The sequence below is a fragment of the Azospirillum thermophilum genome, from assembly GCF_003130795.1.
Classification (GTDB): domain Bacteria; phylum Pseudomonadota; class Alphaproteobacteria; order Azospirillales; family Azospirillaceae; genus Azospirillum; species Azospirillum thermophilum.
On record NZ_CP029353.1, the window covers coordinates 697,501 to 754,645 of the forward strand.

The following is a 57,145-nucleotide window of genomic DNA, read 5'->3' on the forward strand; positions in this document are numbered from 1 at the left end:
ACGGCTAAGTGGGAAAGGATGTGGGAAGGCCATGACAACCAGGAGGTTGGCTTAGAAGCAGCCATCCTTTAAAGAAAGCGTAATAGCTCACTGGTCTAGTTAAGCCGGCCTGCGCCGAAAATGTAACGGGGCTCAAGCCGTGTACCGAAGCTGCGGATGTGATCGTCAGATCACGTGGTAGCGGAGCGTTCCGTAAGCCTGCGAAGGGTGTCCGTGAGGCCGCCTGGAGGTATCGGAAGTGAGAATGCTGACATGAGTAGCGACAAAGAGTGTGAGAAACACTCTCGCCGAAAGTCCAAGGGTTCCTGCGCAAGGTTAATCCACGCAGGGTGAGCCGGCCCCTAAGGCGAGGCCGAAAGGCGTAGTCGATGGGAACCAGGTTAATAGTCCTGGGCCTGGCGGAGGTGACGGATGGGAAAGCGTGTACGCCCTTATCGGATTGGGCGTGCTGTGGACCCGTCCCAGGAAACAGCCCCGCCGTACAGACCGTACCCGAAACCGACACAGGTGGACTGGTAGAGCATACCCAGGCGCTTGAGAGAATGGTGTTGAAGGAACTCGGCAAATTGCCCTCGTAACTTCGGAAGAAGAGGGCCCCATGGGTGGGCAACCACCTGTGGGGGGCACAGACCAGGGGGTGGCGACTGTTTACTAAAAACACAGGGCTCTGCGAAGCCACACAAGGCGACGTATAGGGTCTGACGCCTGCCCGGTGCCGGAAGGTTAAGAGGAGAGGTGCAAGCCTTGAATTGAAGCCCCGGTAAACGGCGGCCGTAACTATAACGGTCCTAAGGTAGCGAAATTCCTTGTCGGGTAAGTTCCGACCTGCACGAATGGCGTAACGACTTCCCCGCTGTCTCCAACACCAACTCAGCGAAATTGAACTCTCCGTGAAGATGCGGAGTACCCGCGGTCAGACGGAAAGACCCCGTGCACCTTTACTACAGCTTTGCAGTGGTGCTAGGGATCTCATGTGTAGGATAGGTGGGAGGCTAGGAAGCCCGGGCGCCAGCTCGGGTGGAGCCACCCTTGAAATACCACCCTTGAGGTCTCTGGCATCTAACCGCGCTCCGTGATCCGGAGCCGGGACCCTGCATGGCGGGTAGTTTGACTGGGGCGGTCGCCTCCCAAAGAGTAACGGAGGCGCGCGATGGTGGGCTCAGAGCGGTCGGAAATCGCTCGTCGAGTGCAATGGCATAAGCCCGCCTGACTGCAAGACCGACAAGTCGAGCAGAGACGAAAGTCGGCCATAGTGATCCGGTGGTTCCACGTGGACGGGCCATCGCTCAACGGATAAAAGGTACGCCGGGGATAACAGGCTGATGACGCCCAAGAGTCCATATCGACGGCGTCGTTTGGCACCTCGATGTCGGCTCATCACATCCTGGGGCTGGAGCAGGTCCCAAGGGTTCGGCTGTTCGCCGATTAAAGTGGTACGTGAGCTGGGTTTAGAACGTCGTGAGACAGTTCGGTCCCTATCTGCCGTGGGTGTCGGAGTTTTGCGAGGATCTGTCCCTAGTACGAGAGGACCGGGATGGACGCACCTCTGGTGTACCGGTTGTCACGCCAGTGGCACAGCCGGGTAGCTAAGTGCGGACGGGATAACCGCTGAAAGCATCTAAGCGGGAAACCCACCTCTAAACCAGACCTCCCCACAAGAGCCGTGATAGACCATCACGTCGATAGGAGGCGTGTGGAAGGGTGGCAACACCTGAAGCTAAGCCTTACTAATCGCTCGAGCGGCTTGATTTCAGCCTTCGAGCCGGCGCCGCGCGCAGCAGCAAGCCTGCCTGCACGCGCCAGCCAGACGCCTTGTCGATGACGCCCCTGGAGGGGCGTGTCCTTGGACGAAAAACACTTGCAACGCCGGGCCCGGGCCGCTACGACAGCGGCACGCGCCGGCAAGCGCGATCCCCGAGCGGGGGTGGACGGTGAGGCATCCTTGTGCCGCGGTGACCTGGTGGTCATGGCGAGGTGTCAAACACCCGATCCCATTCCGAACTCGGCCGTGAAAAGCCTCAGCGCCGATGGTACTGCATCTTAAGATGTGGGAGAGTAGGTCGCCGCCAGGTCACCACGGCACAAGTTGGCCCCGTCCTCCCAAGCTCAGGGTTCGCACTCTTCTCATCGTCATGCCGGTCCGCCCCGGACCCACGCCGCCCACGCGTTCCGGCCGGATGCCGGACCACGGTCTTCCCGCGGGGTGGAGCAGCCCGGTAGCTCGTCAGGCTCATAACCTGAAGGTCGCAGGTTCAAATCCTGCCCCCGCAACCACCGATACCACACAGCCCGCATCCAAAATGGAGCGCGGGCTTTTGCCTGTTCGGACGGTGGCTCGTCGTCAATCCAGGCCGTCCAGGCCGTCCAGGCCGCGCCCCGTCACCCGCCCCATAATGGCCGGAACCGTCCGCTTGCGTCACGGTCGGGCGACTGACCGGACTTGACGCAAGCGGGGCGTCCGGTTCTATCGGCGCAGGCCGCGGACGATCTCCAGATAATCCGGCTCGTTGCCGGGATGGATCACGCCATGGCGGATCAGGAAGTCGATCACCACAAGGTTGACGTTGAACTTCCAGTCCTCGCTGTCGCGCACCGATTCCAGAGCCTGCTGGACCGGCCACAGCGCGAAGCTTTCGACTTCGCCGTCGGTGTTCTCCGGGACCAGGTCGGCCGGCAGTTCGAGGTCGTAGACGAACAGCCGGTCCTGCTTCAGCCCGCCGTCGGTTTCCAGGGTGTAGCTGATGGCGCCGACCGGCACGGCACGGCGGGCGACCTCGGCGGCCAGTCCGGCCTCCTCCGAAGCTTCCTTGATCAGGTTCTCTTCCAGCGACAGGCCGATCGGCTGGCCGCCGGCGATCATGTTGTCGTACTGGCCGGGGCAGACCTCGCGGTCCATCGCCCGCCGCCCGATCCACAGCGACAGCGCCCCGTCCGGCCCGCGGACGAAGCCGTTGACGTGCAGTCCGTAGGATTCGATGCCGAAGGCGGCGACCGCCGCGCGGTCCAGCCGGGCCAGCGGCTCCGCCCCCAGCGCGGCGCCACCGGGTAGTATTCGCCGCGCAGCTTTGCGACCCGCCCCTCCTCGAACAGGAACTCCGCGGCATGCTGCAGCACGGCCGAGCGGGCTTCGAAGTCGCGGATCTCCGGGGCGAGCGTCACCCGCTCCGCGTTGCTGACGAAGCCGGGATCGATGGAGGGAAGCCGGTCGGCCAGGCTGTGGCTGATCCAGCCGAGACGGTGACCTTCCAGTTCGAACGGGCGGAAGCCGGAAAGGTCATGCGCGTTGCACGCGCGGATGCGGTCCATGAAGCTCATGCCCCGATCTAAGCCGCCGCCGCCGTCCGGCGCAATACCCCCTCCGAAACCGGCGAGACCCGCTGCGAGCCGGTTGCAACAGGCGGCCACCCGTCGTACACCAACGGCGGAGCCCAAGCGTGACGGTACCGGCTCCGGCCATAAGCCAGAAGAGGACCTCCATGACCGGTGACGGGGCATTCGCGGGACGATCGGTTCTGGTTGTCGAGGACGAGTCCTTCACCCGGATGGTGCTGGCGAAGATGCTGGCGGCGCTCGGCTTCGCCACGGTGCTCCAGGCCTCCGATGGGGAAAGCGGGCTGACCGCGGTCTCGGCCCATGGACCGGATGCGGTGCTCTGCGATGTCGAGATGCAGCCGACCGATGGCTTCGCCTTCGTGCGCAGCCTGCGGTCCAGCGGCGATCCGCGCAGCAGCAACCTGCCGGTCGTGCTGATGTCCAGCCGGGTCGACGACGACCGGCGGCAGGAAGCCCTCGGGGCCGGCGCCGATGTGTTGCTGGCCAAGCCGGTGAGCGCCGAGGATCTGCGCCGCGCCTTCATGCCGCGCTTTGCCTGACGCCCGCCGGTCCGGCGGGCGAGGCTCATTGCTCCGCCCACCGGTCAAGAAGGCTGTCCGATCCGCTGCCACAATTTTTCGCACCCCTGTGGCAGAGGTGCCAAAGCTTTGAAGTGTTACGGTTTTTTGTCGCGCCGTCCGCAGGATGCGCCGCCGGCGCCGTGGCTTGGCCCAATTTCCGCCTTGTTGACGGCCCAGGTTGGGTCCCACCATCTGACTTAAGGGGAAGCCGCGATCCTCTCCGATCGGCAGAGGGCCGGGCGGACCCGATGGCGGCACTCCCCCTGCGCCGGTGAAGGTCCAACCTTTTGCCGGCGCCGCGGGCACCGGGCCGTGTCAAAAATTGTTAATGTTTGAGGAGCACGCTTACGATTAACCGTCGTACCGGAACCGCCCGTCTGCCGACGGGTCCCGCCGGTACCAGACTCTGGAGGGCGATGGCGTGAGATTATCCGCCTGTTCGGTCCGGAACGGTTCAAGGTCGGACGCGCGGCGTCGCCACGCCGCCGTGCAGCGTCCCACGCATCCCGCCACGGCAAATCAGGCGAGCCGTTTTTCTCCGTTCGGCCTACGCCGGATGGTCTGCGATCCCTTCCCGACGGGCTTTCCGCTTATTAACCCTGAGTGCCTGGAAAGCTCTAGGTCGAGCATTACATTCAGTTTTGACTCGTTCGAGTTCGGCGACCCCGTGGGGGCGCGGTTTTGCGACAAAAACCGGATAACTGTGCTGGCTTTCTTCGGTGAGCGAGGGCAGGGCGGGGGGATAAGGCCCGCACCACCCCAACCATTGCGGCACCTGCCGCTTCAGCCATTGCGGCACCCGCCGCCTGAGCGACTGCGGCTGAAGCCGCCTGAGCGACTGCGGCATCTGCCGCCCGCGCCGTCCGGGTTTCCCGGCGGTGGCCCCGACGCATCGGACTAGACGAAGACGGAGCGACGAATGTTCCCGGCCGACGAACTGTTCACGCGCTACACGCAGTCCTATGAGGGGCGCCGCGAGGTCGAGATGTCCCTCACGGAATATCTGGAGGCCTGCCGTGACGACCCCATGACGTACTCCACCGCGGCAGAGCGCATCCTCGCCGCGATCGGGGAACCGGAGGTGGTCGACACCGCCAAGGATCCGCGCCTTGGCCGCATCTTCATGAACCGGACCATCAAGGTCTATCCCGCCTTCGCCGATTTCTTCGGCATGGAAGAGACGATCGAGCGCATCGTCGGCTTCTTCCGCCATGCCGCCCAGGGGCTGGAGGAGCGCAAGCAGATCCTCTACCTGCTGGGCCCGGTCGGCGGCGGCAAGTCCTCGCTCGCCGAGCGGCTGAAGTCGCTGATGGAGAAGTGCCCGATCTACGCGCTGAAGGCCGGCAGGGAGGTCAGCCCGATCTTCGAGAGTCCGCTCGGCCTCTTCAATCCGGAAGAGATCGGCCCGATGATCGAGGAGCGCTACGGCATCCCGCGCCGGCGCCTGACCGGCCTGATGAGCCCCTGGGCGATCAAGCGTCTCGACGAGTTCGGCGGCGACATCTCCCGCTTCAAGGTGGTCAAGCTGCATCCCAGCAAGCTGCGCCAGATCTGCGTGACCAAGACGGAGCCGGGCGACGAGAACAACCAGGACATCTCCTCGCTGGTCGGCAAGGTCGATATCCGCAAGCTGGAGATGTTCAGCCAGAACGATCCGGATGCCTACAGCTTCTCCGGCGGCCTGAACCGGGCGACGCAGGGCATCATGGAATTCGTGGAGATGTTCAAGGCCCCGATCAAGATGCTGCACCCCCTGCTGACCGCGACGCAGGAGGGCAACTATGTCGGGTCGGAGAACATCGGCGCCATTCCCTTCCAGGGCATCATCCTCGCCCACTCCAACGAGGCGGAGTGGCAGACCTTCAAGAACAACAAGAACAACGAGGCCTTCATCGACCGCATCTGCGTGATCAAGGTCCCCTACTGCCTGCGGGTGGCGGAGGAGCAGAAGATCTACGAGAAGCTGGTCAGCGGTTCCGACCTCGCCACGGCGCCCTGCGCGCCGTCGACCCTGCAGATGCTGGCGCGCTTCTCGGTGCTGTCGCGGCTGCGCGAGCATCCGAACTCCAGCCTCTATTCCAAGATGCGCGTCTATGACGGCGAGAGCGTCAAGGAGACCGATCCCAAGGCCAAGTCCATGCAGGAGTACAAGGACCAGGCCGGCGTGGACGAGGGCATGGACGGCATCTCGACGCGCTTCGCGTTCAAGGTGCTGGCCGCCACCTTCAACTACGACAGCACGGAGATCTCGGCCGATCCCGTGCACCTGATGTACATCCTGGAGCAGTCGATCAAGCGCGAGCAGTTCCCCGACGACACCGAGAAGAAGTACATCGAGTTCATCAAGGCCGAGCTGGCGCCGCGCTACGCGGAGTTCATCGGCAACGAGATCCAGAAGGCCTATCTGGAATCCTATCACGACTATGGGCAGAACCTGTTCGACCGCTATGTCGACTATGCCGACGCCTGGATCGAGGATCAGGACTTCAAGGATCCCGACACCGGCCAGCTGATGAACCGCGAGCTGCTGAACCAGGAGCTGACCAAGATCGAGAAGCCGGCGGGCATCGCCAACCCGAAGGACTTCCGCAACGAGGTGGTGAAGTTCGCGCTGCGCGCGCGGGCCGCCAACGCCGGCCGCAACCCGTCCTGGACCTCCTACGAGAAGATCCGCGAGGTGATCGAGAAGCGGATGTTCAGCCAGGTCGAGGATCTGCTGCCGGTCATCAGCTTCGGCTCGAAGAAGGACAGCGAGACCGAGAAGAAGCACAACGAGTTCGTCTCGCGCATGATGACGCGCGGCTACACCGAGCGGCAGGTCCGCCGGCTGGTCGAGTGGTATATGCGGGTCAAACAGGCCGGGTGACCGGCCGGCCGGCCCGAAGACAGCCTACGAACGGGTGGGAGGGGTTTCCCCTTGATGAACATCATCGACCGTCGCCTGAACCCGCAGGGCAAGAGCCTGGCCAACCGCCAGCGCTTCCTGCGTCGCGCCAAGGAACAGGTGGTGAAGGCGGTGCGGGATGCCTCGGGCAAGCGGGGCATCCAGGACATCGAGAACGGCGAGAAGGTCACCATCTCCGCCGGTGGCGTGCGGGAACCCTCCTTCCACCGCTCCAGCAGCGGGGGCGTGCGCAATTATGTCGTCCCCGGCAACAAGGAGTATGTGGAGGGCGACACCATCCAGCGCCCGGACGGCGGCGGCGGCGGCCGCGGCAGCGAGGGCAGCCCGGACGGCGAGGGCGAGGACGATTTCCGCTTCGTCCTCTCCCGCGAGGAGTTCCTGGACATCTTCCTGGAGGATCTCGAGCTTCCCGACCTGGTGAAGCAGAAGGTCAAGCAGTCGGAGTCGCACTCGCTGACGCGGGCCGGCTATTCGGTGACGGGGTCGCCCGCCAACCTCAACCTGGTGCGCACCATGCGCAACAGCCTGAGCCGCCGCATCGCGCTGAAGCGTCCCAAGCCCGACGAGATCGCCGAGCTGGAGAAGATGCTGAAGGAGGCGGAGGAGGCCGGCGAGGATCCGGAGCAGATCCAGGCCCTGCGCGAGCAGCTCGAACGCTTCTACCTGCGGTCCAGGCGCATCCCCTTCATCGATCCGATCGACGTCCGCTACAACCGGTTCGAATCGGTGCCGAAGCCCATCGCGCAGGCGGTCATGTTCTGCCTGATGGACGTCTCCGGCTCGATGACCGAGCACATGAAGGATCTCGCCAAGCGCTTCTTCATGCTGCTCTACCTGTTCCTGAAGCGGCGCTACCGCTCGGTGGACATCGTCTTCATCCGCCACACCCACGAGGCGAAGGAGGTGGACGAGGAGACCTTCTTCTATTCGACGGAGACCGGCGGCACCGTCGTCTCCACCGCGCTGGAGGAGATGGAGCGCGTCGTCAAGGAGCGCTATCCGGAGAACGAGTGGAACATCTACGCCGCCCAGGCGTCGGACGGCGACAACATGTCGTCGGACAATGCCAAGTCGGTGACCCTGCTGCGCGACGTGATCCTGCCCATGTGCCAGTATTTCGCCTACATCGAGGTGGCGGCGGAGCACAACATGGGCCTGTCGGCGCTGGGCCGCGAGACGGAGCTGTGGCGCACCTACAAGCAGGTGCAGCGGCCCGACCTGCCGCTCGCCATGCGCCGCGTGCGCTCGCGCCGTGAAATCTTCCCCGTCTTCCGCGAGTTGTTCGCCCGCGAGAAGGCCGGCGCCTGAACGGAGGCCGACCCATGGGTATCGAGATCGTTTCCAAGCCCGAAGCCCTCCTCTACGAGGGGGTGGACTGGGACTACGACAAGATCAAGCGCGTCTATGACGCCGTCGAGCATATCGCGCTGAAGGAGATGGGCCTCACCGTCTATCCCAACCAGATCGAGGTCATCACGGCCGAGCAGATGCTCGACGCCTACTCCTCGATCGGCATGCCGCTGATGTACAAGCACTGGTCCTTCGGCAAGCATTTCGCGCGCGACGAGATGCTCTACCGCAAGGGCTACCGCGGCCTTGCCTACGAGATCGTCATCAACTCCAGCCCCTGCATCAGCTACATCATGGAAGAAAACACCATGACGATGCAGACGCTGGTCATCGCGCACGCCGCCTTCGGGCACAACCACTTCTTCAAGAACAACCAGCTCTTCCAGCAGTGGACCGACGCCGAGGGCATCCTCGACTATCTGGAGTTCGCCAAGGCCTACATCTCGCAGTGCGAGGAACGCTACGGCTACGCCGCGGTGGAGCGGGTGCTGGACGCCGCCCACGCCCTGATGAACCAGGGGGTGCACAAATACCCGAAGAAGCGCTCGCTCGACCTGCGCCTCGAACAGAAGCGGGAGCGCGAGCGGCAGGAATACCAGGAACAGACCTTCAACGACCTGTGGCGCACGGTGCCCAAGCCGACCGCCGGCCAGCGTCCGCCAAAGTCGGTGTCGGAGCGCAAGAAGCTGCTCGGCCTGCCGGAGGAGAACCTTCTCTATTTCCTGGAGAAGAAGGCGCCGCGGCTGGAGCACTGGCAGCGGGAAATTCTCCGCATCGTCCGGCACATCTCACAGTATTTCTATCCCCAGAAGCAGACCAAGCTGATGAACGAGGGTTGCGCGACCTTCGTTCACTACACCATCATGAACCGGCTGCACGAGAAGGGGATGATCAACGAAGGGGCGATGCTGGAATTCCTGCATTCGCACACCTCCGTCGTCTTCCAGCCGGAATTCGACGACCAGCGCTTCTCGGGCATCAACCCCTATGCGCTGGGCTTCGCGATGATGCAGGACATCAAGCGCATCGCCGAGGAGCCGACCGAGGAGGACCGCCAGTGGTTCCCCGAGCTGGCCGGCAGCGGCGACGGGATGGCGGCGCTGCGCGAGGCCTGGGCGAACTTCCGCGACGAGAGCTTCGTCCTGCAGTATCTCAGCCCGCACCTGATCCGGAAGATGAAGCTGTTCAGCGTGCGCGACGACGCCGAGGACCCCTATCTGCTGGTCGAGCACATCCACAACGAGCGGGGCTACCGCAGCCTGCGCAAGATGATGGCGCGCCAGTACGACCTGGGCTTCCTGGAGCCGGACATCCAGATCGTCGACGTCGATCTGGCGGGCGACCGCAAGCTGATCCTGCACCACCGGGTGACCAACGGCATCCTGCTGGACGAGAGCGACGCCAAGGCCGTGCTGCGCCACATCGCCAACCTCTGGGGCTACGAGGTGCAGCTCGTCGAGGTGTCGGCGGTATCCGAGGCGGTGCTGAAGGAGCACGCGGTGACCGCGCCGAGCGGCATCGTCTAGGCGGCCGGTCCGGCGAGGCTGTCGGGGCGCGAATGCCGCCGCTCACCGCCCGCGCGGCTTCGCCCGGGCGGTCGGCTCGGCCTCCAGCGGGTTGTCCGGCCAGTAGTGCTTGGGATACTGGCCCTTCAGGTCGGCCTTCACCGCCTTGTAGGCGTTGGCCCAGAAGCTGGCGAGGTCGCGGGTGACCTGCACCGGGCGGCGGGCCGGCGACAGCAGGTGCAGCAGCAAGGCGACCTTGCCGCCGGCGATGCGCGGCGTCTCGGCCAGCCCGAACATCTCCTGCAGGCGGACGGCCAGCACCGGCTCGTCGCCGGAATAGTCGATGGGCACGCGCGAACCGCTCGGCACCTCGACATGGGTCGGCGCCTCCCTGTCCAGCCGCTGCTGCTGCGCCCAGGGCAGCCGGCCGCGCAGCGCCGCGCCGAGGTCGATGCGGTCGAGATGCGCCCGGCGCGACACCCCGTCGAGGAAGGGCAGGAGCCACTCCTCCAGCCCGTCCATCAGCGCGGCGTCCGAGACGTCCGGCCAGTCCTCCCCCTCCATGCGGCGCAGGAACAGGACGCGCGACTGCCATTTGCGCAGCTCGTCGCTCCAGGGCAGGCAGGCAGGCCCCATCCCGCGGATGCCCTGCAGCATCGCCCCGGCGATCTGCTCGGGCGGCGGGTTGTTCAGCCGCTCGTCCTTCAGCGCCAGGGCGAACAGCATCCGGCGGCGGCGGGCCAGCACCGCCTGCTCGCGCCCGTCCCAGGCGACGACGGTCTCGCTGCGGATCTGCTCGGCGAAGGTCTCCTCCAGCTCGGCCAGCGTGAGCGGGGCGGCCAGGAAGATGCGCGATTCGCGCACCGCCCCGTCCAGGTCGGCGATCGCCAGCCAGTCCTCGGCCGCCAGCGGCTCATGCTCGGCGAAATAGGCGCCGCGCCCGCCGGACAGCCGGTATTGCGCCGCCGCACCGCCGGCCCCGCTGCCCGGCCGGCGCTGGCCGATGCGGTCGGGATAGGCCAGCGCCACCAGCAGGCCGGTCGCCGCCGTGTCGCCGTCTCCTCCCTTGGCCCCGCCCTTGCCCTCTCCCTTGACGCCGAGCTGCCGCTGCCATTGCCGGGCCTGCCGCAACGCCTGCTGGGCGCCGCCGCGCTCCAGCGTCAGCCCGCGGCCGACGCCGCCCCGGCCACCGCCCTCCAGTCCGCGCAGCAGGTCGACGCGCAGCCGCAGGTCGGCGTCGCGGAAGCCCGGCTGGGCGCGGACGATGTCGCGCTCGCCCATCAGGGCGGCCAGTTCGCAGGCCAGCACACCCTGTCCCATCTCCTTGCCCTTCAGCATCATGTGGGCGAGGCGGGGATGGACGCCGAAGCCGGCCATGCGCCGGCCGTGCAGTGTGATCGCGCCGCGCCCGTCCAGCGCGCCCAGCTCGGCCAGCAGTTCCCGCGCCTGGGCCAGTGCCGCGGCGGGCGGCGGGTCGAGCCAGGCGAGCGACGCCGGGTCGGCCACGCCCCAGACCGCCAGCTCCAGCGCCAGCGGGGCGAGGTCGGCGTCCAGGATCTCCGGCGCGGTAAAGGGGGCCAGCGCCTTGTGGGTCGCCTCCGGCCACAGGCGGTAGCAGACGCCGGGCTCCAGACGGCCGGCGCGGCCGCGGCGCTGCTCGGCCGAGGCCTGGCTGACCTTGACCGTCACCAGCCGCGTCATGCCGCTGCGCGGGTCGAAGCGCGGCACGCGCATCAGCCCGCTGTCCACCACGATGCGGATGCCCTCGATGGTCAGGCTGGTCTCGGCGATGGCGGTTGCCAGCACCACCTTGCGGGTACCGGGCGGGCTGGGCGCGATGGCGCGGTCCTGCGCCTCGGCCGTCAGGTCGCCGTAGAGCGGGGCGAGCAGGACGTCGGGGCCGGGCCCGTCCTGTTCCAGCAGGGCCTGCACCCGCCGGATCTCGCCGGTGCCCGGCAGGAAGACCAGCGCGTTGCCGCTCTCCTCGCGCAGGGCGCGGCGCACCGCGGCGGCCACCGCCTCCTCCACCCGGCTGCCGGGCGGCGGGGCGTCGAGGTGGCGCGTCTCGACCGGGAAGGCGCGGCCCTCGCTGGTCACCATCGGCGCCGGGCCGGCCCCGTCGGCCAGCAGGGCGGCGACCGGGGCGGCGTCCAGAGTCGCCGACATCACCACCAGCCGCAGGTCGTCGCGCAGGGCGTTGCGCGCCTCCTGCACCAGGGCGAGGGCGAGGTCGCTGTCGATGCCGCGCTCGTGGAACTCGTCGAACAGCACGGCACCGACCGCCGGCAGCTCGGCATCCTCCTGGAGCTGGCGCAGGAACAGCCCGTCGGTGACCACCTCGATCCGCGTCTTCGGCCCGACCCTGGTGTCGAGCCGCACGCGGTATCCCACCGTCTCGCCGACGCTTTCGCCGAGCATCGCCGCCATCCGGCGGGCGGCGGCGCGGGCGGCCAGCCGCCGCGGCTCCAGCACGATGATCTTGCGGCCCTGCAGCCACGGCCGGTCGAGCAGGGCGAGCGGCACGCGGGTCGTCTTGCCGGCGCCGGGCGGGGCCTGCAGCACGGCGACGCCGCGCCCGTCCAGCGCCTCCACCAGGGCCGGCAGGACGGGATCGATCGGGAGGGGGGGAAGGGCGGGCTTGCTCATGCGCCCATCTGCTGACGCGAAACGCGGCGGAAATCAATGGGGTCGGCGGGGGATCACCCCTCCCGCCGGTGCAAAAGGTCGCACCCGCCGCACCCCGCGCGCGCCGGGGGTGGGATCCAATCCCTCATTCACGCTATGGTCTTTCCCGTCGTCGGCGCCACTCGCACAAGTCAGGGATCCATGACCAGCATCCACGACCCAGCCCTGTTCCTCGCGCACGCCTGCGCGCTGGAGGAGGAGGCGGCCAACCGCTTCTCCGACCTGGCGGAGGCGATGAAGACCTATGGCAACCAGGAGGTTGCGTCCTTCTTCGGCAAGATGGCGGAGTTCTCCCGCCTGCATCTGGCCGAGGCGCGCAAGCGCTCCGGCTTCCGCGACATCCCGGCGCTGGCGCCGGAGGAGTTCCAGTGGCCCGACGGCGAGAGCCCGGAGGCCGCCTCCATGGAAGGCTCCCACTATCTGATGACGGTGGATTATGCGCTGGACCTCGCGCTGGACAGCGAGCGGCGCGGCCAGGCCTTCTATGCCGAGGTCGCCCGCACCACCGGCGACCCCGAGGTCCGCATGATGGCCGAGGAGTTCGCCCAGGAAGAGGCGGAGCACGTGGCCGAACTGGAACGCTGGGTCGCCCGCTTCCCGAAGAAGGGGTGAGCGCGCAGGGGATCACGAAGGCGGCTTTCCCCTCTCCACGCGGAGAGGGGAACGCGGTCCGGCACCCTGTTACTTCGCCAGATCGGCCCAGTCGATCTCATAGACCTTGTCGGCCGGCCGGTAGGTCTTGAAAGCGGCGATGACGTCGTCGACGCCGACACCGTCCGGCACGTTCTGGATTTCATAGACGATGGAACTGCCGCTGGTCGGGCCGACATCGGCACTGCGGTGCGCTTGCGAGACCAGCCCTTCGCCGGCCTTCTTGATCATGATGGAAGCCATGCATCCGTCTCCGTGTTGCGGTACCGCCCGACACGGAAAACCATAATCAAAAAGTGGATAAAGCAGAAGGCCGGATCTCCCGCCGGGTGTCCCGGCAGGCCGGTTGATGCTGCGGCTGCGTGACGCAGGTGCGGCAAAGGCCGCTCAGTCGCGCTCGATCCACAGGGCGGTCAGGTCGTCGGCCGGCCGGTCGCCGAACCGGCCGGTGAAGCGGGCCATCAGCCGGCGCAGCGGCGACCCGGTCCGCTCCAGTCCCCGTCCGGCGGCCGGTTCGGCTTCCGACTCCGCTCCCACGGCGGCGACCAGCGCGGTCAGCCCCTCCTCGCCCAGCATCCGGCCCTCGGCGTCCCGCGCCTCGCTCAGCCCGTCGGAATAGAGGAACAACCGGTCGCCGTGACGGAAGGGAATGTCCTGCGTCTCGAAGGTGGCGCCCGCGAAGGCGCCGAGCAGGAAGCCGGAGCCATCCAGCCGGCGCGGTTCCCCGCCGGCCGGCAGCAGGATCGGGCTCGGCGCGCCGGCGGTGGCATAGCGCAACCGGTCCTCGCGGCGGTTGAACACGCCGTAGAAGCAGGTCGCGAACTGCCCGACCGACAGGATCTTCGCCAGCCGCAGATTCAGGAAGGACAGCAGCCCCGCCGGATCGCGCAGCACGACGGGCGAGGCGCGCGACAGCAGCGTATGCAGGCGGAAGGCATTGATCGCCGCCGTGATGCCGTGGCCCGACAGGTCGGCCACCAGCACGCCGACATGGTCCGGGTCGATCTCCACCGCCGTCCAGACGTCGCCGCCGATCTCGTCGGAGCTCTGGAAGACCGGCTCGATCGCCAGCCCGCTGCGCCCGGCGAGCCGCGCCAGGAAGCCGGCATCCGGCACCAGGGAGAGCTGCATCGCCCGCGCCTGGGCCAGATCGCGCTCCAGCCGCTCGCGGAAGGACCGCAGTTCCTGGACCATGGAGCGGCGCTCCAGATGGTAGCGCACGCGGGCGACGCATTCGCCGGGGTTGATCGGCTTGGTCAGCAGGTCGTTGGCGCCGGCCTGGAAGCAGACGGCGCGCAGATGGTCCGACTGGTTGGCGCTCTGCAGCACGATCGGCAGGTCGCGCCAGCGCGGGTCGCTGCGCAGCGCGCGGCAGACGGCGATGCCGTCCATCTGCGGCAGGGCGCTGTCGATCAGCAGCAGGTCCGGTTCCATCGCGGCGACCTGGGCCAGCACCTCGGGCCCGCTGCCGGCGAAGCCGACCTTGGTGATTCCCGCCCACTGGAGGAAGCGCGCGAGCGTGCGCCGGTTGAACGGGCTGGTATCGGCCACCAGCACCCGGCGGTCGCCCAGCGGAATGCCGAGGTCGATCCCGTAGAGGGTGGAGGGGGACGACCCGGAGGGAGGCCCGGGGGGAGAAAGGTCTGCCGCACAGGCCATGCTGGCCGCTCCGGTGGTCATGGCGGGCCGGCCGTCAGTCGTCGATGGAGAAGACCTTGTGGAACTTGGCGATGGTGATCAGCCGCTGCACCTCGTCGCGGGCGCCGCGCAGCGTGAACTGCAGGTTCCGCTTCTCCGCCGTATCCTTCGCGATAATGAACATGCCGAGCCCGGAGGAATCGACGAAGTCCAGGCCGGACAGGTCGAAGACGATCCGGTGCCCCGGCGGCCGTTCGAACGCGGCGATCACCGAGCGGAACGTGTCGTGGTCCGAATAGGTCATCCGGCCCTTCAGGCGGATTTCCGTGCTGTCCTGCGCATCGTGGACGCTGTAATCCATCCTGGTATTCCGCTGTTGTGCCGCATCATTGCGAATGATCTTCGCAGGAGCGGTCTGGTCGGTCATGAGCATCGTCGGCCGGCTGATCTTAGAATCCGGAGAGTTTCACTTTGATGACAAGGCAGTTGGCATTGCCCGACATTTGCCGCCTTATCACACGCGACAAGCGAACGATGCAAGTCCCGCTTCGCTGCGGCGCGGGATGTCAAGTATTTGCCTAAAATTACCGCAATAACGGATGCTGAACGGCCGGCCCGGATGATCGGCCGGGGCCGGCGTCCGCCAGGGCGGCCGGTCAGGGCAGGGCGGCGGACTCGGTGCGCGGGGCGGCGAGCGTGCCGGCGACTCCGGCCATCAGGGCGGCCGACCAGGCGGCGCGCGCCTCCTGGCAGCCGGCGGCGGCGGGCTGCGCGGTCATGGCCGGCCGCAGCACCGGCAGGCCCTGCGCGGCGGCCTGGGAGGCGGCCTGGGAGGCGGCTGCCGCCTCCCCCGCCTGCGCCGCCGGCGCCGGGTCGAGCAGCAGGACCGGGATCCCCGCGGCCTTCGCCCGCCCGGCGAATCGGGTGAGGGCGGGCAGGCCCGGCAGATCGCCCTCGTCCCGGCCGGCGGCCGGCGGGGCGGCCCCGGCCGGGACGAGGGCGCAGCTCCGGCCATACTGGATCGCCACCTGGTCGGGCAGGACGTCGCGTCCCTGCCACAGCCCGGCGAGCGCCAGCAGGGTCGCCTCGACGTCGCCGAGCCCGCTGCGCTCCCGTGCCAGCACCCCGCGGTCGACCAGCACCAGGGTCGGCTTCAGCCGCAGGATGCGGTCGAGCAGGGGCGTGAAGTCGGCGAACTCCCCCTGCGGATGGACGATGCGCAGGAACTGGAGCTGGTCCACCCCATGGCGTGCCGCGACCTCCGCCATGCCCGATTCGTCCAGCGTCCGGTCACGCAGGCCGCCGCCGCCGAGCGCCACCACCGTGACCGGCGCCGTCTGCCGCCCGGCCCGGTCCGCCATGTTGGCGATGCGGTTCAGGTTGAAGCGGACGAAGGCCTCCATCCGCATCTGGTGCGCCATCCAGAGGCCGCCACCCGCTGCCGCCAGCAGCAGCACGGCCAGCAGGCCGAGCGCGACCGGCCAGCGCCGGCGGTGCCGGGGGCCGGAGCGGGGGAGGGCGGCGGCTCCTCCGGAGCGAAGGGGCCGGGGGCTCTCAGCTCGGGAGGGCCCGGCCGGGGGGACGGGCCGGGGGCGGAGGACGAAGGTTCGGTCATCGGTGGCTCGCCACGGCAACGGCAGGGGGCAACAGCAGGGGGGCAACAGCAGGGGGCAGGGGCCGGCGGTCTGCGCGCCGGCCCTCCCGGCAACAACGCCCCCGGCGGCGTCCCGGCGCCCGGATCATTGGGGGTGGCCCCGCCTCCTTCGGCCCCGTCTCTTTCGGAGATCCCCGCGGATGGTCCTGATTTGCCGCGGTGGTGCCGCTTCGTGTAGGCTGCAACCAGCGAACGGCAGCCTGCGAGGACAGGGCGATGAGCAAGGAAGTCCGCACCTTCACGATTCCCGACGCGGCTGCGGAGGAGGCGCAGGCCCATCTGTCGGCCTTCCTGCGCACGGTGGAGGTCGAGCGAATCGACACCGCCTATGCCGACGGGGCGTGGCGGGTGCTGGTCCTCTTCCAGGACCTGAAGCGCAAGGAGGAGTCGCAGCAGATCGAGGCGGCGATCATCGGCGCGCTGAATGTCTGGCGCGACCGCACCGCCAATGCCCAGGGAACCACGCGCGACGCCGTGCTCGCCGACGATCTGGTGGCGGAGATCGCCCGCTTCGCCCCGACCACCGAGCATGAGCTGTCCATCATCATCGGCGCCCGCGACCAGTCCGTCGCCGTCGGCCAGCATGGCGGCGAGATCGTGCAGGTCGTCCGCTCGACCCTCGACCTGCTGATCGACTGAGCGTCTGTCCGCCTGTCCGGCAAAGGGTGGGGCACCGGGAAAAATCTGCCGCGTCCTATGCGGTTGGCACGGCCTTCGCGGCCGGCCGCCTCAACCAAAGGAAGCCGAAGCTCGACTTAAGCGAGCGTTCTGCGCATCCCTCCGCCGTGCCAGCATGAGCCCGATCCGAACAGGGCGTCATCGGCACGGCAGGACCAGTCTTGGCGACGCGTATTTCCCACCCCGGGCGGCTTCCGGCCTCCGCCGGCCAGCCCGCACAGCAGGAGGCGGCCGGGCAGACCGGAGAGCCCGCCTACACCACCCCCGACTATGCCTCCATCGCCCGGCAGTTCGCGGCGCTCAGCCATCATATGGCGGAGCGGGCACGGAAGACCGGCGACGGCCGGCTGCGCCATCTGGCCGAACGGTTCGGCCGGCGGGCGGACGAGATGATGGACGACCTCTGCCGTCCGGTCTCCCGTCCGCGGGCCGGCGCCGACGAGCGCTGACGAGCGCCTGCCGTCCGGCCGCTATTCCTTGGCACCCTCCTTGGTGGCGTCGCGCTGCGGGCCGCGGTTCAGCGAAGTCATGCTGTCGTCATAGCGGAACTCCGGCATGTCGCGCACGCTGGCCTGCGTCACGTCGCGCAGCTTCAGCGCGTTGTTGCCGGGATCGACCTCCACCAGCTTCATGTCCGCGGCGATGTCCTTGCCGCCGATGCCGAGGAAGCCGCCGCTGCGCACGACGATCAACTGCGCCTGGCCGTCCGGCCCCAGGATCACGTCGGTGACCTTGCCGATGGTCTGGTCGTCGGCGCCGACCACCGACTTGTTCATCAACTGCTCGACGCTCGGCGCGCCGCCGCTGCCCAGCGACGGGCTCAGCGACCCGCGCACCGGCGCGTTCTGCGCGTCCGGCACGGTGGCGTTGCCGGCCGGTGCCTGGGCCGCCGCGACGCCGGTCATCAGGGCGAAAGCCGACAGGGTCGCAATCAACATCTTGTGCATGACAGGGCTCCTTCCCGTGCGGTTGCAGCGGATCTAACCGCTGCGACGCCCGATGGTTGCATCCCGCCGGCGAGCCTCAGGCCGAGTCGTGCCGGTGCCGCCGGAGGTACCTCTCCCGAGTCGGGGGCTGTCGCGCATCTGGTGGGCCGGCGCCGCGGCAGCCGCTAAAGCTAGGGTTCTCCAGGCCTTCAGGCGTCGGCTCGGCCGACGGTCCGGACGGCGCGCCGGGCCTCCACGCCCTTGGGAAGTCTTTTTTCGGAGAGGGGCGGAACCGGCGGCGCCGCAACGGCGTTCACGAGCCAGGGCCTAGATTTTGGGACGTCAAGCAAGAAAGGAGCACAAGATGTAGATATCGAACTTGCCCCGCCCAGCCCTGGGTGTCTAGGATGCGCCCAACGTACAGGATCTAGCGTCCGGCGGCCAGCGAGAGCTGCGCCCTATCGCCCGCAGGTCCGGACTGCAGCCAGAGGGAGAGCGTTTCATCATGCGGATCCAGCGTCGTTTCACGATCGAGGGTCAGGATGCCTACGCGGCGATCGGCTTCCGCCGGGCCACCAGCGAGATCCGGAACCCCGATGGATCGGTGGTGTTTTCGCAGACCGACATCGAAGTGCCGGAGAACTTCAGCCAGGTCGCCAGCGACATCCTGGCCCAGAAGTATTTCCGCAAGGCCGGCGTTCCCGCAGCCCTTCGCAGCGTCGAGGAGAACACCGTTCCCTCCTGGCTGTGGCGCAAGGAAGCCGACCAGGAGGCGCTGGCGGCCCTGCCGAAGGAGAAGCGCTACGTCGGCGAGCAGTCCGCCAAGCAGGTCTTCGACCGGCTGGCCGGCACCTGGACCTATTGGGGCTGGAAGGGCGGCTATTTCGATACCGAGGCCGACGCCCGCGCCTTCAACGACGAGCTGCGCTTCATGCTGGCCGCCCAGATGGCGGCGCCGAACAGCCCGCAGTGGTTCAACACCGGCCTGCACTGGGCCTACGGCATCGACGGCCCCAGCCAGGGCCACTTCTACGTCGATTTCAAGACCGGCCTGCTGACCTCCTCGGCCTCGGCCTACGAGCACCCGCAGCCGCACGCCTGCTTCATCCAGTCCGTCGCCGACGACCTCGTCAACGAGGGCGGCATCATGGACCTGTGGGTGCGCGAGGCGCGCCTGTTCAAGTACGGCTCGGGCACCGGCTCCAACTTCTCCCGCCTGCGCGGCGAGGGTGAGAAGCTGGCCGGCGGCGGCAAGTCGTCGGGCCTGATGAGCTTCCTGAAGATCGGCGACCGCGCGGCCGGCGCCATCAAGTCGGGCGGCACCACCCGCCGGGCGGCCAAGATGGTCACGGTGGACATGGACCACCCGGACATCGAGGCCTACATCGACTGGAAGGTGACCGAGGAGCAGAAGGTCGCCGCCCTGGTGACCGGCTCCAAGGTCTGCCAGAAGCACCTGACGGCCGTCATGGCCGCGGCGCAGTCCGGCACCGACCCGAAGGAGAACAAGGAGCTCAAGAAGGCGATCCTCGCCGCCCGCCGCGACCAGGTGTCGGAGAACTACATCCAGCGCGTGGTCCAGTTCGCGTCGCAGGGCTTCAAGAGCATCGAGTTCAAGACCTACAACACCGACTGGGATTCCGAAGCCTACCTGACGGTGGCCGGCCAGAACTCCAACAACTCCGTGCGCGTGTCGAACGACTTCGTGCAGGCGGTGCTGGACGACGCCGACTGGAACCTGATCGCCCGCACCACCGGCAAGGTCCACAAGACCGTCCGCGCCCGCGACCTGTGGGAGAAGGTCGGCTATGCCGCCTGGGCCTGCGCCGATCCGGGCGTGCAGTTCGACACCACCATCAACGAGTGGCACACCTGCCCGGCCTCGGGGCGCATCAACGCCTCGAACCCGTGCTCGGAGTACATGTTCCTCGACGACACGGCCTGCAACCTCGCCTCGCTGAACCTGATGTCGTTCCGCCGCAAGGACGGGTCCTTCGACGTCGAGGCGTTCGAGCATGCCTGCCGCCTGTGGACCGTCGTGCTGGAAATCTCCGTGCTGATGGCGCAGTTCCCCTCGAAGGAGATCGCCCAGCTCTCCTACGAGTTCCGCACGCTCGGCCTCGGCTTCGCCAACCTCGGCGGCCTGCTGATGGCGTCGGGCCTGCCCTACGACTCCGACGAGGGCCGCGCCTACTGCGCCGGCATCTCCGCCGTCATGACCGGCGTCGCCTACGCCACCTCGGCCGAGATGGCGCAGGAGCTGGGGGCCTTCCCCGGCTATGAGGCGAACCGCGACCACATGCTGCGGGTCATCCGCAACCACCGCCGCGCCGCCAACGGCGAGATGGACGGCTACGAGGCGCTGACCGTCAGGCCGGTGCCCTTCGTCGCCGACCTCTGCCCGGACCAGGAGCTGGCGCTGGCCGCCGTGCGGGTGTGGGACGAGGCGCTGGAGCTGGGCGAGGTCCACGGCTTCCGCAACGCCCAGGCCACCGTCGTCGCCCCGACCGGCACCATCGGCCTGGTCATGGACTGCGACACCACCGGCATCGAGCCGGACTTCGCCCTGGTGAAGTTCAAGAAGCTGGCCGGCGGCGGCTACTTCAAGATCGTCAACCGGCTGGTGCCGGAGGCGCTGAAGACGCTCGGCTACACGCCGGAGCAGATCAAGGAGATCGAGCTCTACGCGGTCGGCCACGGCACGCTGCGCAACGCCCCAGGCATCGACCATGCCGCGCTGAAGGCCAAGGGCTTCACCGACGAGGTGCTGGAGAAGCTGGAGGGCAGCCTCGCCACCGCCTTCGACATCAAGTTCGTCTTCAACAAGTGGACGATCGGCGCCGCCTTCTGCGTCGAGACGCTGGGCATCCCGGCCGAGACGCTGGACGCGCCGGGCTTCGACCTGCTGTCGCACCTGGGCTTCGCCAAGGCCGACATCGAGGCGGCGAACACCTTCTGCTGCGGCGCCATGACGCTGGAGGGCGCTCCCTACCTGCGCGAGGAGCATCTGCCGGTCTTCGACTGTGCCAACCCCTGCGGCCGCATCGGCAAGCGCTACCTGTCCTGGGCCAGCCACATCACCATGATGGCCGCCGCCCAGCCCTTCATCTCCGGCGCCATCTCCAAGACCATCAACATGCCGAACGCGGCGACGGTCGACGAGTGCAAGGACGCCTACCTGATGTCCTGGCGCCTGGGCCTGAAGGCCAATGCGCTCTACCGCGACGGCTCCAAGCTCAGCCAGCCGCTGCAGGCCGCGGTGCTGGACGACGAGGACGGCGAGACCGCCGAGGCGATCGCCGAGGCCGGCACCGCCGCCCGCACCCAGATCGTGTCCGAGCGCATCGTCGAGAAGGTGGTCGAGAAGATCATCGAGCGGAAGGCCTCCTCCCGCGAGCGCCTGCCGCACCGCCGCAAGGGCTATACCCAGAAGGCGATCGTCGGCGGCCACAAGGTCTATCTGCGCACCGGCGAGTATGAGGACGGCCGGCTGGGCGAGATCTTCATCGACATGCACAAGGAGGGTGCGGCCTTCCGGTCGCTGATGAACAACTTCGCCATCGCGGTGTCGATCGGCCTGCAGTACGGCGTGCCGCTCGAGGAGTTCGTGGAGGCCTTCACCTTCACCCGCTTCGAGCCGTCGGGCATGGTCAGCGGCAACGACACCATCAAGATGGCGACCTCGGTCATCGACTACATCTTCCGCGAGATCGCCATCTCCTACCTCGGCCGCAGCGACCTCGCCCATGCCACGCCGGAGGACCTGATCCCCTTCACCGTCGGCACGGGCGACCGCCAGGGCGACCTGCCGGCCGACACGGTGCAGCCGTCGGACATCGTCCGCAAGGTGACCTCCACCGGCTATGTCCGCAACAACCTGAACCTGCGCGTCTTCGACGGCGGTCAGGCCCAGCGGGTGTCGGCCGCCCAGGCCCTGCTCGCCACCGGCACCGACGGCGTCGCCGCCACGGCCACCGCCTCGGCCAGCGCCGTCGCGGCCAGCCCGGCGGTCTCCACCGCCACGGCGGTCGGGGTGGCCACCGCCTCCTCGGTGACGGGCACGGCCTATGGCGGCAGCACGAGCGACCAGCGCTTCGACCGCATCCGCGAGGCCCGCGCCCGCGGCTATGAGGGCGATCCCTGCGGCGAGTGCGGGAACATGACCCTGGTGCGCAACGGCACCTGCCTGAAGTGCGACAGCTGCGGTTCGACCACCGGCTGCAGCTGATCAGGGCAAGCGAGATCGGCCGGGGCCTCGGCTCCGGCCGGAAAGGGCATGCGGCGGCGGACGGGCGCCTCCGCCGCATGAGCCGGCCCATCCCCGGCGCAGCAGAAAAGGGCACGGCGAAAGCCGTGCCCTTTGTCTGTTCGCGGGGGGGCGGAGGTGACGCGGGTCAGCCGGCCCGCACGCTCGACAGGAAGCTGCTGACCTCGCTCCGCAGCCGGTCGGCGTTCTGCGACAGGGTGCCCGCGGTCGCCAGCAGCGAGTCGGCGGACCGCCCGGTGTTGGCGGCGGAGTGGCTGACGCTGTCGATGGTGTTGGACACGCCGCGGGTGGCCTGCGCCGCCGCCTGCACGTTGCGGGCGATCTCCTGGGTGGTGGCGCCCTGCTCCTCGATGGCGGCGGCGATGCCGGACGAGATCTGGCGCACCTGGTCGATCACCGTGCCGATGCTCTTGATCGCCTCGACCGTGCGCCGGGTTTCCTCCTGCACGGCGGTGATCTGGGTGCTGATCTCCTCGGTCGCCTTGGCGGTCTGGTTGGCGAGGCTCTTGACTTCGTTGGCGACCACGGCGAAGCCCTTGCCCGCCTCGCCGGCCCGCGCCGCCTCGATGGTGGCGTTCAGCGCCAGCAGGTTGGTCTGGCTGGCGATGTCGTTGATCAGCTTGATCACCTCGCTGATCTTGGCGGCCGCGGCGGCGAGGCCGACGACCATCGTGTTGGTCCGCGCCGTCTCGTCGGAGGCGGTGGCCGACACGCGGGCCGCCTCGGTGACCTGCCGGCTGATCTCGGAAATCGAGGCCGACAGCTCCTCGGCGGCGGCGGCGACCGTCTGCACGTTGGTCGTCGCCTGGCTCGCGGCATTCGCGACGCTCTGGGTCTGCTCCGCCGCCTCGCGGGCCGAGGACGACATCACCTGGACCGACTCCCTCATCTCCGTGGTGGAGCCGGACACCATCTGCACGACGTTCATCACGTTGGCCTCGAAGCGGGAGGCCAGGGCGGCCAGCTGGTCCTTCTTCTCCTGCTCCGCCATCTTCTGGTCATGGATGTCGATGAGGGAGCCGCAGGCCCGCTGGGCCGTGCCCGACGAATCGCGGGCGACGCCGCCGATGGCGCGGAACCAGCGGTAGGTGCCGTTCTTCATGCGCAGCCGGTAGGCGACGTCGTAGTTGGTGCGCCCGCTGCGGTCGGCGAGGCAGGCGCCGAACGCCGCGAAGGTGGGCTGCACGTCGTCCGGATGCAGCCGGTCGGCCCAGGACGCCATCACGTCGGGAAAGTCCGATGGGTTTTCGAAGCCGACGAGGCGGCGGAACTCGGCCGACCAGCGCCAGCTGCTCTGCGGATGGGCGGGGTCGCCGTTGTGCAGCTTGGCATCCCACAGGCCGACGCCGGCATGGCGGTTCAGCAGGGCCAGCAATTCGGAGTCGCCGTTGTTCTTGTCGCGGGAAAAAAACATGGTCCATTTCCTCCCATTGTCGGAACCGCGCGGCCCGCGTCCGGACGGCGACCGATGCATTGCCGGGAGGACCGCGGCGCCTTGCCGGCGGTTCACGGGACCCGGGTTGCATTCTTTGCTACGGAGCGGGCTGGATCAAATAATCGGATGAGTTCCGGATGTGTTGCAGTGCGGCCGGGTTGCGCCGCGGCAGGCGCCGCGGCTCTGTCCCAAGACGAGACATGGCCTTGATGGTGTGACGGAAATATTGAAGAGACATGAACGCGGCGTCACACCCGGTCCGCCAGCGGCAGGTTGACCAGCAGGTTCTGCGGCTTCAGCTTCAGCAGCCGCTTGTCCGTCATCGCCAGCCCGAGATAGACCGGCCGGCCGGCGAGGTCGGGGCGCATGTCGGCGGGATCGGCGAACTCCAGCCGGAACAGGGCGAGGATGCGGGCCAGCCGCTCCTGCCCGACCTCCACGCCGTTGTAGAGGTCGTTCATGATGGCCGTCGCCTCGCCGTCGAGCCCGACATGCCAGACCCAGCGGTCGTCGCGGATCTGCTGCACCGGCTGGATCGACACCGTGACGCCGAGGAAATGCGCCACCCAGCCCTCCAGCACGCGGGCGAGCGCGTCGAGCCCGGCGGCGGCGAAGGTGACGTCCAGCACCGTGTCGTGGCGCTGGTCGCGCTCCCAATAGGCGGGGTGGTTGGTCTCGTCGAGGATGTCCAGCTCGACCTGCCGCGGCGCGGTGCCGGCCTCGACCACCAGCCGGCCCAGGCTGCCGAAGCCGCCGGTGGCGGCCATCATCTCCACCGTCTCGCGGTCGGCCAGCCGCACCCGCCCGTCATCCACCGACACGGTCTGTTCGCGGAACAGCAGCTCGCCGGCGCGGGCGCGCAGGCCGGACGGCGTCCCGTCCAGGAGGCCGCGGACGATGGCATGGACGAGCTGGTCGACGAACAGGCCCGGCACCCCGCGCACCCCCTCGCGGAACAGGCGCAGATAGCAGCCCTCCAGCGTGCCGGCGGCCAGCAGGCGGTCGCGGAAGGCGAGCCAGACCCGCCAGTTGTCGCGGGCGTCGGGATCGGCCAGCACCTCCACCAGCGCGTCGGGCACCGGGCGGCCGGGGTCCTCCATCAGGCCGGCATGCAGCGTCCGCTCGGCCGGGCAGGCCTCTTCGGGCGGGCGCATCTCCGGACGCAGCAGATAGGCGCGCAGGAAGTCCGGCGTGACCGCCAGATGCCCCTGGGCATCGCGCTCCAGCAGATGGTAACCGGACTCTCTCCAGAAATCGGGCATGGCGGGGACCTGTCGGGGACGGAGTGCTATCGGGCGGCGGCCGGCACCGGGGCGGGCACGGTCCTGGCGAGGAAGGCGTCGATGTCCGCCCAGACCCGGTCGCGGATGGCGTCGCGCTCCATCAGAAGCTCGTGCTTCGCGTCGGGATAGTCCAGCACGGTCATGGCCGGCATCCGCCGCGCCACGGCCCAGTGGGCGGCGGCCTTCACCACCCGGTCGCCGGGGGCGCTCAGCAGCAGCACCGGGGTCTTCACCTGGGCGAGCGGCAGGGTGTTCTGCACCAGGTCCGACGCGCGCAGCGCCGCCCGCACCCAGCCGAAGCTGACGCCGCCGACGCGCAGTTCCGGCCGCTCGCGGAAGGGCGTGTGGAAGGCGGCGTAGCGCCCGGGGTCGGAGGTGATGGAGTTGTCCGGCCGGAACTCGCCTTCCGCCGGGTCGTAGTCGTGCTGGCCGAAGGCGTAACGCTCCCCCCGGCCCATCCGGCAGAACAGCCGCGCCAGCACCCGCACCGCGGAGCGGGGCAGGGGGGCGGTGGCGATGTCGTACATCGGGGCCGACAGCACCGCGGCGGCATAGCGGTCGGGGCGGCGGGCCAGCAGCAGCGTCGCCGCCATGCCGCCCATGGAATGGGCCATCAGCAACACCGGCCGGTCGCCGGCGCGCGGCACCACCGCCTGGGCATGCACCTGGTCGAGGTCGTCGGCCAGCGTCGAGAAATCGTTCAGATGATGGATCTGCGGGTTGGCCAGCGGGCGGTCCGACAATCCCTGGTTTCGCCAGTCGAAGGCGACCACCTGAAAGCCCCGCTCCACCAGGGCCGACGCGGTCTCCGCGTATTTCTCGATGAACTCTGCTCTTCCGGTTGCCAGAAGCACGGTACCCCGTATTGTTCCATGCCCTGTCCAACAGGCAGAGCGCAGCCTCGTGCCGTCGCTCAGTCTCAGCCAGTCAAACTGCTGTGGCAGCATGGATTTCCTCGTCACTTGGCCTTTCGGATGGCGAACGGAACACGCCCTCGGGATCATCTCTACCACGACGGCCGGCGGAACTCCTGACGAATTTCATCGTTTCCTGCCTCCGTGAGGAGGTGAAGACATGAAGTCATTCTTTTTGGTGAACACGCCCCGGATTACGGCCCGCATCCTCGTTGCGGCCCTGTGCGCCCTGCCGCTCGCCACGCCCGCGCTGGCGAAGGACAAGGCGCGCACCCCGGCCCTCAAGGTGGAACGCGCGAACGGCGAGCCGGTCATCGTGCACCAGGGGAAGGCGTCCTTCTACGGCGGCAAGTTCCACGGCCGCAAGACGGCCAGTGGCGAGCGCATGAACCAGAACAAGCGCACCGCCGCCTCCCGCGTGCTGCCGCTCGGCACCAAGGCGACGGTGACGAACCAGGAGAACGGCAAGAGCGTCGAGGTCATCGTCAACGACCGCGGCCCCTATGTCGGCGGCCGGGTGATCGACCTGTCGCGCAAGGCCGCCCACGACCTCGGCATGGTCGAGGACGGCGTGGTGCCGGTGCGGGTGGAGGCCAAGCCCTCCGAGCAGCCCACCGAGGAGGTGAAGGAGAAGGTGGAGGCCAAGGCCGTCGCCACCGACCCGCGCGCCGCCGCCAGCCGGCCGGTCCAGGTGGCGGAGCGCCCCGATGAGTCCTCCGGCGGATCGCGCGGCGGCAGGGGCGCGGCGGGTGACCGCTGACCCGGTCCCGCGGGGGGCGTCTTCCGTCGGCGCTCCCCGGCGGGGGCCTCCGAGTCGCTGCCCGCGGCAGCCGCCGCCGCTTCCCGGCCTTATAACCGTCACGCGCTTGTTATCGAACCGCAACGATCCATCTTCGCTGGAGGTTTGCTGCACCGCGTCGGCACCGCCGCCGCGGGACCTCCGGGCCGGCCGGAGGCGGTGTCGGAGATACGGCTTTGCCCAGGCTAAGTCGCTGTGAGCTATGAGATTCGGCCCCCCGGCGCAAAGCTGGAAGTAACCGCGGGCGACCGCCGTGGTTTGCTTCGTAAACATAACGTTGCCCGGCGTGTCCGATAACCGTACGGCCGTTTTCACCGTTGCTTCGCGGTCTTAGGGATTTCTTTGCTTTTTTGCGGGACTCGTGGTGCCATGAAGTCGTTGCGGTGCACATATTGCGCCGCATCATGGTCAGGTCTGCGCCTGGGATCGGCGCCGGAGAGCGAAGGAAGCGTGTGATGGACGATGTTCGTCAGGTCCACAAGGACACCGAGGGCTACTGCATCGAGGATCTCGCCGTCGGCATGACGGCCTCCTTCGCCAAGACGGTGACGGAAGCGGACATCGTGCTGTTCGCCGGCATCTCCGGCGACACCAACCCGGTCCACCTGAACCAGGAATATGCCAGCGGCACCATGTTCGGCGGCCGCATCGCCCATGGCATGCTGACCGTCGGCTTCATCTCGGCCGTGCTCGGCACCCGCCTGCCGGGCCCGGGCTGCATCTACATGACGCAGAACCTGAAGTTCAAGGCCCCGGTCCGCGCCGGCGACACCGTCACCGCCCGCGCCACGGTGACCGAGCTGGTCCCGGAAAAGCGCCGCGTCGTCATGAAGACCGTCTGCACCGTCGGCGACACCGTCGTGGTGGAAGGCGAGGCGCTGCTGATGGTGCCCTCCCGCGGCTGACCCGGCGGCCGGCCGCAAGGCCGACCCGGCAAACCCGTCCCGGCGCGTTTACCCCGCGCCGCCTCCGTTCTATATAGTCGCCCGAGGCGGCGGACCGGCCAACGGTCCGCCGGGTCCAGCGTCCGGCCGGGCAACCGCCGGACGCCCAGCATCGGGGCGCGCATGCGACTGTACAGACACACCGCCGACCTGCCGGCCGAGGCCCGCGGAGCCATCGTGGCGCTCGGCAATTTCGACGGCGTGCATCACGGGCACCAGGCGGTGATCGGCACCGCCAAGGCGCTGGCGCGCGAGATCGGCGGCCCGTCGACCGTGATGACCTTCGAGCCGCATCCGCGCAGCGTCTTCCGCCCCGACGACCCGCCCTTCCGCCTGACCCCCTTCCGCGTCAAGGCCCGCCATGTCGAAGAGCTGGCGGTGGACCAGCTCGTCGTCTGCCATTTCGACGACAGCTTCCTGCACCAGACCGCCGAGGCCTTCGTGGAGGAGGTGCTGGTCAAGGGGCTGGGCGTGCGCCACGTCGTCTGCGGCTACGACTTCCTGTTCGGCCACAAGCGCGCCGGCAACCCGGCCCTGCTGGCCCGCATGGGCGTGCTGCACGGCTTCGGGATGACCGAGGTCGGGCCGGTCGCCGATCCGCAGGGCGGCATCTACTCCTCCACCCGCGTGCGCGAGGCGCTGGCCGCCGCCCGCCCGCGCGAGGCCGCCCATGTCCTTGGCCGCGCCTGGGAGATCGAGGGGCGCGTCCTGCACGGCGACAAGCGGGGCCGCACCATCGGCTTCCCCACCGCCAACCTGGAGCTCGGCGAGTATCTGCGCCCGGCCTTCGGCGTCTATGCCGTGCGTGCCGGGGTGGACCGCGGCGCCGCGACGGTCTGGCACAAGGGGGTGGCCAACCTCGGCGCCCGCCCGACCGTCGGCGGCAGCGTCGAGCGGCTGGAGGCCCATCTCTTCGACATGAGCGAGGACCTCTACGGCCAGCACCTGCGGGTGCAGCTCATCGAGTTCCTGCGGCCGGAGCGCAAGTTCGCCGGCTTCGACGAGCTGAAGCAGCAGATCGGGCGCGACGCCGCCGACGCCCGCCGCATCCTGGAGGGCTGAGCGATGGAGCGCGTGATCATGCTGCTGTTCCTGCTGAACCAGGGCGGCCCGACGACCATCGAGTTCGCCAGCCTGGAGCAGTGCCGCGCCGCCGAGCCGGTGATCGCCAGGAACTACCGCGAGATGACCGGCAACCCGGTGCTGTCCCGCTGCATCGTCCTGCCCCTCCCGGCGAAGAAGTAGGGGATCGGCGTTCCCGCCGGCGCCGGGGAAACTCTTGCGCTTGGCCGGAATGGTCCGCCGGCTCAGGCCCGACCGGAACCCCGGAACCCCGATGCGGGCATAGCCCCGCCGGGTCTTCCGGGCCCGGTCCGCCTCAATGTCCCAGCAGGGCGCCCACCGGCTTCAGCGGCTCGTGGGCGTCGAACAGGATCTTCAGGATCGCCAGGATCGGCACGGCCAGCAGCGCGCCGGGGATCCCCCACAGCCAGCCCCAGAACAGGATCGACACGAAGACGGCGATGGGGTTCAGCGACAGGCGGCGGCCGACGATCATCGGGGTCAGGAAATTGCCCTCCAGCGTCGTCAGCGCCACGAAGGACAGCGGCGGCAGCACGATCGCCAGCAGCCCGTCGAAGGTCATCAGCGACACCAGGAAGAACACTCCGGTCATCACCGCCGGCCCGATGAAGGGGATGTAGTTGATCAGCATGACCATCACCCCCCACAGCGCCGGGTTCGGCAGACCCCACATCCACATGACGAGGCCGGTCGCCAGCCCCAGCACCGCGTTGATGACGGTGATGGTCAGCAGATAGGCCGCGATGTTCTGCTGCACCGTCGCGGCGACCATGGCGTAGTGCACGCGGTCGTCGACGTTGCGCATGGTGCCGATCAGCGCCTCCAGGCTCTGCCGGCCGCGGGCCAGGAAGAAATAGAGCAGCACCTGCAGGATCACCACGTTGGCGATCACCGCCTCGACCTGCCGCATCGCCTGCTCGACCAGCGAGGGGCCGCGCAGCACCACCTCGCGCACCGGGCCGTTGGGGTCGCCGGCGCTGCTGCTGGCGATCTGCTCGATCTGGCGCGAGGCCTCGCGGGCGCGCTGGATGCCCTCGCGCAGGTCACCCAGCTTGAACTCCAGCTCGTGCATCACCCGCGGCATGCGGTTGACCCAGTCGGCCGCCGGACCCGACAGGGTATAGACGGCGAGCAGCCCCAACCCGAAGACCGCGATCACCATGATCGCCGCCCCCAGGCTCTCCGGGATGCCGATCCGGTAGAGCCCGCGCACCAGCGGCCGCAGCAGGAAGCTGAGGATCAGCGCCAGCATGATCGGCAGCAGCACGTCGCGCCCGAAATGCAGCGTGAACAGGATGGCGATGACGAACAGCCCGACCGTCGCCACGCGGGCGGGATCGCGCCGGTGGGCGGGGGCGGGCAACGGATCGGTCGCGGGTTCGGGCGTGCCGGCGGCCGGCGGAAGCGGGCTGCCGCTCTGGGCGGGGGAGAGGCGGGCGGCGGGGGTGCGGTCGATCATCGCGCGGCAAGCGGCTCCCGGGACGGCATGCTTGACTGGCGCAGGCAGCCGCCCGATCTAGGGGGTGGTCCGGACCCGCGCCCCGCGGCCGTGCCGGCCAGTGACGACCGGAGAGCCTGTTCGATGCGATCTCGTGCGAAGCGCAGCCCGTCTGCCTGGATGAACGTCTGCAGGGGCCTGTTGGTTCTCGGCCTTGCCCTGATGCCCACCCTGGCGCCCATGGGGGCAGCCCGGGCGGCGGACGGGGTGGTCGGCCGCTTCTCCAACGACTGGACCGGCAACGGGCTGGAGGTCCAGGCCGTCGAGGATCCCAAGGTGAAGGGCGTCACCTGCCATCTGGTGGATTTCGACCGCAGCGTCATCGACCGGCTGACCAAGGGCAACTGGTTCGAGGACCCGTCCAACGCCTCCATCTCCTGCCGCCGCACCGGGCCGCTGACCATCGGCGACATCGAGCTGTCGCAGAAGGGGGAGGAGGTCTTCTCCGAACGCAAGAGCCTGATCTTCAAGTCGATCGCCATCCGGCGCATCTACGACCGGGCGAACGACACGCTGGTCTATGTGGTCTACAGCCGTCAGGTGAAGGACGCCTCGGCCAAGATGTCGATCTCGACCGTGCCGCTCTACGACGCCAACCCGCAATGGACCAAGGGCAAGCCGGCGGCGAAGTGACCGCAGGTCTCAGCCGGTCATCCGGCCCAGCCGCACCGCCGTCTGCCCCGGCCGCGGGCGGCGGGCCGGCATGATCAGCACGCAGCGGTCGTAGGGCGTGCGCAGCGGGATGTCGCCGTCCCAGCCGATCAGGGTGCCGGCCCGCTCGATCACCTCCATGCCGACGAAGGGCTCCAGGAAGCGGAAGCCCTCGTTCGCCACGGTGACCGCCTGCGTCACCTCGACGACGTGCTGCGGCTCGCCGCGCGTCATCAGGCGGGGCCGGACGGCGTCGGGCTCGACCATGTCCAGCACCAGCAGCATCCTCAGGCAGCTTTCCAGCGCCACCACCGCGGTCTCCTGCCGCCAGTGCTGGCCGCATTCCACCAGGATGGCGGTGCGCTCGCCGGCGGGGTCGATGAAGGCGTCGCGGTCGATCAGCCGGCGGCCGGCGGCGTGCCCCTCGTCCGCCACCACCCAGGCGGGATAGCCGAGCCGCAGCGCGAGCGCCCGTCCGCGCGCCGTCCGGCCGCACAGGGTCAGCGGCGGGGTGTGGGCGCTCATCGAGTGGAGGTCGAGCACCACGTCGGCGGTGTCGTAGAGCGGGCGGAGCTGGCGCGCCCGCTGGATTTCCAGGCTGTCGCGCGGCCCGTCCAGCAGGCTGTCGGCCCAGACGCGGTTCATGTCCTCGTCGATGAAGCGCGAGGCGTAGGGGTTCTCCCGCTCGAAGGCGCGATAGGCGGCGGTGTTGGCGAAGACCAGCGACAGGCGCCCGCGCGACGGCCGCAAGCCCATGCGGAAGATCTGGTCCAGCGCGATGGCCCCGGCGATCTCGTTGCCGTGCATCAGCGCGGTGACGACCAGATGCGGCCCCGGCCGGTCGGCCGCCAGGGTCGTCACATAGTCGATGCCGGTGTTGCCCCGCCGATGGGGGGTGATGTCCGGCGCGGCCAGTTCGATGGGGGGAAGGGCGTCGGTCAAGGCATGCTCTGCGGGCGGGCTCCGGGACGGACGCCCTCCAATATGGCCGAGCCGACGGGGCCGCGCCAGTCCTCCGCACCCGAGAAGGCACAACCGAGGGGCCCGGATCCCCTGCCGTCTGTGTGACGGTTTTGAGTCGACGGTCCGCCGGGCTTGGGCTATACCGGACGATAATTCAGTGCCGTAATCGTCAACCGTTCCGCCGGGGTCAAAGCATGAGCTTCGTGATCGAGGACGTTCTCGTCCGCAACGATCCGACCGGGCCTCGTGTGCCGGTGCTGTTCGATTCGCCGCACAGCGGCACCGTCTATCCGCCGAGCTTCCACTTCTCCTGCCCGCTGTCCCTCCTGCGCCAGGCGGAGGACACCCACGTCGAGGAGCTGTTCGCCTCGGCGCCCGACAGCGGCGCGACGCTGCTCTGCGCGCTGTTCCCGCGCAGCTTCATCGACGTAAACCGGGCGGCCGACGACATCGACCCGGCGCTGCTCGACGGTCCCTGGCCGGAGCCGCTGCGCCCGACGGACAAGAGCACCGCCGGCATCGGCCTGATCCGCACGCTCTGCCGGCCCGGTCTGCCGATGTATGACGGCCGCCTGCCGGTGGCCGAGGTGCTGGACCGCATCGACCGCTATTACCGGCCCTATCATTTCCAGATGGCGAGCATCCTGGACGGGCTGGCGACCCGCTTCGGCGGGGTCTGGCACCTGAACTGCCATTCCATGCCGTCCAACAGCCCGACCGGCAGGGCCAATGCGGCGCTGGCCGACTTCGTCATCGGCGACCGTGACGGCACCACCAGTGAGCCGGGCTTCGTCGCCATGGTGGCCGAGACGTTGCGTGGCTTCGGCTACGGCGTGGCCGTCAACGATCCCTACAAGGGCGTCGAGCTGATCGCCCGCTACGGCATTCCGGCGCAGAACCGCCACTCCATCCAGTTGGAGATCAACCGGCGCCTCTACATGAACGAGGAGACGCTGGAGCGGACGGAGGGCTTCGAGCGGCTGCGCGGGCATATGGCCGTCCTGGTCCGCCGCATCGCCGACTACGCCGTCTCCCGCGTGGCGGTGGCCGCCGCGGAGTAGGGCGGCCTGCCTCAGGGGGCGAACTGCTCCTTCAGGATGCGCTCCTCCAGGTTCAGCTCGGGGTCGAACAGCAGGGTCAGCGCGATGTCGCGGCTCTCGCGCACCTCCACCCGCAGCACCTCGCGCACCTCGCTGAAGTCGGCGACGGCGCTGACCGGCCGCTTGGCCTCTTCCAGGATCTCGAAGGTGATGGCGGCGGTGTGGGGCAGCAGGGCGCCGCGCCAGCGCCGCGGCCGGAAGGCGCTGATCGGCGTCAGGGCCAGCACGCCGGCGCCGAGCGGCACGATGGGGCCGTGGGCCGACAGGTTGTAGGCGGTGCTGCCGGCCGGGGTGGCGACCAGCGCGCCGTCGCAGATCAGCTCGGGCAGCCGCACCACCCCGTCGACCGTGATGCGCAGCTTCGCCGCCTGTCGCGTCTCGCGCAGCAGCGACACCTCGTTGATGCCGAGCGCCGTGACCTGCTCGCCGCTGACCCGCGTGGCGATCATCTGCAGCGGGTGCAGCGTGACGTGCTGCGCCTTGGCGACCCGCTCCGGCAGTTCGTCCTCGCGGTAGGTGTTCAGCAGGAAGCCGACCGATCCCCGGTTCATGCCGTAGACCGGCAGCGGCCGGTCCCGCCGCCGCGCCAGCGCGTGGTGCAGCGTCTCCAGCAGAAGCCCGTCGCCGCCCAGCGCCACGATGACGTCCGCCTGGTCGAGCGGCACGTTGCCGTAGCGGTGTACCAGCCGCGTGCGTGCCGAGCGGGCCTCGTCGGTATCGGCGCAGACGAAGGCGAGCCGCAGGTCCTCGGGCGCCGGCAGCGGCGCGGACAGGGAAGGGGCGGCGTCCGCCGCCGGGGGAAGGGTCGTCATGGCGCGACCATAGCGCAGGTTGCGCAGGGGCGGGTAGTGCGCTTGGGGGCGGTGGTCGGGAAAGGCAGCCGGTCCGATTGCGCCTTTGCGGTGTCCCCGGCGTCATGCCCCGCCCGATCCCCGCCGCCCAAAAGAAAAGGGGGCCGGCTGGCCCCCTGTCGCGCTCGCGATGCCCCGGGCGGCGGTTATTCCGCCAGCTCGTGAACAACGCCTTCCTCGTCCTCGTCGCCGGAGCCGCGCTTGCTGCGCGACCCTTCGGTGAATTCGAAGGCCGGCTTGTCGTCCTGCACCGTGACCTTGACCAGGCCGCCCTTGCTGAGCTTGCCGAACAGCAGCTCCTCGGCCAGCGGCTTCTTGATGTACTCCTGGATCACGCGGCCCAGCGGGCGGGCGCCGTAGAGCGGGTCGTAGCCCTTCTTGCCCAGCCACTCGCGCGCGTCGTCGTTCAGCTCGATGGTCACGCCGCGGTCCTCGAGCTGCGCCTCCATCTGCATGACGAACTTGTCCACCACGCGGCTGATGACCTCCTGGGTCAGCGGCGCGAAGGGGATGATCGCATCCAGGCGGTTGCGGAACTCCGGCGTGAACAGCCGTTCGACCGCCTCCATGTCCTCGCCGACGCGGCGTTCCCGCTCGAAGCCGATGGCGGGCTTGGCCATGTCGGCGGCCCCGGCGTTCGAGGTCATGATCAGGATCACGTTGCGGAAGTCGACCGTCTTGCCGTTGTGGTCGGTCAGCTTCCCGTGGTCCATGATCTGCAGCAGGATGTTGAACAGGTCGGGGTGCGCCTTCTCGATCTCGTCCAGCAGCAGCACGCAGTGCGGGTGCTGGTCGATGGCGTCGGTCAGCAGGCCGCCCTGGTCGAAGCCGACATAGCCCGGAGGGGCGCCGATCAGCCGCGACACGGTGTGCCGCTCCATGTACTCCGACATGTCGAAGCGGGTCAGCTCGATGCCGAGGGTCATGGCGAGCTGGCGGGCCACCTCGGTCTTGCCGACGCCGGTCGGGCCGGTGAACAGGTAGTTGCCGATGGGCTTCTCCGGCTCGCGCAGGCCGGCACGGGCCAGCTTGATGGCGGAGACCAGCGCGTCGATCGCCTTGTCCTGGCCGAAGACCATGGTCTTCAGGTCGCGCTCCAGGTTCAGCAGCGTCTCCTTGTCGTCGCGGCTGACCGACTTCGGCGGGATGCGGGCGATCTTGGCGACCACCGCCTCCACGTCCTTGACCGAGATCGTCTTCTTCCGCTTGGACTCGGGCAGCAGCATCTGGGCGGCGCCGACCTCGTCGATGATGTCGATCGCCTTGTCCGGCAGCTTGCGGTCGCCGATGTACTTCGCCGACAGCTCGACCGCCGAGCGCACCGCGTCGTTGGTGTAGCGGACGCGGTGGTGCTTCTCGTAGTAGGGCTTCAGGCCCTGCAGGATCTTCACCGCATCCTCGACCGACGGCTCGTTGACGTCGATCTTCTGGAAGCGCCGGACGAGCGCCCGGTCCTTCTCGAAGTAGTTGCGGTATTCCTTGTAGGTCGTCGACCCGATGCAGCGCAGCGAGCCCGAGGCGAGCGCCGGCTTCAGCAGGTTGGACGCGTCCATGGCACCGCCGGAGGTGGCGCCCGCACCGATGACGGTGTGGATCTCGTCGATGAAGAGGATCGCCCCCTCCGTCGCCTCCAGCTCCGAGACGACGGCCTTCAGCCGCTCCTCGAAGTCACCGCGGTAGCGCGTGCCGGCGAGCAGGGAGCCCATGTCGAGCGCGAAGATCGTCGCGTTCTTCAGGACCTCCGGCACCTCGCCGTGGACGATGCGGCGGGCCAGCCCCTCGGCGATGGCGGTCTTGCCGACACCGGGGTCGCCGACGTAGAGCGGGTTGTTCTTCGACCGGCGGCACAGGATCTGGATGGTCCGCTCGACCTCCTGCTCCCGGCCGATCAGCGGGTCGATCTTGCCGCTTGCCGCCTTCTTGTTCAGATTGACGCAATAGGCCTCCAGGGCCTCGCTGCCTTTTTTCACGACCTTCTCCGCCGCCGCCTCGTCGTCGGCTCCAGAGACTCGCTTGGTTTCCGAGCGGCCCGGCGCCTTCGCGATTCCGTGAGAAATGTAGTTCACCGCGTCGAACCGGGTCATCTCCTGCTCCTGCAGGAAATAGACCGCGTGGCTCTCGCGTTCAGAGAACAAGGCGACGAGCACATTTGCTCCCGTCACCTCCTCACGTCCGGACGACTGGACGTGGATGGCAGCACGCTGCAGCACCCGCTGGAAGCCAGCCGTCGGCTTGGCATCATCGGGCCTGCTCGTGATCAGGTTGGCAAGCTCGTTGTCGAGGTAGTCCGACAGTTCGGCGCGCAGGCGGTCCAAATCGACACCGCAGGCACGCAAGACAGCCATCGCATCGGAGTCCTCGGTCAGCGCGAGCAGCAAGTGTTCGAGCGTCGCGTATTCATGCCTGCGCTCGTTCGCGTGGGCCAGGGCTCGGTGCAGCGTCTGTTCCAGGTTACGCGACAGCATGTGTGGGTCTAATCCTTTTCTAACGTGCATTGCAGCGGGTGCTGGTGCTGGCGAGCAAAGTCCATCACCTGCGTGACTTTCGTCTCCGCCACCTCGTAGGTGAACACGCCGCACAAGCCCACACCCCGCCGGTGCACATGCAGCATGATCCGCGTCGCTTCCTCGCGCGACTTGCTGAAGAAGCGCTCGAGAACGTGAACGACGAACTCCATAGGTGTGTAGTCGTCGTTCAACATCAAGACCTTGTACATCGAGGGCTTTTTGGTCTTCGGCTTGGTCTTGACGACCACGCCGGTGTTGGTGCCCTCGTTGCCTTGCTTGTTCGGGTCGGCCATGGTCAGGAGCCAAGTGTCTTCGCGATGCGCATCTTGAGAGATGATATGATCACTCCTGCCGCGGTGGGAAGGGGCGGATTGCGTCCTCTCCCCATTTGGGAGAGGCCCGTTCGGAACGCGACGCACCGAACTACCACCGAATAGGGCGAATTGCGGCGATTCCGGGCGCCGGCGGCCCGGAACGAAGAAACCCGGCGACCGCAGGGGCCGCCGGGTTTCTCCGGACAAACGCGCGGCCAGGCGGCGCGCGTATCTCGTCGGGCGCTGTGTACCGGAGCCGGCGTCTCCCGGGTCGGGGACGCCGCTCACCGGACCGCGCCGTGGGCTGGAATGCCGCGGGCGGGGATCAGGCCGCGACCGGCTTGGCGATCGCCTCGACCGTGACGTTCACCCGCTCGTTGATCGGGGCGAGCGCCTCGTTGGCGACCTTCACCGTGAGCTGCTGCAGCTTGGTGGTCTCGGCGACCAGGGCGTCGAAGCTCGACTTGGCGTAGGCGTTCTGCAGCTCGACCAGCTCCTGGATGGTCTTGACGGCCAGCAGGGCCTTGCCGGTGGCGACGCTCTTCTCCAGCGAGGACTGCGTGAAGGCGGCGACCTGCTTGCCGGCCTCCTCGGCGCCCTTGGCGACGATCGTGCCGGACTTCACCACGGCGTCGACGTTGCCCTTGGTGAGGGCGGTCAGCTCGTCGAAGCCCTTGAGGATCTGGGCGGAGGCCTTCTCCACCTGCTCCTGCTGGGCCTTCACCAGGCCTTCCAGGTTCTGCTTGGCGGTGGTGACGGCGTCTTCGATGGTCTTGGTGGCGGCGGCGATCTTGTCGGACATGTCTGGGCTCCTCGCGCTCTCTCAAGGGGTCAACCGCGCGGTCCCGCGGATGCGGCGGCCGGGCGCGGACTGGGTTGAGTCCCTCGGACCCCGCTCGGGCAGGCATCCGAGATATGCTGCAATGCAGCATGACCTTATTTAGGGCAGCTCCCGCCGCTTTGTCAATGTGATTTTGTGCGCTGCACAATGGCCGGAGAAGATGGGCAGCCGGCGAAGATGGCCGGCGGCCCTGCCGTGTCCGCCGGAAACGGAACGGCCCGGCACCCCGCGTGGAGGATGCCGGGCCGGGCCCGCCGCGTGAAGGGAAGGGCTCGCGGAGCGGTGCCGGGCTCCGAAGCCCGGTCCGTCAGGCGGCCAGCGGCTTGGACAGCTTCTCGACCGCGACGTTCAGCCGGGCGTTCAGCGGGGCGAAGGCGGCGTTGGCGACCTTGACCGACATCTCCTGCAGGCGGGTGGCCTCGGCGACCATCGCGTCGAAGCTGGACTTGGCGTAGCTGTTCTGCAGCTCCACCACTTCCTGCAGCGTCTTGGCGGCCAGCAGGGCCTTGCCGGTGGTGATCGACTTGTCGAGCGACGCCTGGGTGTAGGCGGCGACCTCGCGGCCCAGATCCTCCGCGCCCTTGGCGGCGGTGGTGGTGCTCTCGATCAGCGCCTCGACGTTGCCCTTGCTCAGCACCTGGAGGTCCTCGAACCCCTTGAAGAACTGGGCGATGGTCTTGTCGGCCTGCTCCTTCAGGGCGGCGGCGGTCTGCTCGAACTGCTTCACCACCTGCTCCTGGCCGGCCTTCACGAAGCCCTCATACTGCTCCTTGGCCTGGGTGGCGACCTCCTCGATGGCGGTGGCCGGGGACTTGGTCTTGGTCGCGACGGTCATGGCTTGCGTTCCTTCCGATGGGTGCCCGATTGGTGCCCGATGCGAGCCGGCCGGGCTGGTCCGGCCGGACGGTCTTGGGCCTTGTCTTCGATCCGGCCCTTGGCATGCATTGCGGGTCGTCGGACCGCAACGGCATCCTGCCGCCGCGACCGGGCGCCCCGTCCCCTTACCGGCCGGAAAATGCTGCAATGCAGCATGGCTGAAACTAAGGCCAGGGAAGAAGAGAGTCAACATAAAAATTGTGCAACGCACAATTCCTGCCGCCCGCTGTCACGTCTTGCCGCAAGACCGGCTGTCCCTGCATGCTGCCGGCACGGCAAACCGGCGGCGGTGAGTCCTTAACGAAGACTTTACCGCCGGTAGTCCTATTCTACCCGCGCCGCGCGTCCGGCGCGCTTCGGCCAAACGTCAGTAAGCGTGCGTCCAACCGTCGCACCCTTTCCATTACGTCATCATCAGGAAATGGATTTGTCATGACCTATTGCCTCGGCATCAAAACCCGCGACGGGCTGATCGGGCTGTCCGACGGACGCATCACCAGCGGTTCGCAACTGTCGTCGGCGCGCAAGGTGACGATGATGGGCAGCGGCGGCGACCGGTTCTTCATCATGAACTCCGGCCTGCGCAGCGTGCGCGACAAGACGCTGGCCTATATGCGCCGCGACATGCTGAAGCGCCGGGGCGAGACCTATGCGACCATGCTGGACGCGGTGTCGGCCTTCACCACCTGCCTGCGCCAGGTCGCGGCCGAGGACAAGGAGTCGCTGGAGGCGTCCAAGCTGCACTTCAACCTGCACGCCATCGTCGGCGGCCAGCTCGCCGAGGACCGCGAGCCCTACATGTTCCTGGTCTATCCCGAGGGCAACTGGATCGAGGTGGACGAGCGCACGCCCTACCTCTCCATCGGCGCCACCGCCTACGGCAAGCCGATCCTCGACCGCGCGCTGACCTACCAGACCGACATGCAGACGGCGCTGAAGCTGGCCTACCTGTCCTTCGACAGCACGCGCTTCTCCAGCAACGACGTCGGCTTCCCCATCGACATGGTGTCCTACCACGCGGCCCAGCGCACCTGGCGGCAGTCGAACTACGACTATGACGACCTGGCGGAACAGCGCCAGTGGTGGAACCGCAACATCACCGAGCTCGCCCGCCGCATGCCGGACGGCCCGTGGGTGGAGACGCTGGTGCCCGACAGCCTGCGCACCGCCCGCAAGCTGGCGGAGGAGCCGGCCTGACCCCCTAGCGGGCCAGGAAGTTCCCCAGCGTCCAGGGGCCGAACAGGTGCGTCGGCCCCACCAGCCCGGCGTCCGCCACCTCCAGCTCGAAGAAGACGCCGCCCTCCGCCTGCCGGCTGCCGCTGGGCAGGCTGCGCGCCGCCTCCTCGGCGGCGGCAGGTCGGGAAAGGGGATGCCGGTGCGGTCGGCGTCGCGCAGCGCCTCCGGGAAGCGGATGTCGGCGAAGCGGCCGGAGGGGTAGGGGAAGGCGTTGAAGAACCAGTGCCCCTCCTGGCAGCCGTTGACCAGCCAGTAGACCCCGTTCGACGGCAGGCGCAGCCCGTTGGGCGGCGCCTCGAACACGCCGCTGCTGCGCAGCCCGGCGATGAAATAGGCGAACTGGTGGGGCGTCAGCTCGATCCGCGAGGTGGAGCCGCGGGCGGCCGACAGCGGATCCTGCGGCGACAGCCGGGCGAGGTCGGTCGCCTCGATCACCCGCGCCTCGACCGCCGCGCCGCCGCGCTCGCGGTCGCCGGTGATGTCGTAGGTGCGGATGTGCCGGTTGTAGTCGGCGTTGAAGACCAGCCGGAAGCGGTCGGTGCCGTCGCGGCCGCAGGAAACCCGCAGGTCGTCGCCGTTCAGATAGCTGAACCAGGTCAGCTTGCGGGCGACCGGGTTGTCGGTCGGCCCCATGGCGCTGCAGCCGGCGAGCAGGGCCGCGGCGCCGGCCAGCACCGCCATGCGCCATCCGCGCCGCGGCAAACGCCCGGCCGAGCGCCCGATCAGCCGCCCGGCCATCCGGCCGACCGCCGATCCGGTCCGTGAGCGTGACTGTCCATCCATGCCGTCGCCTCGCCTCCACGCCGCGATCCGGCCGCGCTCCGTCGCGGGAGGGCCGGTGCCTAAGACATTCGCCTTCCGCCCGCCGCGTTTCAAGCCGGAACGGCGTCCGCTGCCCCGCCCCGTCCCGCCCGCGGCCCATTTTGGTCACAGCCCGGCGGCAAATCCCGAAGCAGGAAATTAACGAATTCCTGCTAGACACTGATTCACCACGAATTTACCATTGTACCAATCACCAAATATTAGCCTTTGGCGGGGGCATCATGACAGTGTCGCGCAGCACCGTTCGAACCGGACTGTTTTCGTTCGCCTTACGCGAGCCGGAAACGTCGGGCGGGCGGCGCATCAGGCGTCTTGCGCAGACTCTCATCGCCGTCGCGGCACTGTCCGGCACCGTCCTGACGTCGGTCGAGGCGCTGGCGGCGAAGGCCGCCGCCATCATCGTCGACGCCCGGACCGGGGAGGTGCTGATCGAGCAGGATGCCGACGCCGTCACCCATCCGGCGTCGCTGACGAAGATGATGACCTTGTACCTCACCTTCGACGCGCTGGACGAGGGGAGATTGACGCTCGACCAGGCGCTGCCGGTCTCCGCCTGGGCGGAGAGCATGTCGCCGACCAAGCTCGGCCTGCGCGCCGGCCAGACGATCAAGGTGGAGACCGCGATCCTCGGGCTCGTCACCAAGTCGGCGAACGACGCCGCCGTGGTGCTGGCGGAGGCGCTGGGCGGCAGCGAGGCCCGCTTCGCCGAGATGATGACCCGCAAGGCGCGGGAGCTCGGCATGCGCAACACCGTGTTCCGCAACGCCTCCGGCCTGCCGAACATGGAGCAGGTGACGACGGCCCGCGACTTCGCGACCCTGTCGCGCGCCATGCTGGCCGACCATCCGAAATACTATCCCTATTTCAGCCGCCGCAACTTCGTCTATGGCGGGCGCACCCTGCCCAACCACAATCGCCTGATGTCGCGGTACGAGGGCATGGACGGCATCAAGACGGGCTACACCGTCGCCTCCGGCTTCAACCTCGCCGCCTCGGCGACGCGCGACGGGCGCCGGCTGGTCGGGGTGGTGATGGGCGGCAAGTCGGCCGTCTCGCGCGACAACCGGATGGCCGCCCTGCTGGACCAGGCCTTCGGCAAGCCGCACCGCAGCCCGAAGGACGAGGCGCCGCTGGTCGCCAGCCGCAGCGCCCCCGACGACAGCGCCGAGGGCGACGACGAGGTCGAGACCCCGGTGAAGGCCAAGCCGGTGCGCCAGACCCGGACGGTCGTCGCCTCCGCCAAGGCTCCGGCGCCGGCCGCCAAGGCCAGCAGGTGGGGCGTCCAGGTCGGCTCCTATTCCAGCCGCGCCGCCAGCCAGAAGGCGCTCGCCCAGGCGATCAAGCAGGCGCCCTTCCTGCTGCGCGGGGCCAAGCATTCGGTGGTGGAGAGCAAGACCGGCGGCGAGAAGGTCTTCCGCGCCCAGCTCCAGGGGCTGGACGAGAAGGCGGCCCGCAAGGCCTGCAGCGAGCTGACCCGCCACGGCCACCGCTGCACCACCATCACCGTCGCGGAAAAGATGTAAGGCCCGTCTCCCGAGCCGGCAGCCGCAGGAAATGCCCCTCCTCCCACCGGGACGAGGGGCATTTTTCCGTCCGCCCCGGCAGGCCGGGCGGGAGGCTGGAAGAGGGGGAGCTTCTCAGCCCGCCATCGTCTCCAGCCAGGACAGCGCCGGGCCGAAGGCGGCGTCCATCTCGCGGTAGGCGGCTTCGGCGGCCTCGCTGGTCGCGGTGGCTTCCAGCCGTTGCGCCGCCCGGCGCAGCGCGGCGCAGCCGTAGATGCCCGCCACGCCCGCGATCTTGTGGGCCATCGCCGCGACGGCGGTGCGGTCACCCGCCGTCCGGGCCGCCTCCAGCGTGGCGCGGTACTGGGCGAGCGTCGCCGCGGTCTTGGCGATCAGCGTTGCGACCCGCTCGGCGGGCAGGCTCTCCCGCATCACGGCGAACACCGACGGGTCGAAGGCCTTGTCCTGTGAGGCGTCCTGTGAGGCGTCCTGTGCGGCCGTCTCCCGCAGGGGCGCCATTCCCCGCAGGGCGGATGCCAGCAGCTCGGGCGTCAGCGGCTTCTGCAGCACGCCATCGGCCCCGCAGGACCGGCAGCGCTCCAGATCGGCGGCCACGGCGGTCGCCGTCAGGATCAGGATGCGCGGGGCCGGGCCGGAGAGGGGCAGCGTACGCACGCGACGCGCCACCTCGTCGCCGTCCAGGCCCGGAAGGCCGAGATCCAGCAGCAGCAGGTCACAGCCGCCGCCCGCCTGCAGGGTGGACAGCGCCGCCGGCCCGTCGGCGACGGCCTCCACCTGATGGCCGAGCCGTTTCAGCAGCAGCGTGGCGGCCATCCGGGCGACCGGCTCGTCCTCCACCAGCAGCACCCGCAGGCCGCCGCCCGCCGCCGGTTTCCCGTCCCCGCTCATGCTCCGCGCCCCCCGTCCCGCTGCCAGTCCCGCTCATGCTCCCCAGTCTAGCCGCTCAGACGGTCGGCTGCGACTGCGAGAACAGGGGATCCTCGATCCGGTGGAGGCGCGCCGCCCCCATCAGGGCGGCGCGCAGGATCAGCGTCCTGCGCCGGGCGGGGGCGAGCCGGCTGGCCGGCGGCTCGCGCAGCACCTCCGCCCCGTAGGCGTCGGCGACCATCAGGCCGCAGTCCCCGGGGATCAGTTCTGTCGGGAATCCGTCGTCCACCGCGAAATAGAAGGCGTCGCACCAGTCGCGGTACTCGTGCCACTTCTGGTCGGAGCGGAAGTCGGGCACCCCGCTCTTCACCTCGACGATCACCACGGTGCCGGCCTCGTCCATCGCCAGCACGTCGGCGCGCCGTCCGCTGGCGAGGCGGAACTCGGTCAGGCTGGCGAAGCCCCGCGCGGCCAGCGCCCGCCGTACCCCGCGGAAGATGGGAGCCGCGCCGCCCATGGCGTCGACGGTGGCGGGCTGGGAGCGCGGATCCAGGCTGGTGTCGGTCATCGGGGAGCGGCCGGGCAATGGGAACGATGGGCAATGGGAACGATGGGCAATGGGAACGATGCATGAACGCGGACCGCCACCATGACTCCGTCGCCGTCCCCCGCCAAGGGGCAATTTCGCGCCCGTTCTTGCTGGGGGTCCGGCTTTGCGCTAGCCTTCGTTCATCGTCTCCCGCTCTCCGCCCTCTCTCGTGCCGCCATCGCCGCGATGTGCGCGATGGTGTCCTGTTCCTGCCGGTGCGGGGCCGGTGCGGGGCCGGGCAGGGGAGGCGGACCCCCGGACCGGGCAGGGGCTGCACAACGGAGGTACGCGAACGAACCCGGACAAGCCCTTGAACGGGCGGCAGGAATGCCGGATCGCGGTCATTGGGCGGCGGAAACGCTCTGCACAATCCGCACAAGACGGCCGAGATGGGCCGGGATCGCAGGGCGGGATCGCGAAACGGGGTGCCTCGTCGGTCCGATCGCTGCGAACCGCTCTCACCAAAGGCCGAATTGAACGGGCGGACCTTGTGCTTACTGTCAGGCGGGCGGCGTTATGCAAGACGGGGGATAGCGCGGGATGGGCATCGGGACCGAGGGCCAGGGAAAGGGCGGCGAGCGCGAGGCGGGCGGCGGACTGCCGGCCGGGGCGGGGACCGCCATGGACCTGTCCGGCCGGCTCTTCGCCGCCGCCAGCCACGATCTGCGCCAGCCGCTGGCCGCCTTGTCGCTGCTGGTCGGCGCGCTCGACGGGCGGGTGAGCGATCCCGCCTCGCGCGACCTGCTGCAGGCGATGGGCAACGCCATCCAGTCGATGAAGCGGATGATGGAGGGGCACTTCGACCTCGTCCGCCTGGAGGCCGGGCTGTGCGAGCCCGACGTCGGCAGCCATGCCGTCAACGGCATCCTGACCCGGCTGGCCCTGGAGGTGGCGCCGCGCTTCGACGGCGGCAGCCTGCGCTTCTCGGTCATGCCCTGCTCGGCGCAGGTCCGCACCGATCCGCTGATGATGGAGCGGCTTCTGGAAGGGCTGGTCACCAACGCGCTGCGCCACACCGCGCGCGGCCGCGTGGTGGTCGGCTGCCGGCGCAGCGGCGGCCATCTGCGCATCGAGGTGTGGGACAACGGGCGCGGCCTCTCCGCCGACGAGCTGGCGGCCCTGCACCGGGTGCTCGACGGCGCGGAGGGCGGGGTTGAGGTGCAGGGGGTGCTCGGCCTCGGCCTGACCCTGGCGCGCGGCATCGCCCGGCGGCTCGGCCTGCGGCTGGCGGTGCGGTCCGCTGCCGGGCGCGGCACCGTCTTCTCCGTCCTCGTGCCCCGTGCGCCGGAGACGGAGGAGGAGCCGGAGCCCGCCTCCGGCGACCCGGGCGAGACCCTGGCGCCGGACATCAGCCGCGCCCGCGTGCTGGTGATCGAGGACGACGACATGGTGCTCGCCGCCCTGCAGGCCCTGCTGGAGCAGTGGGGATGCGCCGTCACCGGGGCGGACTCCTTCGACGCGGCCGTCGAGCGGCTGGGGCCGTCGCCGCAGCCGCCCGATCTCGTGATCTCCGACCTGCGGCTCAAGGGGGCGGCCAACGGCATCGTCGCCATCCGGCAGCTCGCCAAGGTGCTGGACACCGAGCTGCCGGGCCTGATCCTGACCGGCGACACCGACCCGCGGCGGCTGCGCGAGGCGCGGCTGTCCGGCTATCCGCTGTTGCACAAGCCGGTGGCGCCGCTGGCATTGCGTGCGGCGCTGGCCAGGCTGCTCGGCCGGGGCAAGTTGATCGCCGGCGGAATGCCTTAACTTCTGGTGGCGATTTCCGGCCGGAGCGCCGTCCGGAAGAGTTGGGCCGAAATTGCTCCGGCACCTATTCATTATTTGTAAACCAATAGTCTCGCAGCAGATTGTTCAACAACGCATAAGAACATCTACCCCCTTCGTGATACCTGCCTGATTTCAACTTTTGGAGAGTGCTGTCCCATTGCTAAAGTAGCGACCGCGTGCGCAAGCGGCGCTGCATCATTCTGGGAATTGCCGGTAAGGGCATGGCAAATCAGTCGTATGGAGGAGGACGGCGGTCCCTGGCGGTCCCCGTGATGGCGACGGTCGGAGTGCTGCTGTCGTTCGGCGCCTTCTTCCTGTTGCGCGCCAACACGCGCGAGGTGGAGGCGGCCTTCCTCGAACGGCAGGTGGTCCAGCTCCACAGCCTGCTGGAGGCCCGCTTCGATTCCCATGTCCTCCTGCTGCGCGCGCTGAGCGGCCCGATGGCCGGCCCCGCCCCGGTGACCCAGGCCAGCTTCGCCACGGCGGTGGAGCCGCTGCTGCCGCAGTTGCCGGCTCTGCGCTCGGTCGCCTGGGCGCGGCGCATCGCGCCGGAGCAGATTGCCCTGCTCGAACGGGCGATGCGGGCGGACGGCCGGCCGACCTTCTCGGTGCGGCGTACCTCCGGGGGCGGCGCCCCGGCCGAAGGGGATGACGATCTCTACGTGACCGTGATGGCGGAGCCGCTGATCCCCAACGCCACCCTGCTGGGCGAGGATTTCGCCGCCTGGCCGGGGCGGCGGTCGCAGCTCGCCCAGGCCTGCCGGACGGGGGAGATCGTCGCGGCGGAGCCGCCGCCGCTGGCCGGGGAGCCGGCGACGCCGCCCGGCGCCCTGGTCATGTTCCTGATGCCGGTCTATCTGCGCGAGCCGGATCCCGCCGACCCCATCGGCAACTGCGAGCTGGTCAGCGGCTATCTCTGGTCGGTCTTCCGCATCGACCGCCTGCTGCGCGAGGCGTTGAACAGCCTGCAGCTCACGGCGGGCGACGCCTATCTGGTGGACACCGACGCGGCCGGCCGGCAGCGGGTGGTCGCCGTGCAGCCGGCGGCCGACCGCAGCGCCGGCCAGGGCGCCGCACCCGCGGCCGGCCAAGCCTCCCATCAGGGCGCCGTCTTCCATCCCCTCAGCGTGGCGGAGCTGGAGACGGTCCCCACCGTCTCGCGCCCGCTGGAGTCCGGCGGCCGGTCCTGGCGGCTGGTCGTGGCGACCCGGCGCGGTCCGCTGTTCGATCCCGCCGACAAGGCGGCCTGGATGGTGCTGGCGCTCGGGCTGGTGCTGACCACCGGGCTCGCCGGCTACGCCCGGCGCGAGGCGCAGGCCAAGCGCCTCCTCCAGACCGAGGCGCGCGCCCGCGCCGCCATGGCCCGCGCCCTGCGCGAGAGCGAGCAGCGCTTCCGCATGGCCCTGCGTCACTCCCACATCACGCTGTTCAGCCAGGACCGCGACCTCCGCTATGTCTGGATGTACAGCCCGCAGGGTACGCAGCAGCCGGTCGACTTCATCGGCCGCACCCATGCCGACATCTTCGACCCCGACGAGGCGGCGCTCCTCGACTCCATCGTCCGTCCGGTGCTGGAGACCGGCATCGGCGTCCGGCAGGAGGTGCAGCTCACCATCTCCGGCGAGCCCAAGGTCTTCGACATGATCGTCGAGCCGATGTACGACGATGCCGGCGCCATCTCGGGCGTCGTCTGCGCCTCCATCGACGTGACCGAGGCCACGCAGATCCGCGAGGCGCTGGCCGAGGCCCATGCCGAGGCGGAGCGGGCCAACCAGGCCAAGTCGCGCTTCCTCGCCGCCGCCAGCCACGACCTGCGCCAGCCCTTCCAGGCGATGAGCCTGTTCCACCACATCCTGCTCAGCCGGCTGGAGGACCCCCGGCAGGTGGAGATCGCCACCAAGCTGGGCGAGGCGCTGTCCGCCGGCAACGCGCTGCTCTCCACCCTGCTCGACACCTCCGCGCTGGAGGCGGGGAACGTCAAGCCGAAGGTCAGCGACTTCCCCTTCCACGACATCGCCGCCCGGCTGGCGATCGAGATCGCCGACCAGGCGACCGACAAGGGCCTCACCCTCCACGTCGTCCACACCTCCGCCATCGTCCGCAGCGACCCGGTCCTGCTGGAGCGGATGGTGCGCAACCTGCTGGTCAACGCCCTGCGCTACACCCCCAGGGGCGCATCCTGCTGGGCTGCCGCCGGCGCAACGGCCGCCTGTCGATCGAGGTGTGGGACACCGGCCCCGGCATCCCGCCCGACCAGATGGACGCCATCTTCGAGGACTTCTACCGCTACGGCACCGACCGGCGCGACAGCGCGCGCGGCCTCGGCCTCGGCCTGTCGATCGTGCGGCGCACCGCCTCGATCCTCGACCATCCCGTCTCCGTCCAGTCCAAGGTCGGCCGCGGCACCATGTTCTCGATCAGCGTGCCGATCGTCGGCGACCTGCGCGACGGCGTCCCCAGCCTGACCGCCGGCCACGCCTGACCGCTTGGCAGTCGGCGGCCTGTCGCCTGTTGGCCCGGCCCGTGGCATAGTGGCCGGCGATGACGACCACCGATCCCGCCCGGCCGGAGCCGGAGCTGACCGTCGGCGAGGCGGTGCGGCTCGCCCTCGACCATGAACAGGCCGGCCGGCTGGCCGAGGCCGCCGCCTATGCCGACGCCGTGCTGGGCGCGGTCCCCGACCATTGCGAGATGCAGGCGCTGATGGCGGTGCTGCTGATGCGGCAGGGCCGGCCGGCCGCCGGGCTGCTGGCCCGCGCCGTGGCCGGCGCCGGAGAGGATGCGCCCTTCTTCGTCCTGCTCGGCTCGCTGCTCCGCCGCGCCGGCCGGCTGGAGCGGGCGGCGCAGGCGCAGGAGCGGGCGGTGGCGCTCGACCCCGCGCTCGGGGCGGCGAGCTTCAACCTCGCCAATGCCCGTCACGCGGCGGGGCAGGCCGGGGCGGCGCTCCGCGCCTTCCGGCAGGCCGCCCGGCTGCTGCCCCGCCACCCCGAGCCGCGCCGCCGCCTCGCCGAACTGCTGCTGGAGGCCGGCGAGCCGGCCAAGGCGCTGGAGCTTCTGACCGGCCTGCTGCACGAGGCGCCGGAGGCCACCGCCCTCCGGGTCGGCGCCGGCAACGCCGCGGCGGCGCTCGGCCGGCCCGGCCAGGCGGCGGCCCATCTGCGCCGCGCGCTGGCGCTGCAGCCGGATCTGGCGGAGGGCTGGACCAACCTCGGCGCGATGCTGACCGGCCCCGACGAGCCGGAGGCTGCCGACGACGCGGTCGCCGCCCTGCGCCGGGCCGTGCTGCTGCGCCCCGGCTTCGCGCCGGCCCGCCTGTCGCTGGGGGAGGCGCTGGCCCGCGCAGCGGGGGACGCCGCCGCCCTGCCGGCGCTGCGCACGGCGCTCGCCCTGCGGCCGGACGACCGCCGCAGCCTCGACCGCCTCGCGGCCTCGCTGTTCCGGGCGGGGGAGGGGCAGGCGGCGGGCGTCTGGCTGGCCCGTCTGGACCGCCTGGACGGCCGTCCTCCCGCCCGTTACGAGGCGCTGCGCATCCTGCCGCCGGCGGAATGGAGCCGGCAGGCCGGCCAGCCCCGGCGCGTGGTCCTCCCGGCGCGGCCGCCGGCCCTGCCCGAGGCCTACCTGACCCGGGTGGAGGAGGGGCTGGTCCATCCCGGCCTCTCCATGGTGTCGACCGACGGCGGTGCGCTCCTGCTCGACGGGCTGCATCCCTGGTCCCGCGGCAGCCTGGAGCTGCTGTCCCACGTCGCCTGCCATGCGGCGGCGGACGACCGGCTCCTCGTCGCGTGCCGCGGCGAGCCCCGCCGCATCGCGGAGGAGGCCGTGCTGCTGGGCGGCGACGGCAACTTCGGCCACGGGGTGCTGGACTGGGCGTCGAAGCTCTGCGTCCTCGACCGCTGCATCGACGATCATCCGGAGCTTGCCGGGCTGCCGGTCCTGGTCTCAACGACCCTGCTGCCGGGGGTGGCGGCGCTGTTCGCGCTGCTGGGGCTCGATCCCGGCCGGATGCGGCCGGTCGATCCGGCGGTGCCGCTGTCCTGCCGGCGCCTGTGGCTGCCCTCCCTGACCCACCGCTTCCAGGACATGGCGCCGGAGCATATGGCCTTCCTGCGCGGCCGCATCGGGCGGGCGCTGGGGATCGACCTCGACGAGCCGGCGGGGCCGGAGCGCCGCCTCTACCTCACCCGCCGGGGCAGCGTGCACCGCGTCCTGGTGAACGAGGAGGAGGTCGCCGCCGTCCTCGCCTCCCACGGCTTCGAGCCCTTCGTCCCCGACGGCCTGCCGCTGGAGGAGCAGATCGCCGTCCTCGCCTCGGCCGAAGCGCTGGCCGCGCCGGTGGGGGCGGGGACCGCCGCCGTCGCCTTCGCCCGCCGCGGCACCCGCGTGCTGGAACTGACGCACGAACACTGCGTGCTGCCGCAGTTCGGCCGGCTCTGCGGCCTGCTCGGCCAGCCCTACCGGCAGCTCGTCGGGCGGGCGGTGCGCAACCGCGGCGGCCTCTCCTTCGACTGGGACCACCACATCCCGGCGGCGGCCGTCGATGCGGCGTTGCGGGAGCTTCTGGCCTGACCGTTGCGGGTCCCGTCCGGCTGGCGTCTGTCCTATTGATGTAGGTCATTGGGTCCGGCCGGGGGTGGGCGTATCTCTGTTGGCGATGCTGCGGTGCGGCAACGTGACACCGCCGAGCGCTGTTTTCCGGCTGCTGCTGTCACGAGGCGTTCACCGGCCTGCGCTAGCGTTGCGCGGACGACATCCCGGCTTCCGGTCCCCCGGAAGCCCAAGAAGCACCCGGGCTCCGGCGTCGCAGGACGCGGAGCAACGGGGCGAAAAAGGAGAGCGGGAGGATTCGGCCGAGCGGGCTTCATGCCTGTGCCGCTATCCTTTCAGGAGCATTGGAATGGACACCGCCATCGCTGCCGGCCGGACGCCGACGAAGACCGCCGGGACCAGCGCCGAACACAGCCTCGACACCAGCCTCGACAGGGGCACCGTCATCGTCAGGAGCGGCTCAAGCACCATGATCGAAAACGTCACCTTCGATGAGATCGAGATCGGCCAGAAGGCGAGCCTGTCGCGCCGCCTGACCATGTCGGACATCGAGCTGTTCGCGACCGTCTCGGGCGACATCAACCCCGCCCATCTGGACGAGGAGTATGCCGCCGACAGCCTGTTCCACAAGGTGATCGGCCATGGCATGTGGTCGGGCTCGCTGATCTCCGCCGTGCTCGGCACGCTGCTGCCCGGCCCGGGCACGATCTATCTCGGCCAGGACCTGCGCTTCAAGCGCCCGGTCGGCCTCGGCGACATCATCACCGTGACCGTCACCGCCCGCGAGAAGCGGCCGGAGAAGAACGTCGTGGTGTTCGACTGCACCGCCCTCAACCAGGACGGCAAGGAAGTCGTCTCCGGCACCGCCGAGGTCATCGCCCCCACCGAGAAGGTCCGCCGCGCCGCCGCCGAGCTGCCGCAGGTCCAGGTCATCCGGCATGACGGCCACGAGCTGATGCTGAAGAAGTGCGAGACGCTGCCGCCGGTCCCGACCGCGGTGGTGCACCCGTGCGACGAGAGCTCGCTGCGCGGCGCCGTCGAGGCGGCCGAGGCCAGCCTGATCGACCCGGTGCTGATCGGACCGGAGGCCAAGATCCGCGCCGTGGCGGAGATCCACGGGCTCGACGTCTCGCGCTACCGCATCGTCGACGTGCCGCACAGCCATGCCTCGGCCGAGACCGGCGTCCGGCTCGCCCGCGCCGGCGAGTGCGAGGCGGTGATGAAGGGCAGCCTGCACACCGACGAGCTGATGGCCGAGGTCGTCCGCAAGGAGACCGGGCTGCGCACCGGCCGCCGGCTCAGCCACGTCTTCGTGATGAACGTCCCGACCTATCCGCGGCCCCTGCTGATCACCGATGCGGCGATCAACATCTACCCGACGCTGGAGGACAAGGTCGACATCGTCCAGAACGCCATCGACCTTGCCAAGGTGCTGGGCGTCGACGTTCCGCGGGTCGCCATCCTGTCGGCGGTCGAGACGGTGAACCCGAAGATCGCCTCGACGCTGGAGGCGGCGGCTCTCTGCAAGATGGCCGACCGCGGCCAGATCCGCGGCGGCGTCCTCGACGGCCCGCTGGCCTTCGACAACGCCATCAGCCTGGAGGCCGCCCGCACCAAGGGCATCAAGTCCGAGGTCGCCGGCCAGGCCGACATCCTGCTGGTGCCCGACCTGGAGGCCGGCAACATGCTGGCCAAGCAGCTCTCCTTCCTGGCCAACGCCGATGCCGCGGGCATCGTGCTGGGCGCCAAGGTCCCGGTCATCCTGACCAGCCGCGCCGACACCGTGCGCACCCGGCTGGCCTCCTGCGCCGTCGCCGTGCTCACCGCCGCCGCCCGGCGCCGGGGCGCCGCCGCCGCGGCCGAGTAAGGGGAGGGTCGCGCCATGAGCGGCAGAGCCCTTCTCGTCATCAACGCCGGCTCGTCCAGCCTGAAGTTCTCGGTCTTCCGGGACGACGGGCAGGGCGACCCGGCCGCCGCCATCAACGGCCAGATCTCCGGCATCGGCACCACCCCCGTCTTCGAGGCCAAGGACGCCAAGCGCGCCCCGCTGGCGACCCGGAGCTGGACGGGTGGCGAGGCGCCGGACCGTGCCGGGCTGCTCCGCTTCCTGCTCGACTGGATCGAGGAGCATCTGGACGGCGCCACGCTGGCCGCCGCCGGGCACCGGGTGGTCCATGGCGGCACCCGCTACGCCGCCCCGGTCCGCCTGACGCCGGAGGTGATGGACGAGCTGGAGGGCTTCGTCCCGCTCGCCCCGCTGCACCAGCCGCACAACCTCGCCGCCATCCGCGCGCTGGCCGAGGCGCATCCCGAGCTGGTGCAGGTCGCCTGCTTCGACACCGCCTTCCACCGCGGCCAGCCCTGGCAGGCGCAGACCTTCGCCCTGCCGCGCGAGCTGACGGAGGAGGGCGTGCGCCGTTACGGCTTCCACGGCCTCAGCTACGAGTACATCGCCCGCCGCCTGCCGCAGATCGCCCCCGGTCTGGCCGACGGCCGGGTGGTGGTCGCCCATCTCGGCAGCGGCGCCAGCATGTGCGCCATCCATGGCGGGCGCAGCGTCGACAGCACCATGGGCTTCACCGCGCTGGACGGGCTGCCCATGGGCACCCGCTGCGGCACCATCGATCCCGGCGTGCTGATCTACCTGATGCGCGAGAAGGGCATGGACGCCGGCTGCATCGAGCGGCTGCTCTACAACCGGTCCGGCCTGCTCGGCGTCTCCGGCGTCTCCAACGACATGCGGGCGCTGCTGGAGAGCATCGACCCCCATGCCGAGCAGGCGGTGGAGCTGTTCTGCTTCCGCATCGCCAAGGAGACCGGGGCGCTCGCCTCCTCGATGGGCGGCATCGACGCGCTGGTCTTCACCGCCGGCATCGGCGAGCGCTCCGCCCCGGTGCGCGCACGGGTCGGCGACAAGCTCGGCTGGCTCGGCGTCGCCATCGACGAGGAGGCGAACGAGGCCAACCGCTCCTGCATCTCCACCCCGGCGAGCCGCATTCCCGTCTATGTCATCCCGACCGACGAGGAACTGATGATCGCCCTGCACACCCGCAACGCCCTGGGCTGACCGGCTCCGGCCCCACCCACCCGTCCCGGCTCGCGGCAGGCCCGCATTGCCGGGACGGGTTTCCCTCGCCGGCGGCCATGCCCGCTTCGTCCTCCAGCGCCGGAAGGGCGGACGTGAAACTGAGACGCCGTTCAGGCGCTCTATCCGTTGACAGGTGGGGTGCGCCACACTATGTTGCGCGCCTTCGATCGAGCCGCCGAGCGACCAGCAAGAGAACGTAGGAAGACCGTTATGAAGATCGTCAACTCGCTGAAGTCGATGAAGACGCGCCACAAGGCTTGCCGCGTGATCCGCCGCAAGGGCCGCGTCTACGTCATCAACAAGCAGAACCCGCGTTTCAAGGCCCGCCAGGGCTGATCCCGCTTCTGGTCGTGGCCGGGGGCCCTGTCCTCGGCCGGTGACTCGGCGGAACCGGTTTCTCGCAAAGGCCGCGCCTCTCAGGCGCGGCCTTTGCGTTTTGGCAGCCACCGCTTGTCTGTCCGGCGGTCCCGATGGTACGACTCGGGGACCGAGGAACGCTTGCGGAACCAACCGCGGCGGCGAGGGAGGATCTGTCCCCCATGAAGATGCCGGAACCCGACAGCGGGGTGATCGCCCGCCGCCGCCAGATCGTCGAGGCCCTGCGCGCCATCGTGCCGGGCGAGGGGGTGATCGTCGACGAGGCGGAACTGCGCGCCTACGAGTGCGACGGGCTGACCGCCTACCGCCAGCTTCCCCTGGTCGTCGCCCTGCCCAGCACGGTGGAGCAGGTCAGCCGCATCCTGAAGACCTGCAAGGAGATGGCGGTCAAGGTCGTGCCCCGCGGGGCCGGGACCTCGCTGTCGGGCGGGGCGCTGCCGCTGGCCGACGGGGTGCTGCTCGGCATGGGCAAGTTCAACCGCATCCTGGAGATCGACTACGAGAACCGCTGCGTCGTCGCCCAGCCGGGCGTGACCAACCTCGGCATCTCCAACGCGGTGGCGCATGAGGGCTTCTATTACGCCCCCGATCCATCCAGCCAGATCGCCTGCACCATCGGCGGCAACATCGCGGAGAATTCCGGCGGCGTGCATTGCCTGAAATACGGCCTGACCACCAACAACGTGCTGGGGGTCGAGATGGTGCTGATGGATGGCACCATCGTCCGGCTGGGCGGCAAGCATCTCGAGTCGGGCGGCTACGACCTGATGGGGATCGTCACCGGCTCCGAAGGGCTTCTCGGCGTGGTGACGGAGGTGACGGTGCGCATCCTGCGCAAGCCGGCCACCGCCCGCGCCGTGCTTCTGGGCTTTCCCAGCAGCGAGCAGGCCGGCGACTGCGTGGCCGCCATCATCGCCGCCGGCATCATTCCCGGCGGCATGGAGATGATGGACCGGCCGGCCATCCATGCGGCGGAGGACTTCGTCCATGCCGGCTACCCGCTGGACGTCGAGGCGCTGCTGATCGTCGAGCTGGACGGGCCGGCCGCCGAGGTGGACCACCTGATCGGGCGGGTCGAGGCCATCGCCGGCGACCATGGCGCCTGCTATGCCCGCACCTCGACCTCGGAGGAGGAGCGGCTGGCCTTCTGGGCCGGGCGCAAGGCCGCCTTCCCGGCGGTCGGCCGCATCAGTCCCGACTATTACTGCATGGACGGGACCATCCCGCGCAAGGCGCTGCCGCTGGTGCTGCAGCGGATGCAGGAGATGTCGGACCAGTACGGGCTGCGGGTCGCCAACGTCTTCCATGCCGGCGACGGCAACCTGCATCCGCTGATCCTCTATGACGCCAACAGGCCGGGCGAACTGGAGCGGGCGGAGGCCTTCGGCAACGACATCCTGCGGCTGTGCGTGCAGGTCGGCGGCGTGCTGACCGGCGAGCATGGGGTGGGGGTGGAGAAGCGCGACCTGATGACCGACCAGTTCGACGCGGCGGACCTGGAGCAGCAGCAGCGGCTGAAATGCGCCTTCGACCCGGACGGTCTGCTGAACCCCGGCAAGGTGTTCCCGACCCTGCACCGCTGCGCCGAGCTCGGCCGGCTGCACGTCCACCAGGGCGCGCTGCGCTTTCCCGACATCCCGCGGTTCTGAGGCCGGCATGACCGTCACAACCCTGAAGCCGGAAACGCCGGACCAGCTCGTCGAAGCCGTCCGCTGGGCGCTGTCGGCGGGCGAGCCGCTGGAACTGCTGGGCAGCGGGAGCAAGCGCGGGCTCGGACGGCCGGTCCAGGCCGGCCATGCGCTGGATCTCTCCGCCTTCTCCGGCATCGTCGCCTATGAACCGGAGGAACTGGTGCTGACCGCCAGGGCCGGCACGCCGATGGCCGACATCCTGCCGCTGCTGGCCGGGGCGCGGCAGCATCTCGCCTTCGAGCCGCCGGACACCGGCGCCCTCTACGGCCGACCGGCGGGGGAGGGGACGCTCGGCGGGCTGCTGGCCAGCGGTCTCGCCGGGCCGCGGCGGATCAGCGCCGGCTCGGCCCGCGACCATACGCTGGGCATCGCCGGGGTCAGCGGCCGGGGCGAGCTCTACAAGGGCGGCGGCAAGGTGGTGAAGAACGTCACCGGCTATGACATGCCGAAGCTGATGGCCGGCTCCTTCGGGACGCTGACCGCGCTGACCGAGGTGACGGTGAAGGTCCTGCCGGCGCCGGAGGACAGCCGCACGCTGCTGGTCGCCGGATTGGATGATGCTGCGGCGGTGGCGGCCCTCGGCCGTGCGCTGCGGAGTCCGCACGAGGTGTCGGGGGCGGCCCATCTGCCGGCCAACGTCGCCGGCCACTCCTCCGTCGCCGCGGTGGCCGAGGGCGGTGGCGCCATGACGCTGGTGCGGGTGGAGGGTTTCGGCCCGTCGGTCGCCGCCCGCGTCGCCGCCCTGAAGGAGGAGCTGCGGGCCGATGCGGTGCTCGACCGCGACGCCTCGCTGGCGCTCTGGCGGGAGGTGCGCGATGCCGTGTGGTTCGCCCCCCCTGGTAACGGCGCCCCGCTTCCCCATCTGTGGAAGCTGTCGGTGCCGCCGGCCGAGGGGCCGCGGGTTGCCGAGGCGATCCGTCGGACGCTGGAGGCGGAGCTGTTCTTCGACTGGGGCGGCGGACTCCTCTGGGTCGCGCTGCCGGGCGACGGCTCCGCGGAGGCGGCGTCGGCGATCCGCAGGGCGGTGGGGGCCTCCGGCCATGCCACCCTGGTGCGGGCGCCGGAGCAGGTGCGGGCCGCCGCCGATGTCTTCCATCCGCTTCCCGAGCCGGTGATGGCGCTGACGCGCCGGGTGAAGGAGAGCTTCGACCCACGCGGCGTTCTCAACCCCGGCCGCCTTTACGCGGGCGTGTGACGGACCTTCCCCCAATGCAGACCAACTTCTCCCTCGCCCAGCTCGCCGACGCAGCCAACCGCGAGTCGGAAGCCATCCTGCGCAAATGCGTCCATTGCGGCTTCTGCACGGCGACCTGCCCGACCTATGTCCTGCTGGGCGACGAGCTGGACAGCCCGCGCGGGCGCATCTACCAGATCAAGGAGATGCTGGAGACGGGCGGCACCCCGAGCGAGACGACGGTCAAGCACATCGACCGCTGCCTGTCCTGCCTGTCCTGCATGACGACCTGCCCGTCGGGCGTGCATTACATGCATCTGGTCGATCACGCCCGCGCCCATATCGAGGCGACCTACCAACGCCCGAAGGCCGACCGGGCGATGCGCGACCTGCTGGCCCGCGTGCTGCCCAATCCGGCGCTGCTGCGGCTGGCCCTGCTCGGCGCCTGGGGGGCGAAGCCCTTCGCCGGGCTGTTCCCGAAGCGGTTGCGCGCCATGCTGAAGCTGGCGCCGGCCTCGCTGCCCGGACCGAGCCACGCCGACCGGCCCGGCGTCCATCGGGCGGAGGGGACGCGGCGGATGCGCGTCGCGCTGCTGATCGGCTGCGCGCAGCGGGTGCTGGGGCCGCAGATCAACGAGGCGGCGATCCGCCTGCTGACCCGCGCCGGCATCGAGGTGGTGGTGTCGAAGGGGGCCGACTGCTGCGGCGCCTTGACGCATCACATGGGACGGGAGGAGCAGGCGATGACCGCCGCCCGCGCCACCATCGACGCCTGGACCCGCGAGATCGAGGGCGAGGGGCTGGACGCGGTGGTCATCATCACCTCGGGCTGCGGCACCAGCGTCAAGGACTATGGCTTCCTGTTCCGCGAGGACGCGGCCTATGCGGCGAAGGCGGCGCGCATCGCCGGCCTTGCCCGCGATGTGACGGAACTGCTGGCCGAGGCCGGGCTGCCCGCCGCGACGGTGGAGACCGGGCAGGCCATCGCCTACCATTCCGCCTGCTCCATGCAGCACGGCCAGCGCATCCGCGAGCAGCCGCGCGCCCTGCTGCGCGCCGCCGGCTTCCGGGTGAAGGAGATTCCCGAGGCGCATCTGTGCTGCGGCTCCGCCGGGACCTACAACATCCTGCAGCCGGAGCTTGCCGGACAGCTCCGCGACCGCAAGGTCCGCGCCATCGAAGGCACGGCGCCCGATGCGGTCGCCGCCGGCAACATCGGCTGCATCACCCAGATCGGCGGCGGCACCGGCA

Annotated in this window: 45 protein-coding genes, 1 tRNA gene, 2 rRNA genes and 1 pseudogene (2 of these 49 running past the window's edge); 29 read left to right on the forward strand and 20 right to left on the reverse strand. The window is 69.5% G+C overall.

Features of this window, described 5'->3' with window-relative positions; genetic code table 11:
- The 3 genes from DEW08_RS09420 to DEW08_RS09430 form a co-directional block, all read left to right on the forward strand.
- Window positions 1–1,752 (forward strand): 23S ribosomal RNA (locus DEW08_RS09420); it begins 996 nt to the left of the window's first position.
- A gap of 204 nt (window positions 1,753–1,956) precedes the next feature.
- Window positions 1,957–2,072 (forward strand): 5S ribosomal RNA (gene rrf, locus DEW08_RS09425).
- A 125-nt stretch (window positions 2,073–2,197) separates the two neighbouring features.
- Window positions 2,198–2,274, forward strand: a tRNA-Met gene (locus DEW08_RS09430).
- 190 nt (window positions 2,275–2,464) lie between these two features.
- On the opposite strand, the gene DEW08_RS33425 is transcribed toward DEW08_RS09430, so the two are convergent.
- Both DEW08_RS33425 and DEW08_RS33430 read right to left on the reverse strand, forming a co-directional pair.
- Window positions 2,465–2,962, reverse strand: coding sequence for an NUDIX hydrolase (locus DEW08_RS33425; protein WP_342760769.1), 498 nt, complete (start codon window positions 2,960–2,962; stop codon window positions 2,465–2,467).
- Window positions 2,857–3,315, reverse strand: coding sequence for a DUF4743 domain-containing protein (locus DEW08_RS33430; RefSeq protein WP_342760762.1), 459 nt, complete (start codon window positions 3,313–3,315; stop codon window positions 2,857–2,859). Before DEW08_RS33430 ends, DEW08_RS33425 begins: the two co-directional genes overlap by 106 nt.
- Window positions 3,316–3,476: 161 nt before the next feature.
- Here DEW08_RS33430 and DEW08_RS09440 point away from each other — a divergent pair, with 161 nt between their 5' ends.
- The 4 genes from DEW08_RS09440 (at window position 3,477) to DEW08_RS09455 (ending at window position 9,674) form a co-directional block, all read left to right on the forward strand.
- Window positions 3,477–3,872 carry a response regulator gene (locus DEW08_RS09440; RefSeq protein WP_109326540.1) on the forward strand — a complete coding sequence of 132 codons (396 nt, stop codon included), beginning with the start codon at window positions 3,477–3,479 and terminating at the stop codon, window positions 3,870–3,872.
- Between the two features lie 940 nt (window positions 3,873–4,812).
- Window positions 4,813–6,759 (forward strand): PrkA family serine protein kinase, encoded by a 1,947-nt coding sequence (locus DEW08_RS09445; protein ID WP_109326542.1) that lies wholly within the window; start codon window positions 4,813–4,815, stop codon window positions 6,757–6,759.
- A 54-nt stretch (window positions 6,760–6,813) separates the two neighbouring features.
- Window positions 6,814–8,106, forward strand: coding sequence for a YeaH/YhbH family protein (locus DEW08_RS09450; protein ID WP_109326543.1), 1,293 nt, complete (start codon window positions 6,814–6,816; stop codon window positions 8,104–8,106).
- A 14-nt stretch (window positions 8,107–8,120) separates the two neighbouring features.
- Window positions 8,121–9,674 (forward strand): SpoVR family protein, encoded by a 1,554-nt coding sequence (locus DEW08_RS09455; protein ID WP_109326547.1) that lies wholly within the window; start codon window positions 8,121–8,123, stop codon window positions 9,672–9,674.
- 42 nt (window positions 9,675–9,716) lie between these two features.
- Here the strand turns inward: DEW08_RS09455 and hrpB are convergent, their stop codons facing one another.
- Window positions 9,717–12,299: an ATP-dependent helicase HrpB gene (gene hrpB / locus DEW08_RS09460; RefSeq protein WP_109326548.1), complete on the reverse strand. Its 2,583-nt coding sequence runs from the start codon at window positions 12,297–12,299 to the stop codon at window positions 9,717–9,719.
- Window positions 12,300–12,479: 180 nt separating this feature from the next.
- On the opposite strand from hrpB, the gene DEW08_RS09465 reads away from it, so the two are divergent.
- Window positions 12,480–12,950, forward strand: coding sequence for a ferritin-like domain-containing protein (locus DEW08_RS09465; RefSeq protein WP_109326549.1), 471 nt, complete (start codon window positions 12,480–12,482; stop codon window positions 12,948–12,950).
- A gap of 69 nt (window positions 12,951–13,019) precedes the next feature.
- Here DEW08_RS09465 and DEW08_RS09470 read toward each other — a convergent pair whose 3' ends face one another.
- The 4 genes from DEW08_RS09470 to DEW08_RS09485 all read right to left on the reverse strand — a co-directional run bounded on the left by DEW08_RS09470 (window position 13,020) and on the right by DEW08_RS09485 (window position 16,084).
- On the reverse strand, window positions 13,020–13,232 hold the full coding sequence (locus DEW08_RS09470) for a hypothetical protein (protein WP_109326550.1): 213 nt from the start codon (window positions 13,230–13,232) through the stop codon (window positions 13,020–13,022).
- A gap of 144 nt (window positions 13,233–13,376) precedes the next feature.
- Complete coding sequence (locus tag DEW08_RS09475) at window positions 13,377–14,648, reverse strand: PP2C family protein-serine/threonine phosphatase (protein WP_109326551.1); 1,272 nt, start codon at window positions 14,646–14,648, stop codon at window positions 13,377–13,379.
- A gap of 34 nt (window positions 14,649–14,682) precedes the next feature.
- Entirely contained in the window at window positions 14,683–15,054 is a 372-nt protein-coding gene (locus DEW08_RS09480; protein ID WP_245986547.1) for an STAS domain-containing protein, read from the reverse strand.
- Window positions 15,055–15,283: 229 nt separating this feature from the next.
- On the reverse strand, window positions 15,284–16,084 hold the full coding sequence (locus DEW08_RS09485) for a hypothetical protein (RefSeq protein WP_168220327.1): 801 nt from the start codon (window positions 16,082–16,084) through the stop codon (window positions 15,284–15,286).
- A gap of 413 nt (window positions 16,085–16,497) precedes the next feature.
- Here DEW08_RS09485 and DEW08_RS09490 point away from each other — a divergent pair, with 413 nt between their 5' ends.
- Complete coding sequence (locus DEW08_RS09490) at window positions 16,498–16,920, forward strand: HRDC domain-containing protein (RefSeq protein ID WP_109326554.1); 423 nt, start codon at window positions 16,498–16,500, stop codon at window positions 16,918–16,920.
- Window positions 16,921–17,120: 200 nt separating this feature from the next.
- The gene (locus DEW08_RS09495; RefSeq protein WP_109326555.1) at window positions 17,121–17,408 is read left to right on the forward strand and encodes a hypothetical protein; all 288 of its coding nucleotides are present in this window, start codon (window positions 17,121–17,123) and stop codon (window positions 17,406–17,408) included.
- A 21-nt stretch (window positions 17,409–17,429) separates the two neighbouring features.
- Here DEW08_RS09495 and DEW08_RS09500 read toward each other — a convergent pair whose 3' ends face one another.
- Complete coding sequence (locus DEW08_RS09500; RefSeq protein ID WP_109326556.1) at window positions 17,430–17,906, reverse strand: PRC-barrel domain-containing protein; 477 nt, start codon at window positions 17,904–17,906, stop codon at window positions 17,430–17,432.
- A 484-nt stretch (window positions 17,907–18,390) separates the two neighbouring features.
- Here DEW08_RS09500 and DEW08_RS09505 point away from each other — a divergent pair, with 484 nt between their 5' ends.
- Entirely contained in the window at window positions 18,391–22,113 is a 3,723-nt protein-coding gene (locus tag DEW08_RS09505; RefSeq protein ID WP_109326557.1) for a vitamin B12-dependent ribonucleotide reductase, read from the forward strand.
- 166 nt (window positions 22,114–22,279) lie between these two features.
- On the opposite strand, the gene DEW08_RS09510 is transcribed toward DEW08_RS09505, so the two are convergent.
- The 3 genes from DEW08_RS09510 to DEW08_RS09520 all read right to left on the reverse strand — a co-directional run bounded on the left by DEW08_RS09510 (window position 22,280) and on the right by DEW08_RS09520 (window position 25,724).
- The gene (locus DEW08_RS09510) at window positions 22,280–23,566 is read right to left on the reverse strand and encodes a methyl-accepting chemotaxis protein (protein WP_109326558.1); all 1,287 of its coding nucleotides are present in this window, start codon (window positions 23,564–23,566) and stop codon (window positions 22,280–22,282) included.
- 269 nt (window positions 23,567–23,835) lie between these two features.
- The gene (locus DEW08_RS09515) at window positions 23,836–24,849 is read right to left on the reverse strand and encodes a DUF6352 family protein (RefSeq protein ID WP_109326559.1); all 1,014 of its coding nucleotides are present in this window, start codon (window positions 24,847–24,849) and stop codon (window positions 23,836–23,838) included.
- Between the two features lie 26 nt (window positions 24,850–24,875).
- Window positions 24,876–25,724 carry an alpha/beta fold hydrolase gene (locus DEW08_RS09520; RefSeq protein WP_245986548.1) on the reverse strand — a complete coding sequence of 283 codons (849 nt, stop codon included), beginning with the start codon at window positions 25,722–25,724 and terminating at the stop codon, window positions 24,876–24,878.
- Between the two features lie 220 nt (window positions 25,725–25,944).
- Here DEW08_RS09520 and DEW08_RS09525 point away from each other — a divergent pair, with 220 nt between their 5' ends.
- The 4 genes from DEW08_RS09525 (at window position 25,945) to DEW08_RS09540 (ending at window position 28,772) form a co-directional block, all read left to right on the forward strand.
- Complete coding sequence (locus DEW08_RS09525; protein ID WP_109326563.1) at window positions 25,945–26,544, forward strand: septal ring lytic transglycosylase RlpA family protein; 600 nt, start codon at window positions 25,945–25,947, stop codon at window positions 26,542–26,544.
- A 494-nt stretch (window positions 26,545–27,038) separates the two neighbouring features.
- Window positions 27,039–27,488 carry a MaoC family dehydratase gene (locus DEW08_RS09530; protein ID WP_109326564.1) on the forward strand — a complete coding sequence of 150 codons (450 nt, stop codon included), beginning with the start codon at window positions 27,039–27,041 and terminating at the stop codon, window positions 27,486–27,488.
- Between the two features lie 162 nt (window positions 27,489–27,650).
- Window positions 27,651–28,589, forward strand: coding sequence for a bifunctional riboflavin kinase/FAD synthetase (locus DEW08_RS09535; RefSeq protein ID WP_109326565.1), 939 nt, complete (start codon window positions 27,651–27,653; stop codon window positions 28,587–28,589).
- Window positions 28,590–28,592: 3 nt separating this feature from the next.
- On the forward strand, window positions 28,593–28,772 hold the full coding sequence (locus DEW08_RS09540; protein WP_109326566.1) for a hypothetical protein: 180 nt from the start codon (window positions 28,593–28,595) through the stop codon (window positions 28,770–28,772).
- A gap of 133 nt (window positions 28,773–28,905) precedes the next feature.
- Here DEW08_RS09540 and DEW08_RS09545 read toward each other — a convergent pair whose 3' ends face one another.
- On the reverse strand, window positions 28,906–30,069 hold the full coding sequence (locus DEW08_RS09545) for an AI-2E family transporter (RefSeq protein WP_109326567.1): 1,164 nt from the start codon (window positions 30,067–30,069) through the stop codon (window positions 28,906–28,908).
- Window positions 30,070–30,192: 123 nt separating this feature from the next.
- On the opposite strand from DEW08_RS09545, the gene DEW08_RS09550 reads away from it, so the two are divergent.
- The gene (locus DEW08_RS09550) at window positions 30,193–30,741 is read left to right on the forward strand and encodes a CreA family protein (protein ID WP_109326569.1); all 549 of its coding nucleotides are present in this window, start codon (window positions 30,193–30,195) and stop codon (window positions 30,739–30,741) included.
- Between the two features lie 9 nt (window positions 30,742–30,750).
- Here the strand turns inward: DEW08_RS09550 and DEW08_RS09555 are convergent, their stop codons facing one another.
- Window positions 30,751–31,701, reverse strand: a complete 951-nt coding sequence (locus DEW08_RS09555; protein ID WP_109326570.1) for a M14 family metallopeptidase — start codon at window positions 31,699–31,701, stop codon at window positions 30,751–30,753.
- A gap of 215 nt (window positions 31,702–31,916) precedes the next feature.
- Between DEW08_RS09555 and DEW08_RS09560 the strand changes: the two genes are divergently transcribed.
- Window positions 31,917–32,783 carry an N-formylglutamate amidohydrolase gene (locus DEW08_RS09560; protein ID WP_109326571.1) on the forward strand — a complete coding sequence of 289 codons (867 nt, stop codon included), beginning with the start codon at window positions 31,917–31,919 and terminating at the stop codon, window positions 32,781–32,783.
- 11 nt (window positions 32,784–32,794) lie between these two features.
- On the opposite strand, the gene DEW08_RS09565 is transcribed toward DEW08_RS09560, so the two are convergent.
- The 5 genes from DEW08_RS09565 to DEW08_RS09585 all read right to left on the reverse strand — a co-directional run bounded on the left by DEW08_RS09565 (window position 32,795) and on the right by DEW08_RS09585 (window position 38,170).
- Entirely contained in the window at window positions 32,795–33,634 is an 840-nt protein-coding gene (locus DEW08_RS09565) for an NAD kinase (protein ID WP_109326572.1), read from the reverse strand.
- A 185-nt stretch (window positions 33,635–33,819) separates the two neighbouring features.
- The gene (gene clpA / locus DEW08_RS09570; protein WP_109326573.1) at window positions 33,820–36,138 is read right to left on the reverse strand and encodes an ATP-dependent Clp protease ATP-binding subunit ClpA; all 2,319 of its coding nucleotides are present in this window, start codon (window positions 36,136–36,138) and stop codon (window positions 33,820–33,822) included.
- Between the two features lie 8 nt (window positions 36,139–36,146).
- Entirely contained in the window at window positions 36,147–36,473 is a 327-nt protein-coding gene (clpS, locus tag DEW08_RS09575; RefSeq protein WP_109326574.1) for an ATP-dependent Clp protease adapter ClpS, read from the reverse strand.
- Window positions 36,474–36,819: 346 nt separating this feature from the next.
- Window positions 36,820–37,296: a phasin family protein gene (locus tag DEW08_RS09580; protein WP_109326575.1), complete on the reverse strand. Its 477-nt coding sequence runs from the start codon at window positions 37,294–37,296 to the stop codon at window positions 36,820–36,822.
- Window positions 37,297–37,642: 346 nt separating this feature from the next.
- Window positions 37,643–38,170 carry a phasin family protein gene (locus tag DEW08_RS09585; protein ID WP_109326578.1) on the reverse strand — a complete coding sequence of 176 codons (528 nt, stop codon included), beginning with the start codon at window positions 38,168–38,170 and terminating at the stop codon, window positions 37,643–37,645.
- Window positions 38,171–38,643: 473 nt separating this feature from the next.
- Between DEW08_RS09585 and DEW08_RS09590 the strand changes: the two genes are divergently transcribed.
- Complete coding sequence (locus DEW08_RS09590; RefSeq protein ID WP_109326579.1) at window positions 38,644–39,408, forward strand: proteasome-type protease; 765 nt, start codon at window positions 38,644–38,646, stop codon at window positions 39,406–39,408.
- 1,082 nt (window positions 39,409–40,490) lie between these two features.
- Window positions 40,491–41,792 carry a D-alanyl-D-alanine carboxypeptidase gene (locus DEW08_RS09600; RefSeq protein ID WP_109326580.1) on the forward strand — a complete coding sequence of 434 codons (1,302 nt, stop codon included), beginning with the start codon at window positions 40,491–40,493 and terminating at the stop codon, window positions 41,790–41,792.
- A 114-nt stretch (window positions 41,793–41,906) separates the two neighbouring features.
- Here the strand turns inward: DEW08_RS09600 and DEW08_RS09605 are convergent, their stop codons facing one another.
- A complete protein-coding gene (locus tag DEW08_RS09605) occupies window positions 41,907–42,680 on the reverse strand; it encodes a response regulator (RefSeq protein WP_109326581.1) in 774 nt (257 codons plus the stop codon).
- Between the two features lie 55 nt (window positions 42,681–42,735).
- Window positions 42,736–43,227, reverse strand: a complete 492-nt coding sequence (locus DEW08_RS09610; RefSeq protein WP_109326582.1) for an MmcB family DNA repair protein — start codon at window positions 43,225–43,227, stop codon at window positions 42,736–42,738.
- Window positions 43,228–43,788: 561 nt separating this feature from the next.
- On the opposite strand from DEW08_RS09610, the gene DEW08_RS09615 reads away from it, so the two are divergent.
- From DEW08_RS09615 to glcF, 10 genes and pseudogenes are all read left to right on the forward strand, one after another.
- Window positions 43,789–44,997 (forward strand): ATP-binding response regulator, encoded by a 1,209-nt coding sequence (locus DEW08_RS09615; RefSeq protein WP_109326583.1) that lies wholly within the window; start codon window positions 43,789–43,791, stop codon window positions 44,995–44,997.
- A gap of 461 nt (window positions 44,998–45,458) precedes the next feature.
- Window positions 45,459–46,931, forward strand: a pseudogene (locus DEW08_RS09620) (CHASE domain-containing protein); the annotation flags it as partial.
- A gap of 308 nt (window positions 46,932–47,239) precedes the next feature.
- A complete protein-coding gene (locus DEW08_RS32225) occupies window positions 47,240–47,500 on the forward strand; it encodes a sensor histidine kinase (protein WP_245986549.1) in 261 nt (86 codons plus the stop codon).
- 59 nt (window positions 47,501–47,559) lie between these two features.
- Window positions 47,560–49,584: a glycosyltransferase 61 family protein gene (locus tag DEW08_RS09625; protein ID WP_109326585.1), complete on the forward strand. Its 2,025-nt coding sequence runs from the start codon at window positions 47,560–47,562 to the stop codon at window positions 49,582–49,584.
- A gap of 448 nt (window positions 49,585–50,032) precedes the next feature.
- Window positions 50,033–51,430, forward strand: coding sequence for a bifunctional enoyl-CoA hydratase/phosphate acetyltransferase (locus tag DEW08_RS09630; RefSeq protein ID WP_109329694.1), 1,398 nt, complete (start codon window positions 50,033–50,035; stop codon window positions 51,428–51,430).
- Between the two features lie 15 nt (window positions 51,431–51,445).
- Window positions 51,446–52,630, forward strand: coding sequence for an acetate/propionate family kinase (locus tag DEW08_RS09635; RefSeq protein WP_109326586.1), 1,185 nt, complete (start codon window positions 51,446–51,448; stop codon window positions 52,628–52,630).
- Between the two features lie 231 nt (window positions 52,631–52,861).
- Window positions 52,862–52,987, forward strand: coding sequence for a type B 50S ribosomal protein L36 (ykgO, locus tag DEW08_RS09640; RefSeq protein ID WP_012973122.1), 126 nt, complete (start codon window positions 52,862–52,864; stop codon window positions 52,985–52,987).
- 203 nt (window positions 52,988–53,190) lie between these two features.
- The gene (locus tag DEW08_RS09645) at window positions 53,191–54,678 is read left to right on the forward strand and encodes an FAD-linked oxidase C-terminal domain-containing protein (RefSeq protein ID WP_211107193.1); all 1,488 of its coding nucleotides are present in this window, start codon (window positions 53,191–53,193) and stop codon (window positions 54,676–54,678) included.
- A 7-nt stretch (window positions 54,679–54,685) separates the two neighbouring features.
- Window positions 54,686–55,915: a glycolate oxidase subunit GlcE gene (gene glcE / locus DEW08_RS09650; protein ID WP_109326587.1), complete on the forward strand. Its 1,230-nt coding sequence runs from the start codon at window positions 54,686–54,688 to the stop codon at window positions 55,913–55,915.
- 14 nt (window positions 55,916–55,929) lie between these two features.
- Window positions 55,930–57,145 carry the 5' portion of a glycolate oxidase subunit GlcF gene (gene glcF / locus DEW08_RS09655; protein ID WP_109326588.1) on the forward strand. The gene runs 107 nt beyond the window's last position, so 1,216 of the gene's 1,323 nt are visible here — the first part of the coding sequence; the start codon lies at window positions 55,930–55,932; its stop codon lies off the right edge, out of view.

Coding starts and splice junctions, on each gene's coding strand:
- DEW08_RS09545 (WP_109326567.1), bottom strand. CDS start 30,069: ATGATCGACCGCACCCCCGCCGCCCGCCTCTCCCCCGCCCAGAGCGGC.
- clpS (WP_109326574.1), bottom strand. CDS start 36,473: ATGGCCGACCCGAACAAGCAAGGCAACGAGGGCACCAACACCGGCGTG.
- DEW08_RS09470 (WP_109326550.1), bottom strand. CDS start 13,232: ATGGCTTCCATCATGATCAAGAAGGCCGGCGAAGGGCTGGTCTCGCAA.
- DEW08_RS09515 (WP_109326559.1), bottom strand. CDS start 24,849: ATGCCCGATTTCTGGAGAGAGTCCGGTTACCATCTGCTGGAGCGCGAT.
- hrpB (WP_109326548.1), bottom strand. CDS start 12,299: ATGAGCAAGCCCGCCCTTCCCCCCCTCCCGATCGATCCCGTCCTGCCG.
- DEW08_RS09600 (WP_109326580.1), top strand. CDS start 40,491: ATGACAGTGTCGCGCAGCACCGTTCGAACCGGACTGTTTTCGTTCGCC.
- DEW08_RS09590 (WP_109326579.1), top strand. CDS start 38,644: ATGACCTATTGCCTCGGCATCAAAACCCGCGACGGGCTGATCGGGCTG.
- DEW08_RS09585 (WP_109326578.1), bottom strand. CDS start 38,170: ATGACCGTCGCGACCAAGACCAAGTCCCCGGCCACCGCCATCGAGGAG.
- DEW08_RS09630 (WP_109329694.1), top strand. CDS start 50,033: ATGATCGAAAACGTCACCTTCGATGAGATCGAGATCGGCCAGAAGGCG.
- clpA (WP_109326573.1), bottom strand. CDS start 36,138: ATGCTGTCGCGTAACCTGGAACAGACGCTGCACCGAGCCCTGGCCCAC.
- DEW08_RS09465 (WP_109326549.1), top strand. CDS start 12,480: ATGACCAGCATCCACGACCCAGCCCTGTTCCTCGCGCACGCCTGCGCG.
- glcE (WP_109326587.1), top strand. CDS start 54,686: ATGACCGTCACAACCCTGAAGCCGGAAACGCCGGACCAGCTCGTCGAA.
- ykgO (WP_012973122.1), top strand. CDS start 52,862: ATGAAGATCGTCAACTCGCTGAAGTCGATGAAGACGCGCCACAAGGCT.
- DEW08_RS09565 (WP_109326572.1), bottom strand. CDS start 33,634: ATGACGACCCTTCCCCCGGCGGCGGACGCCGCCCCTTCCCTGTCCGCG.
- DEW08_RS09510 (WP_109326558.1), bottom strand. CDS start 23,566: ATGTTTTTTTCCCGCGACAAGAACAACGGCGACTCCGAATTGCTGGCC.
- DEW08_RS09635 (WP_109326586.1), top strand. CDS start 51,446: ATGAGCGGCAGAGCCCTTCTCGTCATCAACGCCGGCTCGTCCAGCCTG.
- DEW08_RS09625 (WP_109326585.1), top strand. CDS start 47,560: ATGACGACCACCGATCCCGCCCGGCCGGAGCCGGAGCTGACCGTCGGC.
- DEW08_RS09505 (WP_109326557.1), top strand. CDS start 18,391: ATGCGGATCCAGCGTCGTTTCACGATCGAGGGTCAGGATGCCTACGCG.
- DEW08_RS09475 (WP_109326551.1), bottom strand. CDS start 14,648: ATGGCCTGTGCGGCAGACCTTTCTCCCCCCGGGCCTCCCTCCGGGTCG.
- DEW08_RS09610 (WP_109326582.1), bottom strand. CDS start 43,227: ATGACCGACACCAGCCTGGATCCGCGCTCCCAGCCCGCCACCGTCGAC.
- DEW08_RS09455 (WP_109326547.1), top strand. CDS start 8,121: ATGGGTATCGAGATCGTTTCCAAGCCCGAAGCCCTCCTCTACGAGGGG.
- DEW08_RS09550 (WP_109326569.1), top strand. CDS start 30,193: ATGCGATCTCGTGCGAAGCGCAGCCCGTCTGCCTGGATGAACGTCTGC.
- DEW08_RS09490 (WP_109326554.1), top strand. CDS start 16,498: ATGAGCAAGGAAGTCCGCACCTTCACGATTCCCGACGCGGCTGCGGAG.
- DEW08_RS09480 (WP_245986547.1), bottom strand. CDS start 15,054: ATGACCGACCAGACCGCTCCTGCGAAGATCATTCGCAATGATGCGGCA.
- DEW08_RS09605 (WP_109326581.1), bottom strand. CDS start 42,680: ATGAGCGGGGACGGGAAACCGGCGGCGGGCGGCGGCCTGCGGGTGCTG.
- DEW08_RS09530 (WP_109326564.1), top strand. CDS start 27,039: ATGGACGATGTTCGTCAGGTCCACAAGGACACCGAGGGCTACTGCATC.
- DEW08_RS09535 (WP_109326565.1), top strand. CDS start 27,651: ATGCGACTGTACAGACACACCGCCGACCTGCCGGCCGAGGCCCGCGGA.
- DEW08_RS09560 (WP_109326571.1), top strand. CDS start 31,917: ATGAGCTTCGTGATCGAGGACGTTCTCGTCCGCAACGATCCGACCGGG.
- DEW08_RS09645 (WP_211107193.1), top strand. CDS start 53,191: ATGAAGATGCCGGAACCCGACAGCGGGGTGATCGCCCGCCGCCGCCAG.
- DEW08_RS09500 (WP_109326556.1), bottom strand. CDS start 17,906: ATGCACAAGATGTTGATTGCGACCCTGTCGGCTTTCGCCCTGATGACC.
- DEW08_RS09450 (WP_109326543.1), top strand. CDS start 6,814: ATGAACATCATCGACCGTCGCCTGAACCCGCAGGGCAAGAGCCTGGCC.
- DEW08_RS33430 (WP_342760762.1), bottom strand. CDS start 3,315: ATGAGCTTCATGGACCGCATCCGCGCGTGCAACGCGCATGACCTTTCC.
- DEW08_RS09540 (WP_109326566.1), top strand. CDS start 28,593: ATGGAGCGCGTGATCATGCTGCTGTTCCTGCTGAACCAGGGCGGCCCG.
- DEW08_RS09615 (WP_109326583.1), top strand. CDS start 43,789: ATGGGCATCGGGACCGAGGGCCAGGGAAAGGGCGGCGAGCGCGAGGCG.
- DEW08_RS09525 (WP_109326563.1), top strand. CDS start 25,945: ATGAAGTCATTCTTTTTGGTGAACACGCCCCGGATTACGGCCCGCATC.
- DEW08_RS09580 (WP_109326575.1), bottom strand. CDS start 37,296: ATGTCCGACAAGATCGCCGCCGCCACCAAGACCATCGAAGACGCCGTC.
- DEW08_RS09445 (WP_109326542.1), top strand. CDS start 4,813: ATGTTCCCGGCCGACGAACTGTTCACGCGCTACACGCAGTCCTATGAG.
- DEW08_RS09440 (WP_109326540.1), top strand. CDS start 3,477: ATGACCGGTGACGGGGCATTCGCGGGACGATCGGTTCTGGTTGTCGAG.